This is a genomic window from Pseudomonas sp. Ors-4-3C (assembly GCF_055755035.1).
This window is the reverse complement of the sequence record NZ_CM146900.1, coordinates 3093260-3147684: the sequence shown is the minus strand read 5'-3', so window position 1 is coordinate 3147684 and position 54425 is coordinate 3093260. Positions and strand designations below refer to the sequence as shown.

55 protein-coding genes (2 of these 55 running past the window's edge) are annotated in these 54425 nt (G+C 61.1%); 30 read left to right on the top strand and 25 right to left on the bottom strand.

Annotation, left to right across the window (positions count from 1 at the left end; translation table 11 throughout):
• On the top strand, window positions 1-484 hold the 3' portion of the coding sequence (locus ACVHNU_RS14035; protein WP_473020074.1) for a histidine phosphatase family protein. The gene continues 107 nt to the left of window position 1, outside the view; the window shows 484 of its 591 coding nt (coding positions 108-591); the start codon falls outside the window, past its left edge; its stop codon occupies window positions 482-484.
• The gene (gene cobF / locus ACVHNU_RS14030; protein WP_473020035.1) at window positions 484-1254 is read left to right on the top strand and encodes a precorrin-6A synthase (deacetylating); all 771 of its coding nucleotides are present in this window, start codon (window positions 484-486) and stop codon (window positions 1252-1254) included. Before ACVHNU_RS14035 ends, cobF begins: the two co-directional genes overlap by 1 nt.
• A 93-nt stretch (window positions 1255-1347) precedes the next feature.
• Here the strand turns inward: cobF and ftrA are convergent, their stop codons facing one another.
• Complete coding sequence (gene ftrA / locus ACVHNU_RS14025; protein WP_103485100.1) at window positions 1348-2322, bottom strand: transcriptional regulator FtrA; 975 nt, start codon at window positions 2320-2322, stop codon at window positions 1348-1350.
• A gap of 102 nt (window positions 2323-2424) precedes the next feature.
• Here ftrA and ACVHNU_RS14020 point away from each other — a divergent pair, with 102 nt between their 5' ends.
• From ACVHNU_RS14020 to ACVHNU_RS14005, 4 genes are all read left to right on the top strand, one after another.
• Window positions 2425-2853 (top strand): rhodanese-like domain-containing protein, encoded by a 429-nt coding sequence (locus ACVHNU_RS14020; protein WP_473020034.1) that lies wholly within the window; start codon window positions 2425-2427, stop codon window positions 2851-2853.
• Window positions 2854-3179: 326 nt separating this feature from the next.
• Window positions 3180-3959 (top strand): ABC transporter substrate-binding protein, encoded by a 780-nt coding sequence (locus ACVHNU_RS14015; RefSeq protein ID WP_473020033.1) that lies wholly within the window; start codon window positions 3180-3182, stop codon window positions 3957-3959.
• A 203-nt stretch (window positions 3960-4162) separates the two neighbouring features.
• Window positions 4163-5275, top strand: coding sequence for a succinylglutamate desuccinylase/aspartoacylase family protein (locus ACVHNU_RS14010; RefSeq protein WP_473020032.1), 1113 nt, complete (start codon window positions 4163-4165; stop codon window positions 5273-5275).
• 175 nt (window positions 5276-5450) lie between these two features.
• Window positions 5451-6167 carry an alpha/beta hydrolase gene (locus ACVHNU_RS14005; protein ID WP_103521481.1) on the top strand — a complete coding sequence of 239 codons (717 nt, stop codon included), beginning with the start codon at window positions 5451-5453 and terminating at the stop codon, window positions 6165-6167.
• A gap of 3 nt (window positions 6168-6170) precedes the next feature.
• Here the strand turns inward: ACVHNU_RS14005 and ACVHNU_RS14000 are convergent, their stop codons facing one another.
• Both ACVHNU_RS14000 and ACVHNU_RS13995 read right to left on the bottom strand, forming a co-directional pair.
• A complete protein-coding gene (locus ACVHNU_RS14000; RefSeq protein ID WP_027611648.1) occupies window positions 6171-6737 on the bottom strand; it encodes a DcrB/PsbP domain-containing protein in 567 nt (188 codons plus the stop codon).
• A gap of 75 nt (window positions 6738-6812) precedes the next feature.
• Window positions 6813-7607, bottom strand: a complete 795-nt coding sequence (locus tag ACVHNU_RS13995) for a hypothetical protein (RefSeq protein ID WP_045122539.1) — start codon at window positions 7605-7607, stop codon at window positions 6813-6815.
• Window positions 7608-7738: 131 nt separating this feature from the next.
• Between ACVHNU_RS13995 and ACVHNU_RS13990 the strand changes: the two genes are divergently transcribed.
• Window positions 7739-8275, top strand: a complete 537-nt coding sequence (locus ACVHNU_RS13990; protein ID WP_473020031.1) for a chalcone isomerase family protein — start codon at window positions 7739-7741, stop codon at window positions 8273-8275.
• 71 nt (window positions 8276-8346) lie between these two features.
• Window positions 8347-9666, top strand: a complete 1320-nt coding sequence (locus tag ACVHNU_RS13985; protein ID WP_338802421.1) for an Nramp family divalent metal transporter — start codon at window positions 8347-8349, stop codon at window positions 9664-9666.
• A gap of 224 nt (window positions 9667-9890) precedes the next feature.
• Here the strand turns inward: ACVHNU_RS13985 and ACVHNU_RS13980 are convergent, their stop codons facing one another.
• From ACVHNU_RS13980 to ACVHNU_RS13970, 3 genes are read right to left on the bottom strand one after another with little or no spacing between them, the layout of a single operon-like run.
• Window positions 9891-11072 carry an acetyl-CoA C-acetyltransferase gene (locus ACVHNU_RS13980; RefSeq protein WP_473020030.1) on the bottom strand — a complete coding sequence of 394 codons (1182 nt, stop codon included), beginning with the start codon at window positions 11070-11072 and terminating at the stop codon, window positions 9891-9893.
• An 11-nt stretch (window positions 11073-11083) separates the two neighbouring features.
• Window positions 11084-11749: a CoA transferase subunit B gene (locus ACVHNU_RS13975; RefSeq protein WP_003226176.1), complete on the bottom strand. Its 666-nt coding sequence runs from the start codon at window positions 11747-11749 to the stop codon at window positions 11084-11086.
• Window positions 11750-11773: 24 nt separating this feature from the next.
• Complete coding sequence (locus ACVHNU_RS13970; protein ID WP_103485108.1) at window positions 11774-12472, bottom strand: CoA transferase subunit A; 699 nt, start codon at window positions 12470-12472, stop codon at window positions 11774-11776.
• Window positions 12473-12721: 249 nt separating this feature from the next.
• Here ACVHNU_RS13970 and ACVHNU_RS13965 point away from each other — a divergent pair, with 249 nt between their 5' ends.
• On the top strand, window positions 12722-13597 hold the full coding sequence (locus ACVHNU_RS13965) for a LysR substrate-binding domain-containing protein (RefSeq protein ID WP_473020028.1): 876 nt from the start codon (window positions 12722-12724) through the stop codon (window positions 13595-13597).
• A 107-nt stretch (window positions 13598-13704) separates the two neighbouring features.
• On the opposite strand, the gene ACVHNU_RS13960 is transcribed toward ACVHNU_RS13965, so the two are convergent.
• Together ACVHNU_RS13960 and ACVHNU_RS13955 are read right to left on the bottom strand one after the other, a co-directional pair.
• Window positions 13705-14547, bottom strand: coding sequence for an NAD-dependent protein deacetylase (locus tag ACVHNU_RS13960; RefSeq protein WP_473020027.1), 843 nt, complete (start codon window positions 14545-14547; stop codon window positions 13705-13707).
• Between the two features lie 138 nt (window positions 14548-14685).
• On the bottom strand, window positions 14686-15732 hold the full coding sequence (locus ACVHNU_RS13955) for a class I SAM-dependent methyltransferase (RefSeq protein ID WP_103484856.1): 1047 nt from the start codon (window positions 15730-15732) through the stop codon (window positions 14686-14688).
• Window positions 15733-16287: 555 nt separating this feature from the next.
• Here ACVHNU_RS13955 and ACVHNU_RS13950 point away from each other — a divergent pair.
• Window positions 16288-17100, top strand: coding sequence for a class I SAM-dependent methyltransferase (locus ACVHNU_RS13950; RefSeq protein WP_201137221.1), 813 nt, complete (start codon window positions 16288-16290; stop codon window positions 17098-17100).
• 133 nt (window positions 17101-17233) lie between these two features.
• Here the strand turns inward: ACVHNU_RS13950 and pcsA are convergent, their stop codons facing one another.
• A complete protein-coding gene (pcsA, locus tag ACVHNU_RS13945) occupies window positions 17234-17956 on the bottom strand; it encodes a phosphatidylcholine synthase (RefSeq protein WP_003226166.1) in 723 nt (240 codons plus the stop codon).
• Window positions 17957-18215: 259 nt separating this feature from the next.
• Between pcsA and ACVHNU_RS13940 the strand changes: the two genes are divergently transcribed.
• Complete coding sequence (locus ACVHNU_RS13940; protein ID WP_262141555.1) at window positions 18216-18980, top strand: tellurite resistance TerB family protein; 765 nt, start codon at window positions 18216-18218, stop codon at window positions 18978-18980.
• A gap of 88 nt (window positions 18981-19068) precedes the next feature.
• Here ACVHNU_RS13940 and ACVHNU_RS13935 read toward each other — a convergent pair whose 3' ends face one another.
• Entirely contained in the window at window positions 19069-19527 is a 459-nt protein-coding gene (locus tag ACVHNU_RS13935; protein WP_262141554.1) for an REP-associated tyrosine transposase, read from the bottom strand.
• A gap of 314 nt (window positions 19528-19841) precedes the next feature.
• On the opposite strand from ACVHNU_RS13935, the gene ACVHNU_RS13930 reads away from it, so the two are divergent.
• Genes ACVHNU_RS13930 through ligD form a run of 3 tightly spaced genes read left to right on the top strand, consistent with a single transcriptional unit; the run spans window position 19842 to window position 24821 of the window.
• Window positions 19842-21221 (top strand): iron-containing redox enzyme family protein, encoded by a 1380-nt coding sequence (locus ACVHNU_RS13930; protein WP_473020026.1) that lies wholly within the window; start codon window positions 19842-19844, stop codon window positions 21219-21221.
• A gap of 10 nt (window positions 21222-21231) precedes the next feature.
• Window positions 21232-22185, top strand: coding sequence for a methyltransferase (locus ACVHNU_RS13925; RefSeq protein WP_473020025.1), 954 nt, complete (start codon window positions 21232-21234; stop codon window positions 22183-22185).
• Window positions 22186-22202: 17 nt separating this feature from the next.
• Window positions 22203-24821, top strand: a complete 2619-nt coding sequence (gene ligD / locus ACVHNU_RS13920; protein ID WP_473020024.1) for a DNA ligase D — start codon at window positions 22203-22205, stop codon at window positions 24819-24821.
• Here ligD and ACVHNU_RS13915 read toward each other — a convergent pair whose 3' ends face one another.
• Window positions 24822-25223: a hypothetical protein gene (locus ACVHNU_RS13915; RefSeq protein ID WP_103520397.1), complete on the bottom strand. Its 402-nt coding sequence runs from the start codon at window positions 25221-25223 to the stop codon at window positions 24822-24824. It abuts the gene before it with no gap.
• Window positions 25224-25303: 80 nt separating this feature from the next.
• Entirely contained in the window at window positions 25304-25618 is a 315-nt protein-coding gene (locus ACVHNU_RS13910; RefSeq protein ID WP_003226153.1) for a DUF2388 domain-containing protein, read from the bottom strand.
• A 561-nt stretch (window positions 25619-26179) separates the two neighbouring features.
• On the opposite strand from ACVHNU_RS13910, the gene mqo reads away from it, so the two are divergent.
• Window positions 26180-27826, top strand: a complete 1647-nt coding sequence (mqo, locus tag ACVHNU_RS13905; RefSeq protein WP_003226151.1) for a malate dehydrogenase (quinone) — start codon at window positions 26180-26182, stop codon at window positions 27824-27826.
• Window positions 27827-28049: 223 nt separating this feature from the next.
• Here mqo and ACVHNU_RS13900 read toward each other — a convergent pair whose 3' ends face one another.
• Window positions 28050-28478, bottom strand: coding sequence for a nuclear transport factor 2 family protein (locus tag ACVHNU_RS13900; RefSeq protein WP_473020023.1), 429 nt, complete (start codon window positions 28476-28478; stop codon window positions 28050-28052).
• 185 nt (window positions 28479-28663) lie between these two features.
• On the opposite strand from ACVHNU_RS13900, the gene ACVHNU_RS13895 reads away from it, so the two are divergent.
• Both ACVHNU_RS13895 and ACVHNU_RS13890 read left to right on the top strand, forming a co-directional pair.
• A complete protein-coding gene (locus ACVHNU_RS13895) occupies window positions 28664-28831 on the top strand; it encodes a hypothetical protein (RefSeq protein ID WP_473020022.1) in 168 nt (55 codons plus the stop codon).
• An 88-nt stretch (window positions 28832-28919) separates the two neighbouring features.
• On the top strand, window positions 28920-29366 hold the full coding sequence (locus ACVHNU_RS13890) for an NUDIX hydrolase (RefSeq protein WP_473020021.1): 447 nt from the start codon (window positions 28920-28922) through the stop codon (window positions 29364-29366).
• 144 nt (window positions 29367-29510) lie between these two features.
• Here the strand turns inward: ACVHNU_RS13890 and ACVHNU_RS13885 are convergent, their stop codons facing one another.
• Window positions 29511-30284 carry an alpha/beta hydrolase gene (locus ACVHNU_RS13885; protein ID WP_473020020.1) on the bottom strand — a complete coding sequence of 258 codons (774 nt, stop codon included), beginning with the start codon at window positions 30282-30284 and terminating at the stop codon, window positions 29511-29513.
• 112 nt (window positions 30285-30396) lie between these two features.
• On the opposite strand from ACVHNU_RS13885, the gene ACVHNU_RS13880 reads away from it, so the two are divergent.
• Window positions 30397-31356: an aldo/keto reductase gene (locus tag ACVHNU_RS13880; protein WP_473020019.1), complete on the top strand. Its 960-nt coding sequence runs from the start codon at window positions 30397-30399 to the stop codon at window positions 31354-31356.
• Here ACVHNU_RS13880 and ACVHNU_RS13875 read toward each other — a convergent pair.
• On the bottom strand, window positions 31353-32249 hold the full coding sequence (locus ACVHNU_RS13875) for a LysR family transcriptional regulator (protein WP_045122531.1): 897 nt from the start codon (window positions 32247-32249) through the stop codon (window positions 31353-31355). The genes ACVHNU_RS13880 and ACVHNU_RS13875 overlap by 4 nt on opposite strands.
• 148 nt (window positions 32250-32397) lie before the next feature.
• Here ACVHNU_RS13875 and ACVHNU_RS13870 point away from each other — a divergent pair, with 148 nt between their 5' ends.
• Together ACVHNU_RS13870 and ACVHNU_RS13865 are read left to right on the top strand one after the other, a co-directional pair.
• On the top strand, window positions 32398-33423 hold the full coding sequence (locus tag ACVHNU_RS13870) for a zinc-dependent alcohol dehydrogenase family protein (protein WP_473020018.1): 1026 nt from the start codon (window positions 32398-32400) through the stop codon (window positions 33421-33423).
• Window positions 33424-33568: 145 nt separating this feature from the next.
• Entirely contained in the window at window positions 33569-34765 is a 1197-nt protein-coding gene (locus ACVHNU_RS13865) for an MFS transporter (protein WP_473020017.1), read from the top strand.
• Here the strand turns inward: ACVHNU_RS13865 and ACVHNU_RS13860 are convergent.
• A complete protein-coding gene (locus ACVHNU_RS13860; protein ID WP_262141544.1) occupies window positions 34762-35655 on the bottom strand; it encodes a LysR family transcriptional regulator in 894 nt (297 codons plus the stop codon). The two genes, ACVHNU_RS13865 and ACVHNU_RS13860, sit on opposite strands and share 4 nt — an antisense overlap.
• Window positions 35656-35768: 113 nt before the next feature.
• Between ACVHNU_RS13860 and ACVHNU_RS13855 the strand changes: the two genes are divergently transcribed.
• The 3 genes from ACVHNU_RS13855 (at window position 35769) to ACVHNU_RS13845 (ending at window position 39088) form a co-directional block, all read left to right on the top strand.
• Window positions 35769-37169: an amidohydrolase family protein gene (locus tag ACVHNU_RS13855; RefSeq protein WP_473020016.1), complete on the top strand. Its 1401-nt coding sequence runs from the start codon at window positions 35769-35771 to the stop codon at window positions 37167-37169.
• A gap of 13 nt (window positions 37170-37182) precedes the next feature.
• Complete coding sequence (locus ACVHNU_RS13850; RefSeq protein WP_338802402.1) at window positions 37183-37662, top strand: DMT family transporter; 480 nt, start codon at window positions 37183-37185, stop codon at window positions 37660-37662.
• 181 nt (window positions 37663-37843) lie between these two features.
• The gene (locus ACVHNU_RS13845) at window positions 37844-39088 is read left to right on the top strand and encodes an OprD family porin (protein WP_473020073.1); all 1245 of its coding nucleotides are present in this window, start codon (window positions 37844-37846) and stop codon (window positions 39086-39088) included.
• A 2-nt stretch (window positions 39089-39090) separates the two neighbouring features.
• Here the strand turns inward: ACVHNU_RS13845 and ACVHNU_RS13840 are convergent, their stop codons facing one another.
• Window positions 39091-39984 carry a LysR family transcriptional regulator gene (locus tag ACVHNU_RS13840; protein ID WP_473020014.1) on the bottom strand — a complete coding sequence of 298 codons (894 nt, stop codon included), beginning with the start codon at window positions 39982-39984 and terminating at the stop codon, window positions 39091-39093.
• Between the two features lie 115 nt (window positions 39985-40099).
• Between ACVHNU_RS13840 and ACVHNU_RS13835 the strand changes: the two genes are divergently transcribed.
• The 4 genes from ACVHNU_RS13835 to ACVHNU_RS13820 all read left to right on the top strand — a co-directional run bounded on the left by ACVHNU_RS13835 (window position 40100) and on the right by ACVHNU_RS13820 (window position 44698).
• Entirely contained in the window at window positions 40100-40534 is a 435-nt protein-coding gene (locus ACVHNU_RS13835; RefSeq protein ID WP_338802400.1) for a (R)-mandelonitrile lyase, read from the top strand.
• Window positions 40535-40650: 116 nt separating this feature from the next.
• Window positions 40651-41184, top strand: coding sequence for a sigma-70 family RNA polymerase sigma factor (locus ACVHNU_RS13830; protein WP_201137237.1), 534 nt, complete (start codon window positions 40651-40653; stop codon window positions 41182-41184).
• Window positions 41184-42146 carry a FecR family protein gene (locus ACVHNU_RS13825; RefSeq protein WP_473020072.1) on the top strand — a complete coding sequence of 321 codons (963 nt, stop codon included), beginning with the start codon at window positions 41184-41186 and terminating at the stop codon, window positions 42144-42146. The genes ACVHNU_RS13830 and ACVHNU_RS13825 overlap by 1 nt, the downstream gene beginning before the upstream one ends.
• 137 nt (window positions 42147-42283) lie before the next feature.
• Window positions 42284-44698: a TonB-dependent siderophore receptor gene (locus ACVHNU_RS13820; RefSeq protein ID WP_473020013.1), complete on the top strand. Its 2415-nt coding sequence runs from the start codon at window positions 42284-42286 to the stop codon at window positions 44696-44698.
• A gap of 49 nt (window positions 44699-44747) precedes the next feature.
• On the opposite strand, the gene paoC is transcribed toward ACVHNU_RS13820, so the two are convergent.
• The 4 genes from paoC to ACVHNU_RS13800 all read right to left on the bottom strand — a co-directional run bounded on the left by paoC (window position 44748) and on the right by ACVHNU_RS13800 (window position 48992).
• Complete coding sequence (paoC, locus tag ACVHNU_RS13815; RefSeq protein WP_473020012.1) at window positions 44748-46943, bottom strand: aldehyde oxidoreductase molybdenum-binding subunit PaoC; 2196 nt, start codon at window positions 46941-46943, stop codon at window positions 44748-44750.
• Window positions 46940-47896, bottom strand: coding sequence for an FAD binding domain-containing protein (locus tag ACVHNU_RS13810; RefSeq protein ID WP_473020011.1), 957 nt, complete (start codon window positions 47894-47896; stop codon window positions 46940-46942). Before ACVHNU_RS13810 ends, paoC begins: the two co-directional genes overlap by 4 nt.
• A complete protein-coding gene (paoA, locus tag ACVHNU_RS13805) occupies window positions 47893-48516 on the bottom strand; it encodes an aldehyde dehydrogenase iron-sulfur subunit PaoA (protein WP_473020010.1) in 624 nt (207 codons plus the stop codon). Before paoA ends, ACVHNU_RS13810 begins: the two co-directional genes overlap by 4 nt.
• A 203-nt stretch (window positions 48517-48719) precedes the next feature.
• Window positions 48720-48992: a hypothetical protein gene (locus ACVHNU_RS13800; protein WP_003226119.1), complete on the bottom strand. Its 273-nt coding sequence runs from the start codon at window positions 48990-48992 to the stop codon at window positions 48720-48722.
• Window positions 48993-49294: 302 nt separating this feature from the next.
• Here ACVHNU_RS13800 and ACVHNU_RS13795 point away from each other — a divergent pair, with 302 nt between their 5' ends.
• Window positions 49295-50374 carry a hypothetical protein gene (locus tag ACVHNU_RS13795; RefSeq protein ID WP_473020009.1) on the top strand — a complete coding sequence of 360 codons (1080 nt, stop codon included), beginning with the start codon at window positions 49295-49297 and terminating at the stop codon, window positions 50372-50374.
• A 2-nt stretch (window positions 50375-50376) separates the two neighbouring features.
• On the top strand, window positions 50377-50730 hold the full coding sequence (locus ACVHNU_RS13790; RefSeq protein WP_473020008.1) for a DUF1428 domain-containing protein: 354 nt from the start codon (window positions 50377-50379) through the stop codon (window positions 50728-50730).
• A 187-nt stretch (window positions 50731-50917) separates the two neighbouring features.
• Here ACVHNU_RS13790 and ACVHNU_RS13785 read toward each other — a convergent pair whose 3' ends face one another.
• Entirely contained in the window at window positions 50918-51112 is a 195-nt protein-coding gene (locus ACVHNU_RS13785) for a PIN domain-containing protein (protein ID WP_103521551.1), read from the bottom strand.
• 105 nt (window positions 51113-51217) lie between these two features.
• On the opposite strand from ACVHNU_RS13785, the gene thpR reads away from it, so the two are divergent.
• Window positions 51218-51757 carry an RNA 2',3'-cyclic phosphodiesterase gene (thpR, locus tag ACVHNU_RS13780; protein ID WP_003226111.1) on the top strand — a complete coding sequence of 180 codons (540 nt, stop codon included), beginning with the start codon at window positions 51218-51220 and terminating at the stop codon, window positions 51755-51757.
• A gap of 243 nt (window positions 51758-52000) precedes the next feature.
• Here thpR and ACVHNU_RS13775 read toward each other — a convergent pair whose 3' ends face one another.
• The 3 genes from ACVHNU_RS13775 to ACVHNU_RS13765 form a co-directional block, all read right to left on the bottom strand.
• Window positions 52001-53098 carry a polyamine ABC transporter substrate-binding protein gene (locus ACVHNU_RS13775; protein WP_201137244.1) on the bottom strand — a complete coding sequence of 366 codons (1098 nt, stop codon included), beginning with the start codon at window positions 53096-53098 and terminating at the stop codon, window positions 52001-52003.
• 167 nt (window positions 53099-53265) lie between these two features.
• Complete coding sequence (locus ACVHNU_RS13770; protein WP_003226106.1) at window positions 53266-54141, bottom strand: ABC transporter permease subunit; 876 nt, start codon at window positions 54139-54141, stop codon at window positions 53266-53268.
• Window positions 54138-54425 carry the end of an ABC transporter permease subunit gene (locus ACVHNU_RS13765; protein WP_371260449.1) on the bottom strand. It continues 594 nt past the right edge of the window, so only the last 288 of its 882 coding nucleotides appear in the window; its start codon lies off the right edge, out of view; it ends in the stop codon at window positions 54138-54140. The genes ACVHNU_RS13770 and ACVHNU_RS13765 overlap by 4 nt, the downstream gene beginning before the upstream one ends.

Below are 54425 nucleotides of genomic sequence, written 5' to 3'. Positions count from 1 at the left end.
AAATCAGCCTTTGAAGCTTGGTGCGCTGGCGACACAATTCGCTAATCCCAGCCTTTTGTTGTGCGGGCCGGAGTTGCGCACCCGGCAGACGGCCGAATGGTTCGGTGCGGCGCCGCAAGTGGACGAAGCGCTGCGTGATTGCGATTGGGGGCGCTGGCACGGGCAAGCGATCAAGGATCTGCAAGTGCACGAGGCTGACGCCTTGCAGGCGTGGATCAGTGATCCACGGGCGGCACCCCATGGTGGCGAGTCGGTAATGCAATTGGGCGAACGCGTGGCGCGGTGGCTGACCAGCCTGCAAGGAATGCCGGGGCACATCGTCGCCATCACCCATCCGTTCGTGGTGCGCGCTGCATTGATGCAGGTCATGCAGGGCGCCGCGTTCAACGCCGTTGATGTTGAACCGCTGTCAGTGGTTGAGCTGCGCTTCAACGGCATCTGGCGGCTACGCTTGCCGGGTATCGATCTTGCGGGAGCACTTTGATGAAACGACTGCTGGTCATCGGCATCGGCGCCGGCAATCCCGACTACATCACGATGCAGGCGGTGAAGGCGCTGAATCAGGTGGACGTGTTCTTTCTGATGGATAAAGGCCAGAGCAAGGACAAACTGATCGATCTGCGTCGCGATATCTGTGCGCGTTACATCACCGATCCTGCGTATCGCTTCGTCGAATCCCACAGCCCCGAGCGCGCGCGCGGCGACGTGGACTACACCCGCGCGGTCGATGATCTGAATCGCGCCAAGCAAGAAACCTTCGAACGACTGATCAATGAAGAATTGGCTGACGAGCAGTGCGGCGGATTCCTCGTGTGGGGCGACCCGGCGCTGTACGACAGCACCATTCGTATCCTGCAGGCGATTCTCGCGTCGGGCCGCTGTGCTTTCGAGTTTGAAGTGATCCCCGGGATTACCAGTGTTCAGGCGCTGGCCGCGCAACATAAGGTGCCGTTGAACAGCATTGGCCGGTCAATCGAAATCACCACTGGCCGGCGGCTGGCGGCGGGGCAGGTCAGCGACACCGACAGTCTGGTGGTGATGCTCGATGCGGAAGATTCCTACCGCCATGTGGCGGATCAGCAGACAGAGATTTATTGGGGGGCCTACCTCGGCACACCGGATGAAATTCTGATCAGTGGCAAGCTCAAGGATGTGGCGGCCGAGATCGAGCGGGTGCGCAAGGCTGCCCGGGCTGAGCATGGGTGGATCATGGATACCTATCTGTTGCGCAAGTCGGAAATCTCGGGTGAATGATCCGGCCTCATCGCGAGCAGGCGAAGGCCTGCATTTGGAATGCTTACCCCTGTAGGAGTGAGCCTGCTCGCGATAGCGTCCTCAAGATCACCATCAGGAAATGGCTGTGACCCCACGCCCAAACCGCTCCCGATACACCGACGGCGGCACCCCGACCACGCTGCGAAACGCCACGCGAAAACTTTCCACCGAGCGATAACCGCAGCGCTGGGCGATCTGCTCGGTGTTGTGCACGGTGCTTTCCAGCAGCTCCCGCGCCCGGGCCAGTCGCTCGTGTTGCAGCCACGCCTTGGGCGATTGCCCGCTGGCCTCGGTGAAACGCCGCAGAAAAGTGCGCTCGCTCATCGCCGCTTCGCTGGCCAGATCGCGAACTTCCAGTGGTTGGTGCAGGCGCTCGCGGGCCCACTGCATCACCCGCGACAAGTCGTTGCGTGGCGTCGGGCTGACCGGCGTGGGGATGAACTGTGCCTGACCGCCAGTGCGTTGTGGCGACATCACCAGACGCCGGGCCACCGCGTTGGCGACCTGGGTACCGAAATCCCGTGTCACCAGATGCAGGCACGCATCGATCCCGGCGGCGCTGCCCGCCGAGGTAATCAACTGGCCGGAGTCGACGTAGAGCACATCCGGATCCACCGCAATCGCCGGGAAGCGCCGCGCCAGTTCATCGGTGTAGCGCCAGTGTGTGGTCGCGCCGCGGCCGTCGAGCAAGCCACTGGCGGCCAGCACAAACACCCCGGAGCAGATCGACAGCAGCCGCGCACCTTGGGTGTAGGCCTGTCGCAAGGCGTCGATCAGGGCCGGCGGCACCTCGGCATCACGGTCACGCCAACCGGGAATAATAATGGTGCGCGCCTGTGCCAGTAGTTCCAGGCCGCCGTCGGCCAGTACCTGAATCCCGCCCATGGCGCGCATCGGCCCTTGGTCGACGGCGACGATGCGATGCTCGTACCACGGGAAATCGAACTCAGGCCGGGCCAGGCCAAAAATCTCCACGGCGATGCCGAACTCGAACGTGCAGAGGCCGTCGTAGGCCAGAATCGCGACCAATCCAGGTGAATTTGGCATTTGGCGGAAAATTCCCGGTGAGTGTCTTGCCCGCCACTGTAGCGCCAAGTGCTGGCCCGATAAAGTCTGTTCACACCCCAACAGATGTAGGAGCTAAACAGCATGACCAGCCTGGTTCGCGAAATTCCTGCCGCACCGTCAGCGATTGCCTTGATGCATTTCAGCAACCGTCTGACCTTCGAGACCGATTGTTCCGACGTCTTCAGCAGCCAAGAGGCCGGCGAAGTCGATTTTGTCCTGGTCGATGTGCGCGGACCGTTGGCGTTCGAGCGCGGTCATGTGCCGGGCGCCATCAATTTCCCGACACGTTTGCTGACCGTAGAAGGCCTGGCGCAGTACTCGAAGAACACGTTGTTCGTGGTCTATTGCGCCGGCCCGCACTGCAACGGCGCCAACAAGGCAGCGGTGAAACTGGCGGCGTTGGGTTACCCGGTCAAGGAGATGATCGGCGGCGTGACCGGATGGCTGGATGAAGGCTTTTCGCTGAGCGTCGAACAACCCGCCAAAACCCCCATCGCCTGCGAATGCTGAATGCTTTTGTAGGAGCTGCCGCAGGCTGCGATCTTTTGACTTTTTTTAAGAACAAGAGCAAAAGATCGCAGCCTTCGGCAGCTCCTACATGAGTAATAGGTACCCTTTTCGAGGGTTTGTCCTACAGCCTTTGCACCATGTCGGCGCACCGTTGATCCCGGTCAACGGTGGCGCCGATTTTCTGTAAGTATTTGTCGCTTAAACACAATTTGCCCTGTGCGCGTCGCCATAGACTGCCGGCCACTTCGGTTTTTGCTTTCAAAAAGCCATGACCGAACGTTCTATCGAAAGCTGCCAATAAAAGCCTCCGCACACAGGAGTAATAAATGAAAAAGCTAGTGATGTTCGGTGCCCTGGCACTGTCGATGTTGTCCCTGACCGCTGTGGCCGAAGACGCCAAACCGATTCGTCTGGGGATCGAAGCCGCTTACCCGCCATTCTCGATGAAAACCGCTGATGGCAAACTCACCGGGTTCGACGTCGATATCGGCGATGCCCTGTGCAAACAGATGGACGTCAAATGCGTGTGGGTCGAGCAGGAGTTCGATGGCCTGATCCCGGCACTCAAAGTGAAGAAGATCGACGCGATCCTGTCCTCGATGACCATCACTGACGACCGCAAGAAAAACGTCGATTTCACCATCAAGTACTACCACACCCCGGCGCGCTTCGTGATGAAGGAAGGCTCCGGTGTCAAAGACCCGCTGACCGAGCTCAAGGGCAAGAAAGTCGGCGTGCTGCGCGCCAGTACCCACGACCGCTATGCCACCGACATGGCCAAGGACGCCGGGTTTGAAGTGGTGCGCTATGGCTCGCAACAGGAAGCCAACCTGGACATGAAATCCGGCCGTCTCGACGCGATGCTGGCGGACTCGGTCAACCTCAGCGACGGTTTCCTGAAGACCGACGCCGGTAAAGGCTTCGAATTCGTCGGCCCGACCTACGAAGACGACAAGTACTTCGGCGGCGGTGCCGGGATTGCCGTACGCAAGGGCGATACCGAACTGGCCGAGAAATTCAACAAGGCCATCACCGAAATTCGCGCCAATGGCGAGTACAAGAAAGTCCAGGACAAGTATTTCGACTTTGACGTGTACGGTCATTAATACGCTGTAGAAAAAAGTGGCCCCGTTTGCGCGGTGGCCACTTTTTTTGTGCTCTTTCCCTGAAGACAAAGACCCCCTGTGGGAGCGGGCTTGCTCGCGAAGGCGGTATAACATTCAACATAATCATTGATTGATACACCGCCTTCGCGAGCAAGCCCGCTCCCACAGGGGATTTTCGCCGATTCAATTTTCAGGAGTTACCCATGCAACGCATCGACCATGTTCTGCCCTGGAGCCACTTGGGCAGCGAACGTTCCCTCAGTGTCTTCAGTTACGGCGCGGGCACTCGCAAGGTGTACATCCAGGCCAGTCTGCACGCCGACGAACTGCCGGGCATGCGCACCGCATGGGAACTCAAGCAACGCCTCAACGAGCTGGAACAGCAGGGTCGTTTGCAAGGCGTGATCGAGCTGGTGCCGGTAGCCAATCCGATCGGCCTCGACCAGCACCTGCAGGGCAGCCACATGGGCCGCTTCGAGCTGGGCAGCGGGAAGAATTTCAACCGCTCGTTTGTTGAACTCAGCGCGCCGGTGGCGGCGCGAATCGGCGAGCAACTGGGCAGCGATGCCGTGGCCAACATCGCCTTGATCCGCCAGACCATGGGGCAGGTGCTCGATGAGCTGCCAGCCCCGGCCTCGCAACTGGAAGCACTGCACCGCTTGTTGCTGCGCCATGCCTGCGACGCTGACATCACTCTTGATCTGCATTGCGATTTTGAAGCGGCGATTCACATCTACGCGCTGCCCCAACACTGGCCGCGCTGGCAATCGCTGGCGGCGCGACTGAAGGCTGGCGTTGCGCTGTTGTGTGAAGACTCCGGTGGCAGTTCGTTCGACGAATCGTGCTCGTCGCCGTGGCTGCGCCTGGCGCGGGCGTTCCCGAACGCGGCGATTCCCCCGGCGAACCTTGCCACCACCCTGGAACTGGGCAGCATGGGCGACACGCGGGTCGATCAGGCCCAGGCCAATTGCGAAGCGATTTTCGGCTTTCTCGCCGAGCAGGGCTTCATCAGCGGCGAATGGCCGGCGGCACCGTCCGAGTGCTGCGAAGGCATGCCGTTCGAAGGCACCGAATACCTGTTCGCGCCACACCATGGCGTGGTCAGCTTCCTGCGCAATGCCGGGGAATGGGTCGAGAAGGGCGACGCGCTGTTCGAGGTGGTGGATCCGTTGAATGACCGGCTGACTACCGTGCGCGCCGGCACCAGCGGCGTGCTGTTTGCGATTGATCGCGGGCGTTACACCCAGCCGGGGATCTGGCAGGCCAAGGTGGCGGGGCGCGAACCGATTCGGGTGGGCAAACTGATCAACGACTGAATCCAGACCTCACCCACCCCTGTAGGAGCTGCCGAAGGCTGCGATCTTTTGATCTTGCTTTTAAAAGTCAAAGTCAAAAGATCGCAGCCTGCGGCAGCTCCTACAGGTCTGGGTGAGGCAGGTTAAGCCTGTTAGGCTCCACCGACGAACCCGACACTTTGTGAAGGAAGGCTTTATGTTGAAGGCGTTTGCCCTGTTAACCCTCCTGGCGTCCAGCGCCGTCCATGCGCAAACCACGCTGCAAAGCGACTTGCCACTGAAGTACATCGAACAGGTTCACCCGGACGCTGACACTCGGCCACTGGTGATTTTCCTGCACGGCTACGGCAGTAACGAAGCCGATCTGATCGGTATGAAGTTTCAGCTGCCGGCGCAGTACAACTACCTGTCGGTGCAGGCGCCGTTGGCGTTGGGCGAAGGGCGTTTCCAGTGGTTTCGCAAGAAAGGCGAAGGTGCCTACAACGGCGAGACCGATGACCTGAAGGCCAGCGGCCAGAAGTTGCGGGATTTTATCGCGCAGGCGGCGCAGAAATATCACGCCAGCCCGGACAAGGTGTACCTGATCGGCTTCAGCCAGGGCGCGATGATGACCTACGAAGTGGGCTTGCGTCCGCCCGTAGCGGTCGGTGGCATCGCGGCGTTGAGCGGACGGCTGTTGCCGGTATTGAAAACCGAGCTCAAGGCGCAGCAACAACCGTTGCCGCTGAAGATCTTCATCGGCCACGGTACCGCCGATGATCGGGTGCCGTACCGCGACGGCACCGCGGCCAATGCGCTGCTGCAAAAACTCGCCTACACACCCGAGTTTCACGCCTATCCCGGCGTCGGCCACAGCATCAGCGCGGCCGAGCTGCGCGACTTGAATGCCTGGCTGCAGCAGCTCAATCCGTGACGATCACTTGTCCTTGAGGATGGTTTTCACCAGCGCATCGTGACCGCTCTTGTCGCTGGCCCGGGAAATCACCTGGACCAGCGCCATGCGCTTGCCGGAGGCGGCGAGCAGCGTGGTGTTGAGTGTCTGGCCGCCGCCCTGAGTGGCGGTGCTGTCGACCTGACGCACACCGAGGCCGCTGCTTTTCTGGGTCAGGCTTTTTTCACTGAGCTTGTTGAAATCCGGCAGAGCCTTGCGTTGATCATCAATGAAACTCGCCAGGCTGCCATCGAGAAATTCGTTGTCGTTGTCCTTGACGCTGGCGCCACCGGCGATCTGGTTTTCGGCGGCGATGACCACAGTCTTGGTCGCCTGATTGGTGTACATCGTGCCCTTGGCACCGGTTGGCCCGGCCGGCAGCGGGTCGGCGGTGAAGCCTTTGGGCAGGACGAAGGTGAACTTGCCGTCGAGCATCGACACGTTGTTGGTCGAGGCTTTTTCCTTGGGCTTGGCTGCCTGGGCGTTGAGGGCGCCGAAACCGGCGACCGCCGCCAGCAACAGGACGACGGCTTTCTTGCTGAGCAATGACATGTGAATCTCCGAGGGATGGTCGCGCCAGGGCGGCGATGATCCCACGGAGCATGCCTGGCATTCCAGCGCGGTTTGTCAGGCGTTTGCGTCAGCCTTGGGGTGGTTGGCCTTTGCCGGGACCTGTCGAGCCAGCAACTTGCGAGTGACGCCGAGCATGGCCACCGACACCGCGACACCGGCGATGAATCCGCTGAGGCCCAGGCTTGGCAGGGTCAGCGCCGACACCAGGCAAAATGCCGAGAACGAGTACATGCCGATCGCCGTCGCCCGCAGCAATGCCGCAGTAAATGCCGGGCCGCGGGTCTGCTGCGAGAACACCGCCATCACACTGCCGAGCACCGGGAACACTGCGAGCAGGCCGCTCCAGCGCTCACCCACGGTACTCGCGAGCATCGTCACCAGCAGCGTCAGCGCCGCGCCGGCAATCATGCGCCAGATCAGTTTGTCCGACTTCGGCGCCGGGCCATTCAGCACCGGTTGCACGTCGGGAAACAGGTGCGGCGCCGCCAACAGGGCAATCGCCGCCGCAGCGATCGAGAACGGCAGCGATGGCGGAATCAGCGACAAAACCAGCGCCAGTCCCGCCCACACCGACAGCGAAACCGTCAGCGCCCACGGCCAGTTCGCCCGCTGCGCCACCTGCGCGTAGGTGATGCAGAAGGCGATCATGGCGAACATCGCTGACAGCGCTGCGACCGCCGATTGCGCAGCAAACTGCGGCCCCTGTTCGATGGCGAGGAAGAACAGAATCGGCCCGACCACCACCGGCAACCCCGACAGCCAACCGGCCACGCTCGGCCCCCAGCGCTTGCCGGCGAGGGAAATCAGCAGCAGAAATCCGGGGATCAGCAGTAATTTGAGAATCAGCACGCGGGAGGCCTCGGGGAAGGAAGTGGCCAAGGTAACCGATTGGCGCATTGATCGACAGTTTTTGTATACAAAGTCTGCGGGTGATATCCGCTATGCTCTAAAGATCAGGGTTTACCGGAGTCGATACCGCGATGAGCAAACCATCAAAGTTGCTGCGTGGGTGCTGTGGCATCGGCTTGTGGGCGTTGTTACTCACCCCGATCTGGGCCAATTGGCAGGACGCCGTGCCCGGCGCGCAAATCATCGGCACCGGGGATTTCAGTGTGTTCGGTTTCGACGTCTACAACGCTCGGTTGTGGAGCGCGGCACGCCCGTTGTCGACCGAACAACCCTTCGCTCTGGAGCTGATCTATCGGCGCAAGATCTCCCGTGACGATCTGGTGCAGGCCAGTGTCGATGAAATCAAACGGCTGGCCGGCTCGGGAGTCAGTCCGGCACAACTGGCCGCGTGGCAAGGGCAAATGGAGCAATCGTTCGTCGATGTGCAGGCTGGCACGCGGATTACAGGCGTGTATCTGCCAGGGCAGGGCGCACGGTTTTTTGTCGGTCAGCAGTTGCAGCATGAAATCGATGATCCGCAGTTTGCCCGGGCGTTTTTCAACATTTGGCTTGATCCGCGTACCCGTAACCCCGAACTGCGCGAGCAACTGTTGGGGATGAGCCGATAGAGTTTTTGTTCTTCAAGGCGCTGACTGAAACCTCTAAGCTGCGTCTTTCGAACTTGTTTCTGGATGTGTGCGTGAAATTCAGCTTACCCAAAATTGCCACTGCGCCGTTCTGCCCGCCGGAAGTGGCCGGCAGTGTGGAAGTCGATCCCCGCGCCTCGTTTTTCAAACGTGCGCTGCGTTTTGCCGGTCCCGGATTGCTGGTGTCGATCGGCTACATGGACCCGGGCAACTGGGCGACAGCCATCGAGGCCGGTTCGCGTTTTGGTTACAGTTTGCTGTTTGTGGTGCTGCTGGCGAGTCTGGCGGGGATGGTCGTGCAGTGCTTGTGTTCGCGCCTGGGGATTGCCACCGGTCGCGATCTGGCGCAGCTGTCCCGCGAGCGCTACAGCACGCCGGCCGCACGCCTGCAATGGGTGCTGGCGGAAATCTCGATCATCGCCACCGATCTGGCCGAAGTGCTCGGTTGCGCCCTGGCATTCCACTTGTTGCTCGGCTGTTCGCTGACCTTCGGCATCGCCCTGACAGCCTTCGACACGCTGCTGGTACTGGCCCTGCAGAACCGTGGCTTCCGTCGGCTGGAGGCGATCATGCTGGTGCTGGTGGCGACCATCGGCGTGTGTTTCTTCGTTGAACTGGTACTGATCAAACCCTACTGGCCAGACGTGTTCGCTGGCTTCAAACCGTCGCTTTCGGCGATCAGCGATGCCGCACCGCTGTATCTGGCGATCGGCATCCTCGGCGCCACGGTAATGCCGCACAACCTCTACCTGCACACCTCGATCGTGCAGACGCGGATGATCGGCCAGGACCTGGCGAGCAAGCAGGACGCGGTGAACCTGGCACGCATCGACACCATCGGTTCATTGGCACTGGCGCTGCTGGTCAACGCGGCGATTCTGATACTGGCGGCGGCTGCGTTTCACCAGTCAGGGCATTCCGACGTGGTCGACATCCAGGACGCCTACCACCTGCTCGACCCGCTGGTCGGCGGCGCGCTGGCCAGTGTGCTGTTCGGCGTCGCATTGCTGGCGTCGGGGCAGAGTTCGACGTTCACCGGGACCATCGCCGGACAGGTGATCATGGAGGGTTATCTGAACCTGCGGATTCCCTGCTGGCAGCGGCGTTTGATCACTCGCGGACTGGCACTGATCCCGGCGTTCATCGGCGTGTGGCTGATGGGGGATAACGCGGTGGGCAAATTGCTGGTGTTGAGTCAGGTGGTGCTCAGCCTGCAACTGCCATTTGCGCTGTACCCGCTGATTCGCATGACCAGCGACAAACAGCTGATGGGGCCGTTTGTGAATAGACTGCCGACCCGGGTGCTGGCGTGGGGCTTGTTTGCGGTGATCAGTGGGGCGAATGCCTGGTTGATTTTGCAGATGGCGGTGTGAGCCCTGGTTTATCTGTAGCCTGAGCTGGCCCCTTCGCGAGCAAGCCCGCTCCCACCTTGGAATGCATTCCCCTGTGGGAGCGGGCTTGCTCGCGAAGAGGGAGGAACATTCACTGCAAATTTCAAAGGACAAAAAAACACCCGGTGCAACGCAAGTCGCACCGGGTTTTTGTTGCCAGCGAGCAGCGGATGTCGTGGATCCACCGCGCGCTGTGAACTCTTGGGTTAAGCGCGTTCCAGCGCCAGCGCCACACCCTGACCACCGCCGATGCACAGGGTCGCCAGACCTTTCTTCGCATCACGCTTGATCATTTCGTGCAGCAGCGTCACCAGCACCCGGCAACCCGACGCACCGATCGGGTGACCGAGGGCGATGGCGCCGCCGTTGACGTTGACCTTGTCCAGATCCCATTGCAGATCCTTGGCCACTGCCAGCGATTGCGCAGCGAAAGCTTCGTTGGCTTCGATCAGGTCGAGTTGGCCGATGTTCCAGCCCGCCTTGTCCAGGCAGCGGCGGGTGGCCGAGACCGGGCCGATGCCCATAATCGCCGGGTCAACGCCGGCGTTGGCGTACGCGGCGATTTTTGCCAGCACCGGCAGGCCCAGGGCCTTGGCTTTCTCGGCGCTCATCAGGATCACCGCAGCGGCGCCGTCGTTCAGCGACGAAGCGTTGCCCGCGGTGACACTGCCGTCCTTCTTGAACGCCGGACGCAGTTTCGCCAGCGATTCGGCGGTGGTGTCGCCGCGTGGTTGTTCGTCGACCTTGAACGCTACCGGGTCACCTTTGCGCTGTGGGATCAGGATCGGCGTGATCTCATCGACAAAGCGCCCGGCCTCGATGGCCGCCGCCGCTTTGCGCTGCGAAGCGGCGGCGAAGGCGTCCTGCTGCTCGCGGCTGATGTCGTATTTCTCCACCAGATTTTCGGCGGTGATGCCCATGTGGTAATCGTTGAACGCATCCCACAGACCATCACTGATCATGGTGTCGACGATTTGCGCATGCCCCATGCGCAGACCGGTGCGTGCGCCCGGCATCACGTAGTTGGACAGGCTCATGTTCTCCTGACCGCCAGCGATGATCACCTCGGCATCGCCGCAACGGATCGCCTGCGCGCCCAGGTGCAGGGCTTTCAGGCCCGAGCCGCAGACCTTGTTCAGGGTCATGGCCGGCACGGCGTGGGGCAGGCCGGCCTTGATCGTAGCCTGACGCGCCGGGTTCTGGCCGGCGCCGGCAGTCAGCACCTGACCCATGATCACTTCATCGACCTGCGCACCGTCCAGGCCTGTCTGTTCGAGCAACTGGCGAATCACCGCAGCGCCCAGATCCACCGCGGACACGCTGGCCAGAGAACCCTGGAAACTGCCGATCGCGGTGCGGGTGGCGGCAACAATTACGACGTCTTGCATTTTCGAATTCCTCACTGGGCAGCGAACTGCATTTCCGGTACGTGATCCGGGACGATCAGTTTACCAGCGGTTTTGGCGACGATTTCCTCGACGCTGACGCCAGGTGCGCGTTCCTTGAGGACAAAAGCGCCATTTTCGATTTCCAGATAGGCGAGGTCGGTCAGTACGCGCTTGATGCAGCCGGCGCCGGTCAGCGGCAGGCTGCACTTGGCCAACAGTTTGGACTCACCGTCCTTGGACGCGTGGGTCATGATCACGATGATGTTGTCGGCGCCAGCCACCAGATCCATCGCGCCGCCCATGCCCTTGACCAGTTTGCCGGGAATCATCCACGAAGCGATGTTGCCTTCGACGTCGACTTCGAACGCGCCGAGCACGGTCAGGTCGACATGCCCACCGCGGATCATCGCGAAGGATTCGGCGGAGTTGAAAATCGATGCACCGATGCGCGCGGTGACGGTCTGTTTGCCGGCGTTGATCATGTCGGCATCGATGGTGTCTTCAGTCGGAAAAGGCCCCATGCCGAGCAGGCCGTTTTCCGATTGCAGCATGACTTCCATGCCTTCGGGAATGTAGTTGGCGACCAGGGTCGGAATGCCGATGCCGAGGTTGACGTAGTAGCCGTCCTGCATTTCGCGGGCGACGCGCTGAGCCATTTGTTCGCGGGTAAGTGCCATGTTTTTATTCTCCGTCAGCCTGAATTATTTGCGGATGGTGCGCTGTTCGATGCGCTTTTCGAACGTGCCGCAAATGACCCGGTCGACGTAGATGCCGGGAGTGTGGATCTGCGACGGATCCAGCTCGCCGGGCTCGACGATTTCTTCGACTTCGACCACGGTGATCTTGCCGGCGGTGGCGGCCAGCGGGTTGAAGTTCTGCGCAGTGTGGCGGTAGATGACGTTACCGAAATGGTCGGCTTTCCAGCCTTTGACGATGGCGAAGTCGCCGGTGATGGACTCTTCCATCAGGTATTTGCGCCCGTTGAACTCGCGCACTTCCTTGCCTTCGGCGACCGGGGTGCCGACGCCGGTGGCGGTGAAGAAGGCCGGGATGCCGGCGCCGCCTGCGCGCATTTTCTCGGCGAGGGTGCCTTGCGGGGTCAGGATGACTTCGATCTCGCCCTTGAGCAGTTGCTCTTCGAACAGTTTGTTTTCGCCGACGTAGGAGGCGATCACCTTGCTGATCTGGCGGTCGGTCAGCAGCACACCGAGGCCGAAACCATCGACGCCGCAGTTGTTGGAAACCACGGTGAGGTCGCGGGTGCCCTTGCGCTTGATCTCGGCGATCAGGTTTTCCGGGATGCCGCACAGGCCGAAGCCGCCGGCGATCACGGTCATGCCGTCTTCCAGGCCCGCCAGAGCTTCCTCGTAGGAACTCACGCGCTTGTCGAAACCTGCCATATGCACCTCTTTTATTGTTTGTCGGGCGGCTGGCTAGCCGAATGACTGGAGTGTCTCGCTGAGGGATATATTTGTTAAGTTGATTTTTAAGGTTGATTGATTGATAAAGCTCAATAGTTGACGCTATCCCTGTAGGAGCTGCCGCAGGCTGCGATCTTTTGATTTTGTTTTTTAAGATCAAGATCAAAAGATCGCAGCCTTCGGCAGCTCCTACAGTAGGTACGACGTTGAAACGGTAAGGTATCCAGTATGACCATCAAACAGATCCGCGCCTTTCTCGCCGTGGCCCAGAGCCTGAGCTTCGCTGTGGCCTGTGAGCGCCTGCACCTGTCGCAATCGGCACTGAGCCTGACCATCAAGGCGCTGGAAGAGGGGCTGGGTGGGCGGCTGTTCAGCCGCAACACGCGCAACGTGGCGCTGACTGCCGAAGGCGAATCGCTGCTGCCGTTGGCCCGGCGCCTGATCGCCGACTGCGACAACGCCGAAGACGAAATGCGCCAGCGCTTCAGCCTGCAACGCGGACGGGTGACGCTGGCGGCGATGCCATCGTTTGCCGGCAACCTGCTGCCGCCGATCCTCAAGACGTTCCGCGCGCGCTATCCGAACGTCAATGTCACGGTCAACGACGTGATCAACGAGCAAGTGCTGGAGATGGTCCGCGACCGGCAGGTGGAGCTGGGCGTTGCGTTCGAGCCGATGCAGAACACCTCGCTGACGTTTACCCCGCTGTACATGGACCGCTTTGTCGCCGTGGTACCACAGGATTCAGCGCTGGCCGGGCTTGGCGAAATCGACTGGCAGACCTTGCTGCAGGAACCGTTCATCACCCTGCAACGGCCGTCGACGGTACGGGTGATGCTCGAAGAACACTTGCAGGCTCGGGGCCTGAAACTGCCGGTGGAATTCGAAAGCCATCAACTGGCAACGGTCGGGCGCATGGTTGCCAGCGGGCTCGGGGTCAGCGCGGTACCGGCGTTGTGTGCCGAGCAGATGCAGGAACTGGGTGCGTGTTGCCTGACCCTGAATGATTCGGTGGAGCGGGCGATTGGCGTGTTGACTGAGCCGGGCAATGAACTGTCGGCGGCGGCGCAGGCACTGTTCGATATTCTCAAGGCCGAACATTGATCCTGTGGGAGCGGGCTTGCTCGCGAAGGCGGGGTATCAGTCGAGGACAGTCTTGGCTGAAAGGACGCTTTCGCGAGCAGGCTCGCTCCCACAGGGTAATCATCGGTTCAGGAAGTCAAGCGTTGCACCAGCAGCGGCAGCAGCTTTTCACATGACGCCTCGATCTTCAGATCCAGCAGATCGTCGGCGCGGGTCTTGCCCAGATTGATCGCCAGCAACGGCTTGCCCCGATCAGCAATCACCCGGCACAGACGAAACGCCGAATACGCCATCAGCGACGAACCCACCACCAGCAATCCCGCAGCATTCTCTGCCGCCGCCATGGCTCGCGCCGCTGTCGGTTGCGCCACGTTCTCGCCGAAAAACACCACGTCCGGCTTCATCCGTTCACCGGCGCAATACGGGCACTGCGGAGTCTGAAAGCGTGCTTCGAAGGCCGGGTCGAGCAGGGTATCGCCGTCCGGCGCCTGCACCGCGTCGACCCCGGCCAGATACGGATTCTGCTCGACCATCCGCTGCTGAATGTCGTCACGCGCGCTGCGCTGGCCGCAATCCAGGCACAGCACCCGGTGCAGGCTGCCGTGCAATTCGATCACGTCCTGACTGCCGGCCTGATCGTGCAGGGTATCGACGTTCTGCGTGATCAAGGCGCTGATCAGTCCCCGGCGCTGCAACTCGGCCAGTGCTTGATGCGCGGCATTGGGTCGTGCCTGACGCACCCGCGGCCAGCCAAGCATGGCCCGCGCCCAGTAGCGACGACGGGATTCCGGGGCGGCGAGAAATTCCTGATACATCATCGGCTGCCGGCCACGACGCACTCCTTCGCTGTCGCGGTAATCCGGGATGCCCGACGGCGTGCTGATACCGGCGCCGGTCAGCACCAGGAAATCGCCATCGGCCATGGCCTGGTGCAAGGTATCGAGGTGTTCGTGGGTCGGGCTGTCGAGCATGGTCAGCACTCCGGGGAGGACGATGCCCGCAGGTTAGCATTAACCTTGCTCCCGCTGGACTGCGCAGCAGGCCTGTTGTTGCGGTCGCTTCGCTACCCGACGGGAGCAAGCTCCCTCGCCACAGGTGATAGCGGTGATCTATTTGCGCGCCTCCAGAATCAGATTGAACGGCGTCTGCGTCGCCCGGCGGAAATGCTTGAACCCGGCCTCGGCAAACACCTTGCGCAAGCGCATTTCTCCGGCCTGCGCACCCAGCCCCAGGCCGACTTCCTGCGACAGCGAATTCGGCGTGCAGATAAAAGTCGAGGCCGCGTAAAACAGTCGCCCAACCGGGTTGATGTTGTCGTCCAGCGCATCGTTGGCAAACGGCTCGACCAGCAGCACCGTGCCGTCATCCTTCAACGATTTAAACGCATGCCGCGCAGCGCCGACCGGGTCGCCCATGTCGTGCAGGCAGTCGAAGTAGCAGATCAGGTCGTAGTCGCTGCCGGGGTAACTTTTGGCAGTGCTCTGGAGGAATTTCGCCCGGCTGCTGACGCCACCTTCTTCGGCGCGCTGGGTGGCGACGGTGATCGACGGCGCGTGGAAGTCAAAGCCGACGAATTGCGAGTTGGGAAACGCCTGCGCCATGATCACCGTCGAGGCGCCGTGGCCGCAGCCGATGTCGGCGACTTTGGCGCCGTCTTCAAGTTTGGCGATCACGCCTTCCAGCGCCGGCAGCCATTCCGCGATCAAGTGACCTTTATAGCCGGGGCGAAAGAAGCGTTCGGTGCCGCTGAACATGCAGGGGTGATGATCGCCCCAGGGCAGGGCGCCGTTGCCGCGCATGGCTTTGACCAGTTTGTCCTTGTCGTGGAAGAACGACGCCACCACACCGAGTCCGCCGGCGACATACACCGGCGAGTCTTCGACAGCCAGGGCCAGCGCCTGCTCTTCCGGCAGACGGAACTGGCCATCGTGGTGTTCCATATAGCCGGACGCGGCGTGGGCGCTGAGCCATTCGCGCACCAGGCGCGGGTTGCAGGTGGTTTTTTCGGCGAGGGCTTGCGGGGTAATCGGCTGACTGTCGGCCATTGCCCGGTACAGCCCGAGTTCTTCGCCAACGATCACGTTCGCCAGCATTGCGGCGCCGCCCATGTCGTTGACCAGTTTGCCCATGAATGCATTGAGCCTTGATTCGTCCATCACGAGTGCTCCTGATACAGGATCACCGTCCGGTGGCAAAACGATGTCGAGGCATGGGCCGCAGGGCAGTGGTCACAGAAGTGGGCAGGGCACAGCTGACTCCGTCCTGCATTCCCCCTCGACCGGGTAATGAATCAGTCTAGCCGGGCTGGAGCAAGATGCAGCGTTTGTGGCTCACCCAATCCCCCTGTGGGAGCGGGCTTGCTCGCGAAGGCGTTGTATCAGTCAACTAATCGGCTAGCTGACACGCCGCATTCGCGAGCAAGCCCGCTCCCACGGGGATATGTGATGCTGCATTCCGTCGTTTAGTGCCAGTCGCCGCCCGTTCACAGGTCGCGCACCATCAGCCATTGATCGTTGTCCCAGGCCCGAAAGCGCTCCAGCACGCCCGTGGCAATCCCGCCAGTGTTTCGAGGGCTTTACAAAATCCCGCCACTCATCGGCCCGGCCACTGTTTTAGCGGCTCTTCGGACGATTGACTGGGACGCCGTTGACCCTCGGCGCGATAGTGGAGTGAGTGGGCCAGTCCCCCCAACCTGCAGCGGAGCACGATTGATGAGTACCCCCATTGATCTGACGGGCCTGAAAGAGCGCCAGAAAGTCGCCTGGGCCAGCGGCGATTATGCGGTGATCGGCACCACCTTGCAGATCGTCGGCGAAAATCTCGCCGAGGCCTGCGACTTGCGCTGCGATGAGGAGGTGCTGGATGTCGCCGCCGGCAATGGCAATGCGACTCTGGCGGCGGCGCGACGCGGTTGTCAGGTGACCTCGACCGACTATGTCGCGGCGTTGCTGGAGCGTGGACAGGATCGGGCGCGGGCCGAGCATCTTGATGTGATTTTTCAGGTCGCCGATGCCGAAGCATTGCCGTTCGCCGACGAGAGTTACGACGCGGTGCTCTCGACGTTCGGCGTGATGTTCGCCCCGGATCAGGCCACCGCGGCTGCGGAATTGGCGCGGGTATGCCGACGGGGCGGGCGGATCGGCCTGGCGAACTGGACGCCGGAGGGCTTCGTCGGCCAGATGTTCAAAGTCCTCGGCCGCCACGTGCCGCCGCCCGCCGTGGCCCAGCCGCCGTCGAACTGGGGCACCGAAGCGTGGTTGCACAGCCACTTCGATGAGCGCCAGTTCCTGCTGCAGGTCACGCGGCGCACGTTCAACTTCCGCTATCGCTCGGCGGCACATTTCATCGACATTTTCCGCCACTGGTACGGGCCGGTGCACAAGGCCTTTGCGGCACTGCCGCCGGAAAGCGGGCAGGCGCTGGAGAGTGATCTGGCGGACCTGCTCAACCGCTCGAACCGGGTGGGAGAGCGATCGCTGGTGGTGCCGAGCGAGTACCTTGAGGTGGTCATCACCAAACGCTGAAAGATCAATGAAACCTTTATAGGAGTGAGCCTGCTCGCGATGGCGCTGTGTCAGTAGAAAAATATCCGACTGACATACCGCCATCGCGAGCAGGCCCACTCCTACAGGGGAATGGTGTTTGACAGGTATGGCGCTATTTCAAATGCGCCCCATCAACCCACTCCAGCGCCGTACGCCAGATGCAGATCCCCAGAAAGTACGCCGACGCCAGCAGCCACAAACCCATCACCAGCGGATTGATCACCGGGTGATTGAGCACCAGCGACAGGCTGCACAGCAGCCAGATCGCCGTGACCGCGATGTTGATCGGCATGAACCGGCGTACGCGGAACGGGTGGAGGAATTTCATGCGGGTGACGGTCAACAGCGCCAGACCGATGATGGTCAAAAAGGTGATCCACGGCCCCGGATTGATGATGTACAGGCACAGGGCAACCACGTTCCACGCGGCGGGGAAGCCGACGAAGTAGTTGTCCTTGCTCTTCATGTTGACGTTGCAGAAACAGAACAGCGACGACACCAGAATCAGCGACACGCTCAGCAGCAAGGTGTAGTCGGGCAGGGGAATGTAGCGGTAGATAAACAGCGCCGGGATGAACACGTAGGTCAGGTAGTCGATCACCAGATCGAGGATCGAACCGTCGAAACTCGGCAGCACCGATTGCACGTTGACCTTGCGTGCGAGCGCCCCGTCGAGACCGTCGACGATCAACGCCACGCCCAGCCACATCAGGCAATGGGTCGGCTGGTTCTCCAGCAGAGCGAGGGTCGCCAGAAATGCAGTGACCACGCCGGTCGCGGTAAAACCATGGGCGCCCCATGCTTTGAGCCTGGCGATGTGTACGGTCGATATCACAGGGGCGTTCTCCAGATAAATGAAGCAAGCCGGTTATCACCCTTTGGCAAAGGGCGCCGGCAAACCGGGTCGGGTTGCAGCTATCGACCGGTCAGGCCGGGATAAGGTTCATCACCTTTGAATCTTAGCTGGCCGCACAAAAAATACCTCGGCGAAATCCGCCGACGGCAGCCGGTGTCAGCCAAACGGTGCTGGCGCGCCGGCGTCGGCGGTCTATCGTTGCCTGACGCAGTTATTGCCAATGCCTGAGGACGAGATCATGAACACCAGCGATTTGCTCGAACAACTGCTGCGAGGCCAGGCCTCGGCGGGACAATCTAGTGGCGCCTCGGCTGGCGCAGGTCTGGGCGGACTGGGCGGCTTGCTCGGTGGCTTGTTGGGCGGCGGCGCGAGTACAGGTGCCAGTGGCGCGCAGTCCGGTGGGCTGGGCGGTTTGGGTGGATTGCTGGGGGGCTTGCTTGGCGGCGGTGGCGCTGGATTGGGCGGCGCGTTGGGCGGGGCACTCGGTGGTGGCGGTTCGCAAAGCCGTTCCAGCGGTACCAATTATGCGGCACTGGCCTCGCTGGGAATGATGGCTTTCCAGGCGTATCAGGCCTGGCAACGCAGTCAGGCGTCGGCGGCGCCACAGCAGATTCCGCCAACCGCAAATCTGCTGGCCGGGCCCGAGGTCGAGGAACACGGGCATGCTGTGCTGCGGGCGCTGATCGCGGCAGCCAAGGCTGACGGTGAGATCGACGCACGGGAACGGCAAATGATCGATGAAGAGATTGGCAAACACACCGACGATCCAGGATTGCAGCAATGGTTTAACGCTGAAGTTGCCAAACCGTTGGATGCGAACGAAGTAGCCGAGGCCGCCAACGGCGACCCGGCCATGGCCGCCGAAATGTACCTGGTCAGCGTGATCCTGGTGGACGACCAGCAAGACGCCGAACGCACCTACCTGGATGAACTGGCTGCCGCGTTGCAGATCGACCCGCAATTGCAGGTGCATCTGGAACAGCAGGCCAAGGGGACGGTTTAAAGCAGAATCAAAAGATCGCAGCCTTCGGCAGCTCCTACAGAGACGAATTCCAATGTAGGAGCTGCCGAAGGCTGCGATCTTTTGACCTTCAGAGCCAGACAGCATCCCACAACGGGTAATCACCCAAACGCTGCACAAGACCTGCCCGCAATGGATTCATGACAATGTAGCGGGCGGCCGCTTTAAGGTCTTCATCGCGACGCAAGGCCCGGTCGTGATATCCGCGTTGCCACAGCGGCTCCGAATTGCCTTGCAGCAGGTTGACCGAGCGACTACTGCGCGATTTGACGCGGCACATTAATTGCGCCAGAGAGCCTTGTTTTAATTCGACCAGCCAATGGAGGTGGTCCGGCATCACAACCCAGGCTAGCGAATGAACCATTCCCGCTTGATCGGCAGCCCGCATCTGTCCTACCAATAGTCGTCCCGCTCTCCAATCCGAAAAAACCGGTCGACGCTCCTCAACCACCGCCGTCAGCATATAAACCCGCCCAACCTCCGAATAACGTCCCTTACGTAAACCGCAGGCTTTTGCAGCTTCAGGCATTCCATTGCCCTCCGTAAACATCGTCCTTGAACACTAGCGCTCCAAAAACAACCCGCTCGGCCAAGCCATTACACGATGTAAATGTAGGAGCTGCCGAAGGCTGCGATCTTTTGATCTTGATCGTAAAAGACAAAATCAAAAGATCGCAGCCTTCGGCAGCTCCTACAGTGGTCAAGTGAAAGAGAAATGGCGCTGATCCGGCCGTCCGTCAGGGCGATTTTCATGTTGATTGAATTTTTCTCCGTAGCGGTTGCTCTGCTGCTGTAGAGGCGTGAAACAACGCCCTGACCGGCCAACCGAGCGAGAACACTGACATGACTGCCCTGACCCCTCTGCATGCGCCGAGTGCGCAGCACCAGCCAATCACTGCCAACGGTGAATTGCGGCGTATTTATGAGGCACTGCTGCTCGAGGATCAGCCTGAAAATCTTGCGCAGGATTTTCTCGCCGAGCAGTTGCAACGTGCCGCGCTGTTACCCGAAGCGCTACCGCAGGATCCGTCTGCCTGGCAGGACTGGGTCGCCCGACATTGCACCGACGTTGCCCGGCAATACGCCGACTACCTGCAACAACGCAAGGCTGGCGGGCCGCGCCAGTTCTTCAGCAACAAAGCCCATGCGTTGTACTTTCTGCAAGCCGTGGCGCCGACCAAACTGGTGGATGGCGCGTGGTTGTACGGTTTGTTGCCGCAATGGCGCGACCTGCGTTTCGACGGGTTGCTGTGTACCTATCTGGAAGAGCTCGGCGACGGCAATCCTGCGCAGAATCATGTGGTGATCTACCGCAAACTGCTCGCTGAGCACGGCTTGCAGGACGCCGGTGCCATCGACGACGAACGCTACCTGCAAGGCGCGCTGCAACTGGCACTCGGCGCCTGTGGCGAAAGCTTTCTGCCCGAGGTGATCGGCTACAACCTCGGCTACGAACAATTGCCGCTGCACTTGCTGATCAGTGCCTACGAACTCAGCGAGTTGGGCATTGATCCGTACTACTTCACCCTCCACGTGACCATCGACAACGCCAGCACCGGCCATGCGCAAAAAGCCGTGCAGTCGGTGCTCGACCTGCTGCCGCTGGAAGCTGATCGTGGCGAATTCCTGCGCCGGGTGTCGCTGGGCTATCGACTCAACGACCTGGGGCAGGGCAGCCGCGCAATCATCGAAGGTTTCGACCTCGAGCAGGAAGTGCTGGCGATGCTCGAGCGCAAACGTCCGTTCGGTCAGCACATGCATTCCGACTACTGCCGCTTCGAAGGCAAAACCGTCAATCAGTGGCTGGCCACCCCCGAGCAACTGCCCGGATTTCTTCAGGCGATGCAGGACAAAGGCTGGATCAAGCGCAATCAAGATCCGCAGGCCAGCCGTTTCTGGCAGTTGATCGATGGCGACGGTGCGGCGATGTTCGGCGTGTTCAGTCCGTATGAAAAGCAGCTGCTGCACGACTGGATTGCCGGCGACTGGACGCCGTCCGAGAAAGCCCAGGCGCCAAGACGCACTCGTCAGGTCGCCACCCCGGACGCCGCCGTTCCCGAACACGATCCCGATGTGCAGCGCCTTACGGCCGCGCTGCAAGGTCAGGACGGACACGCGCAAATGGCGACGCTGATCCCATGGTTGTCACCGGCCCGGCACGCGCACCCGGCGGGTCTGCTGGCGACACGTCGTTTTATCGAACTCAAATCCAGTCTGCGCTAAGGAAATCTCCATGAATCAGGAAGAACAACTGTCCGCCAACGACCTGACACTGCTGCAACTCGGCCGGCGCTTGCAGGCTGACGGCTACCGTTTCGTCACGCCGACGCCCTTGACTCATCAGCGGGTCAACCAGCGTGACGAAGGGCAGGTCGCCGACACCCTGCGCGATGTCTTCGGCTGGTCGCGCCCGTTCGAGCCGGGGCTGTTGTCTGCCGACGAACAACGGCAGTTACAGGATGCGCAAGTGATTGACGTCTACGACGGCCGCTTGAAGAGCCGGGTGCGCTGGTCGAGTCTGGATGACTTGCTGTTCGTGCATTCGGGCTTTCCCACCGACGCCGCCGACTCGGTATTTTTCGGTCCCGACACCTATCGTTTTGCGCAACTGATTCACGCGCATCTGCAGCAGAGTTTTGCGCCGATCCAGCGTGCCGTGGACATCGGCTGCGGTGCCGGTGTCGGGGCGATTCTGATTGCCCGCGCCCGGCGTGAAGCGCAGGTGCTGGCGGTGGACATCAACCCCGCCGCGCTGCGCCTGACCGCGATCAACGCGGCACTGGCCGAGGTCGCCAATGTCGAGGTGCAGGCCAGCGATGTGTTGCAGGGCACCGAAGGAACCTTCGACCTGATTGTCGCCAACCCGCCGTACATGGCCGACCCGGCCGGGCGTGCTTATCGGCATGGCGGTGGCTCGCTCGGCGCCGGATTGTCGCTGCGTATCGTCGAGCAGGCGCTCAATCGGCTGGCCCCCGGTGGTTCGTTGCTGCTCTACACCGGCGTGGCCATGGTCGATGGCCGCGATCCGTTTTTCGACACCGTGGTGCCACGCCTGGATTCAACGCGATTCGCCTGGACCTATCGCGAACTGGACCCGGACGTGTTCGGTGAAGAGTTGTTGAACCCCGGTTACCAGCGAGTGGACCGGATCGCCGTGGTCGCGCTGACCGTGACCCGCATTGGCTGACACAAGGCAGGTGCGCCATGACCAGGAACCTCGACGACTACAACCGCATGCGCGATTTTTCGGCGACGTCTGAGCCCGCCGCGGTCAAACGCCGTGGCCGCAGCAAGGCCAGCGACCATGCGCTGCAGTTCTGCATACAGAAGCATGACGCTTCGCACCTGCATTACGACTTTCGCCTGGAACTCGATGGCGCGCTGAAGAGCTGGGCGGTGCCGAAGGGGCCGTCGCTCGATCCCAAGGTCAAGCGCTTGGCGGTGCACGTCGAAGACCATCCGCTGGATTACGCCACGTTCGAGGGCAGCATTCCCGAGGGGCATTATGGCGCGGGCGATGTGATCGTCTGGGATCGCGGCGTGTGGATTCCGCTGGAGGATCCGACCAAGGCTTACGCCAAGGGCAAACTCAAGTTCGAGCTGCAAGGCGAAAAGCTCTCCGGGATCTGGAATCTGGTGCGCACGCACATGCCGGGCAAGAAGGAAAACTGGTTTCTGATCAAACATCAGGACAGCGCCGCCCGCCCGCAAGACGACTATGACGTGCTCAGTGCAGAGCCGGACAGTGTGCTCAGCGAGCGTACCCTGATCAGCAAACCGAGGCTCGCCGCCGAGCAAGCCAAACCTGTGAAAAAGTCTGCGGCCAAACCTCGCAAAGCGGCGTCCGGAACACTCACCGGAGCACGCAAGGCCAAACTGCCGGCGCAACTCAAGCCGGAACTGGCGACCCTGGTCGACAGCGCACCCGAGGGGCAGTGGAGCTACGAGATCAAGTTCGATGGCTACCGGATCATGGCGCGCATTGATCACGATCAGGTGCAACTGTTCACCCGCAACGGTCACGACTGGACGCACAAACTGCCGCAACAGGCGCAAGCCCTCGCTGAGCTGGGCCTTGAGTCAGCATGGCTGGACGGCGAAGTGGTGGTCACCAACGAGCGCGGTGTACCGGACTTTCAGGCGCTGCAAAACGCCTTCGAAGCCGGGCGCAGCGCCAGCATCATGTACTACCTGTTTGACATGCCGTACCTCAACGGTGTCGACCTGCGCGAAGTGCCGGTCGAGGAGCGCCGCGCGGCGTTGTCCACGGTGCTCGGTGGGCATGAGCAGCCGTTGCTGCGCTTCTCCGAAGCCTTCGACGAAACGGCGGATGCACTGCTCAACAGCGCCTGCCAGATGCAGATGGAAGGGTTGATCGGCAAACGCCTCGGCTCGCCTTACGTGTCGCGGCGCAGTAGCGACTGGATCAAGCTCAAGTGCAAGCATCGGCAGGAATTCGTGGTCGTCGGCTATACCGATCCGAAAGGCTCGCGCAGTGCGTTCGGCGCGTTGCTGCTGGGCCTGCATGATCGCGACAGCGGCGAGTTGCGCTATGCCGGCAAGGTCGGCACCGGGTTCAACGAAACCACGCTGAAAAGCATCCTCGCCCAGCTCAAGCCGTTGCAGGTGAAGAAGGCGGCGGTGGTCAATCCGCCGAGCGGCTTCGAAGCCAAAGGCGTGCATTGGCTCAAACCGAATCTGTTGGCAGAAGTGGCGTTCGCTGAAATGACCAAGGACGGCTCGGTACGCCACGCCGTGTTCCATGGTCTGCGCAATGACAAACCGGCCAAGGCGATTACCGAGGAGCGAGCGAAACCCGTGAAAACTTCAGCGAAAGCCACCCCTGCGAAAAAAGCTGCCTCGTCGAAGAAAGCTAGCGAATCAAACAAAGCGGCTGAGTCAAGGAAAGCCGAACCGGCGCCGTCACAGCTGGGGCTGGCCAGCGGCAAGGTGCGTATCACTCACCCGGATCGGGTGATCGATGCGGTCAGCGGCACCACCAAGATGCAACTGGCCGAGTATTACGCCAGCGTCGCCGAGTGGATTCTGCCGCAGCTCAAGGATCGCCCGGTTGCGCTGGTACGGGCGCCGGACGGCATCGCCGGCGAGCTGTTCTTCCAGAAAAACGCCGAGCATCTGGCGATTCCCGGCATCACCACGCTGGACAAGGACGTCACTGGTCAGCCGGTGATGCTGATCAACAACGCCGAAGCGTTGATCGGCGCGGTGCAGATGAGCACGGTCGAGTTGCACACCTGGAACGCCACTACGGTCGATCTGGACAAGCCTGACCGGTTTGTCCTCGATCTCGACCCCGACCCGGCATTGCCATGGAAAAGCATGGTGGAAGCCACGGCACTGACCCTGACCGTACTCGATGAACTGGGACTCAAGGCGTTCCTCAAGACCAGCGGCGGCAAGGGCATTCACCTGGTGGTGCCGTTGACGCGCAAACTTGGCTGGGATGAGGTCAAGGATTTCAGCCACGCGATCGTCAGCCATATGGCCAAGCTGTTGCCGGAACGGTTTTCTGCGGTTTCGGGGCCGAAGAATCGGGTTGGACGGATCTTCATCGACTATCTGCGTAACGGTCTTGGCGCGACGACGATCTGCGCTTACGCCGCGCGCACCCGTGAAGGCTTGCCGGTATCGGTGCCAATTTATCGCGAAGAGGTGGCCGAGCTGAAGGGGGCCGATCAGTGGAACGTGAGCAACGTCCACCAGCGCCTGGCGGAGGTCGGTGACAAACCGTGGGCAGACCTGAAGAAAACCCGCCAGAGCATCACCGCAGACATGCGCAAACGGCTGGGCCTGAAAAAGTAATCAAGCGTCGCGCAGCAAGTCATGAGCGTTGAGTAGCTCGAAAGCAATTTCCGGTCGATTTTCCAGACCTCGGCGGATCGCCGCCGGGATTGCTTGCCGGGTTTTGCGGCAAAGGCCGGGCAGTTCGTCGATGACGATTGCAATGCCGCGCATGGTGCGCACCTCATTGAAGCCCGGTGCGACGTCCACGCGAATGCCCAACTGCTCGAACATCTTGCGCTGCAGGCGTTCGAGATCGGCCAGACTCTGCAGGTTTTCCAGACGTTCGAGCAGGCGCTTTTCTTCCTGCCGGGTCAGCAGCAAGATGCGCACATCCGCGCCGGGCGTTTCCAGCAACGGATCGCGCCCGCAAATGCAGGCGCCGGGTGGGCAAGGCGAGCGAATGGGCAAAGGAGTCGTCATGGCCTCCATCATAGAGGCCGTTCGGCCAGTTTGCCCATGGTCGCTCAGTTCCCATCCATCGGCGGTGCTATACGGGCCTGCTACTGATTCAGGCCTTCGTAATGCGCCAGTATCGCGTTGGCCAGCTCTTCATCGCTGGCGTTGATGCCGGGATTGTCCTGCCGCACCTGTTGCAATACAGACTCCAGATAGACCCCTCGGATCGCACCGTCGCTGGCGACAAATGCCGTCAGGTCGTCACGGGCGGGGATGACCATCTTGTGGTCCTTGAAGGTTGAATAAAGCGAAGCGGATACCCCGGCCGAGGTGGCGACGTCCTTGGCATCCACACGGGCCATGGCCGAGCCGAATGGCAGGCATAAGATTAACGACGAAACGAGCAATAACTTGCGCATGACGGTGTTCCTCCACAAGCGCGAAGCAAAAGGGAAGTACTACATAGCGTGAGAGGTGTGCGAAAGGAGGGAGTTCCATCGAAGCACAGGACTCAGTGAGCGCCTGGTGAGCAAGGCACCTGCTATTAACTGTAGACCCGATTTGCCTGCCAGCCCTGCGCGAATCGCTGAAAGACTTCAGCCAGAGCGGCCGCAGGGTCATGTTCCGCCCAGGCCGGCCGATAACGCCCAGAGCGGAAAAAGACTCTCAAGTCGGGAACAGACGCGCGGGTTTGCCCTGACGTGATATTCTTCGCGCCAACTTGGTTTGACCTAATTCAGTCTGCCTGCCCTTGGGCGGGCTGACGGAATCCCTGTCGCTCAAGTAGCTGAAGCCAATAATGATAAGAAGTCAGTTCAGAAGGGACATTAACTGAGGTCGATGCAGTCCGTCGGCCTTGTGTGCCCACCCGTCAAAATTGCAGTGTGAAGGTGCTCGCGACCCTGGCCTGAGTGTCGCGAAAAAGGCTCCCACACGTACAACAGCGGCGGGCGGAAGGCGTTTTATCATAGGTGCAACAGATGTTTAAGAAAGTGAACACGGCCTTGCTGGGGCTGGCTTTGGCGATGGGGATGTCTTCCGCCAATGCTGCAGAAGCGAAGAAAGTAGATGTACTGCTGATCGGCGGCGGCATCATGAGCACCACCCTGGGTGTGTGGATCAATGAGCTGGAGCCAAGCTGGTCGATGGAAATGGTCGAGCGTCTGGATGGCGTCGCCCTGGAAAGCTCCAACGGCTGGAACAACGCCGGTACCGGTCACTCCGCCCTGGCTGAGCTGAACTACACCCCGGAAGACGACAAAGGCAACGTGACGATCCCGAAAGCCGTCGAGATCAACGAAGCGTTCCAGGTGTCCCGTCAGTTCTGGGCCTGGCAGGTTCAGCAAGGCGTTCTGAAGAACCCTCGCTCGTTCATCAACACCACTCCGCACATGAGCTTTGTGTGGGGCGATGACAACATCAAGTTCCTGAAAAAGCGCTACGAAGCCCTGCAAGCGAGCCCGCTGTTCGCCGGCATGCAGTACTCCGAAGACCCGGCTGTGATCAAGAAGTGGGTCCCGCTGATGATGGAAGGGCGTGACCCGAACCAGAAAATCGCGGCCACCTGGAGCCCGCTGGGTACCGACATGAACTTCGGCGAAATCACCCGCCAGTTCGCCGGTTACCTGCAGACCAAGCCTAACTTCGATTTGAAGCTGTCGAGTGAAGTCGAAGACATCACCAAGAACGCCGACGGCACCTGGCGCGTCAGCTACAAAAACCTGAAAGACGGCACCAAGACCGAAACCGACGCCAAGTTCGTGTTCATCGGCGCCGGTGGCGGCGCTCTGCATCTGCTGCAGAAGTCGGGCATTCCTGAAGCCAAGGAATACGCTGGCTTCCCGGTCGGCGGCTCGTTCCTGGTGACCGATAACCCGGCCATCGCCGAGCAGCACCTGGCCAAGGCCTACGGTAAAGCTTCGGTTGGCGCACCGCCGATGTCGGTTCCGCACCTGGACACTCGTGTTCTGGACGGCAAGCGCGTCATCCTGTTTGGCCCATTCGCGACCTTCAGCACCAAGTTCCTCAAAGAAGGCTCGTACCTGGACCTGCTGACCAGCACCACCACCCACAACATCTGGCCTATGACCAAGGTCGGCATCAAGGAATACCCGCTGGTCGAGTACCTGGCCGGTCAACTGATGCTGTCGGATGAAGACCGCATGAACGCGCTGAAGGAATACTTCCCGAACGCCAAAGCCGAAGACTGGCGCCTGTGGCAGGCCGGCCAACGCGTGCAAATCATCAAGCGTGATGAAGCCGCTGGCGGCGTGCTGAAACTGGGCACCGAAATCGTTGCTGCACAAGACGGCTCCATCGCCGGCCTGCTGGGCGCATCGCCAGGCGCGTCGACCGCTGCACCGATCATGCTGAGCGTGCTGCAGAAAGTCTTCAAAGACAAAGTCGCCACCCCTGAGTGGCAAGCCAAGCTGCACCAGATCGTGCCAAGCTACGGCACCCAGCTGAACAGCGATCCGGCCAAAGTGGCACAAGAGTGGGCGTACACCGCCAAGATCCTCGAACTGCCGACGCCTCCGGTAATCGGTCAGGCGGCTGCTCCAGCTGCACCTGCCGCTGAAAAAGCTGCGGCGCCGAAGGAAAATGCTGCACGTGACATGGCTCTGTAACTAGACGCCAGATACGCAAAAGCCCACTGCACCGGTAACGGTCAGTGGGCTTTTTTATGCCACCAATCCCTGTAGGAGCTGCCGCAGGCTGCGATCTTTTGATCTTGCTCTGAACAGATAAAGATCAAAAGATCGTCCGATCGCGGCCCGAACCTTCGGCAGCTCCTACAGGGTTGGCCAGCGTTCAAACCTACAAGGATGTAGGCGCTTGAAGCGAGGGTATTCAGGCTTTTGCTTTTGCCAGATAGGCGCCAAGCCGCCGCCCCATCTCTTCCCCCAGCGCCTGCAACCCGCTCAACGGCCGCACCATCACCTCGAACTCGACAATCTTCCCGCTCTCATCAAAGCGAATCATGTCGATGCCCTTCAGCTCTTTCGCCCCCACCTTGGCGCTGAACTCCAAAACCACATTCAAACCATCGGCAGTCGCCAGTTCGCGGTGGTATTTGAAATCTTCAAAGACGTTGAACACGGTGTTGAGGATCATCGTCACCACTTGCGCGCCGGGGTAGGGCGAGTGGGCCATGGGCGAACGGAACACGGCATTGGCATCGAGCAGTTCGGGCAAGGCCTTAAGGTTGCCGGTGCGGATCATCTCGTGCCAGTGCTTCAGGGATTCGGCGGCGTTGGGGTGCAGGTTCAGTTCGGACATTGACCACTCCTGGGATTGTTGTTGTTCTTCGCGCGACGGCACTCACTTTAGTTCAAAGCGGCGGATCACGAACCGTTGTGCGTCGATCTGAATACCAGACCATGGCCGAAGCGGATCAGATGGGCATCTGATCCGTATTTTTCTGTTGGATCTGCCTCTGTTTCCGGCTCAGTCAGGCGATCAAAATGGCCCTGCAGTCCGGTCACCCGCGGCAGTCCTTCATCCCGAAGCGCCCGGTGCACCGCCAGCTCAGTATTGAGGAGAGCAGCATGAACAAGATGGCGATTTTTCTGGGTGGGTTTCTGACGTTGACCATTCTGATCGGAATGCTTGCGACGATTTCTCCGGTCTGAGGTGGCCTGTTGCAATAGACGTCCACAGATGTGCAGCGCGAATCGTGGTTAAATTCCGCGCCTCACATCCGTAAATGGACTTCATCCTATGGCCGAACGACGTATTCGCCCGCTCGCAATCTGTGTTTTTCACCATAACGGCAAAATTCTGGTTAATGAATTTCGTGATCCGGTAAGCCAGCAAATCTGTTTTCGGCCTGTTGGCGGTGGTATCGAGTTCGGCGAGACCAGTGCCGAGGCTGTCGTGCGTGAAGTACAGGAGGAGCTGGGCCTGTCCGTGACCGACTTACGACTGCTCGGCACACTTGAAAGTCTGTTCGTCTACAACGGCAAACCGGGGCATGAAATTGTCCAGGTCTACGATGCGACGTTTGCTGATCCTGATGCGTATGAACTTGCACAAATCCATGGCCATGAAAGTGACGGGGCTCCCTTCACCATCCGCTGGCATGACAGCTCAAGTTTCAGCGAGCAGGAGCCATTGGTTCCAAAGGGATTGCATGAGCTGCTGAAGAGCGCAGGATTGCTCGTTTGAGATCCGGCGAAGATCTCGATTTCAGTCTCTTCTGGCCTCTTCGCGAGCAAGCCCGCTCCCACATTTTGTCCGGTTGACGCTGAACCACTGTGGGAGCGGGCTTGCTCGCGAAGGCGCCTGTCCAGACAACGCAATAACCGGCTATCAGTGATCAAGCACATCCTCCATCCACTGCAGATACTGCGCCCGCTCGGAAATCGAGTTGTGCCCCGCATCCGGCACCACCCGCAGCGTCGCCACGCCTTTGGGGAAACTCTGTAGCAGTCGCTGCGTGCTGTCCCGTGGTATCACCTCGTCATCGCTGGCCGCCAACAGCAACGTCGGCACGCGAATGTGCGCGGCATAGCGACTCGACTCGAAGCGATCCTTCAGCAGCCACTTCACTGGCATCCACGGATATTGGCGGACGGCGATGTCTTCAAGGCTGTTGTACGGCGTCACCAGAATCAGTTGTTTCGCCGGGCGCTGACTCGCCAGGCGCACCGCCACCCCCGAACCCAGGCTGCGGCCGATCACGGCAATCTGCGGATGGCTGGCGTACACCTGATCGAACAGTGCCAACGCATCTTCGGCGATCGCTTCCTCCGAGGGCGAGCCGCTGCTGCCACCGAAACCCCGATAGTTCAGCAAAAACAGCGCGTAGTCGGGAAAGGCCTCGCTGAACGACGGCAGATTGCGCGACACGTCCTCGGCATTGCCGCCAAAGTAGATCAGTGCTTTCGGCCCGACATGTGCGCGCGTGGCTACCCACACATCGGCATCCGGCATCGTCAGTTTCAACCGCGAATCCGTCGTGGCGACGGCGCTGTCAGGCTGGGGGAAATAGATCAGCGAGCGCTGAAATACGAACAGCGCCCCGCACAGCAGCAGGTAGAGGGCGATGAGCAAGGCGACGAGTGACATCAGTTTTCTGGACATTCGACTAACTTTAACCGGGCGCGGGTGTTCGCTGTCGCAGTGTAGTCCAGCGCAGTGGACGGGCAGCCGTCGCACACAACGTGCAACAGCTTCACGCAGCAGGGGAACCAGCATGAGCCACACTGAGGGTTGCTCCCGGCGCCGGTTACTCACACTGGCTGCCGGGGTTTCGGCGGTCTTCACCTTTGACCGGGCGTTGGCCACCGCCACGCCGCCGCCGGCCACTTCGCCCAGCACGGCAGGAGACCAGACCATGCAGACCCGCGCCATCCCTTCAAGCTCCGAGCTGTTGCCAATGGTGGGCCTGGGCACGTACCGCGGCTTCGATGTTGCGCCCGGCGACCCCGCCTATAAACAACTGCCGGCGGTGCTCGATGAACTGTTCAAAAAGGGCGGCACGCTGATCGACAGCTCGCCGATGTATGGCCGCTCCGAGCAAACCACTGGCGAGCTGTTGTCGATCCACGAACCACGCTCGCCGGCATTTCTGGCGACCAAGGTGTGGACGCGCGGGCGCAAGGAGGGCATCGCGCAGATGGAGCAATCCTTCAGCCTGTTGCGCACCGAACGCATCGACCTGATGCAGATTCACAACCTGCTGGACTGGCAAAGCCATCTGCCGATCCTGCGCGAGTGGAAAGCCGAGGGGCGCATCCGCTACATCGGCATCACCCATTACACGCCGTCGGCCTATGAAGAAGTCGAGGCAGTGCTCGGGGCCGAACAACTGGATTTCCTGCAAATCAACTACGCCCTCGATGACCGTGGTGTGGAGAAACGCATTCTGCCGTTGTGCCGCGAGCGCGGGGTGGCGGTGATCTGTAATCGGCCGTTCGGTGGCGGCGGCTTGCTGACACGGCTCAAGGGCAAGCCGCTGCCGGGTTGGGTGTCGGATGTGCAGGTCAACAGTTGGCCGCAACTGGCGCTGAAATATCTGCTTTCGCATCCGGCGGTGACTTGCGTGATCCCCGGCACCGGCAATCCGCGCTATATGGCCGACAACGCCGGTGCCGGATTTGGGCCGATGTTGACCGATGCGCAGCGGTATCAGTTGATAGCGTTGATTGGCTAAGCCGGCGTCTGCTGCGGAAACAGATGCTCCTTGAGGAAGTCGATGAACACCCGCAGTTTCAGCTGTGGATGCTTGCCCGAGGGCCACATGATCCGGTAGACGCCTGTCTCTGCGCAGTCGGGCAAAATCCGTTGCAAGCGCCCATCGGCCAAGGCCTCGCTGACGCAGAAGTCCGGTAGATAGGCGATGCCCAGGCCTTGCAGGGCAAAGCAGATCCGCGCTTCGAGGTTGTTGCAGACCATCGAGGTCGGCACCTGCAGATCGACTTCCTGGCCGGCTTCGCGCAACGGCCAGACCTGCAGCTTGCCGGTGTTGGGAAAGCGAAACTGAATACACGAATGACTGAGCAGATCGGTGGCTTGCTGCGGTACGCCATGGGCCTGAAAGTAGAGCGGCGCCCCCACCAGAATCATCCGGTAGCTACCGATCAGGCGCGAGGTCAGGCTGGAATCCGGGACATCTCCGGCCCGCAACACCGCGTCGTAGCCTTCCTCGATCACATCGACCCGGCGGTCATCGAACGTCAGGTCGAGATCCACCGTCGGGTAGGTTTTCTTGAACCGTGCCAGCACCGGTAAAAACGGCTCGCCCACCAGTGGCAAACTGATCTTCAAACGCCCGCGCGGGGCGGCGTTGGTCTGGGAAAACTCCATTTCCGCCGCTTCGATCTCGGCAAGGATGCGCAAACTGCGTTCGAGAAACCGCGTGCCGTCCTCGGTCAGCGTGATGCTGCGCGTGCTGCGATTGAACAGGCGCACGCCAAAGCGTTCTTCCAGGCGCACGATGCTTTTGCCAATTGCCGAAGCCGACACGCCAAGCAGGCGCCCACTGGCGACAAAGCTGCGAGTTTCCGCCACCGACACAAACACATTCAACGCATTAAGGCTGTCCATCACGATTCTCGATTTCACCGGTGGGGTTCAATTTACCTTAGTCATTGCGGAACAAAACGTCCGTATATAACGGAGTGGCGACCCACTTAATCAGCCAGGGGCATGGCTTCTATCATCGGCGCCACAGTCCTCTACCGAGATTATCGCCATGTCCGACATTATGCAGCGCTGGGAAATTTCCGCGTTTGGCCTCGCCAACCTCAGCCAGGTCCAGGCCCCGCGACCAACCCCGAAAGCCGGAGAAATCCTGGTCAAGATCGATGCGGTTTCGCTTAATTACCGTGATACCCAAGTCGCGGAAAACGGCATGACCGCGGCGTTGAAATTCCCCTTCACGCCAGCCTCGGACATGGCCGGTACCGTGGTCGCGGTCGGCGAGGGCGTCACGCGCTTTCAGAGTGGCGACAAAGTCATCTCCACCTACATTACCAACTGGATCGACGGCAATCCGAAAACCTGGGCCGAGATGCCGACCCAGGGTGGGCCGATTCCCGGCATGTTGGCGCAGTACGTTGCCACGCCGGCCGACTGGTGCGTGCGCGCGCCGAAAAACCTCAGTGCAGTCGAGGCCAGCACACTGCCGATTGCCGCACTGACCGCGTGGATGGCGTTGATCGAACTGGGTCATCTGCACGCCGGGCAAACCGTGGTGGTGCAAGGCACTGGCGGGGTTTCGCTGTTTGCCGTGCAACTGGCGGCGGCCAGTGGCGCCAACGTCATCGTCACCAGCAGCAGCGACGACAAGATCGCCCAGGCCATCGCCCTGGGCGCCACTCATGGCATCAACCGCAGCACCACACCGGACTGGCACACCGCTGTGCTGGAACTGACCGACGGGCGCGGCGCCGATCACATTCTGGAGATGGCCGGCGGCGACAACCTCGGGCGCTCTCTGCAGGCAGTGGTGCCTGGAGGTCTGGTGTCGATCATCGGCCTGCTCGATTCTGACGAGTTGCGCACGCCGATCATGCCGCTGCTCGGCAGCCGCGCCTCAATCGTTGCGGTGGCCGTCGGCCCGCGTCGGGCGCTGGAGGACATGGTGCGGATGATCGATCACCACGGGATCAAACCGGTGATCGATGCGACCTATGCCTTCGATCAGGTGACTGAAGCGTTCGCCCATCTCAATCGCGGGGCGTTCGGCAAGGTTGTGGTCGATTTCAACAAGGCCTGAAACCACCTGTAGGAGTGAGCCTGCTCGCGATGGCGGTGAATCAGTCACCGATGATGCCGAATGACACACCGCCATCGCGAGCAGGCTCACTCCTACAAGGGGCCGTGTTGTCTGGGTAATTTTTCATTTTTTTTGATGAGAGTCTATGAACCGTTCCCCCCATCCCATGTCCGTCATGCCCTTCATCATTCTGGGCCTGTTCGGGCTGTACACCCTGGAACTCGGCGTGGTCGGCATTCTGCCGCTGATCGTCGAGCGTTTCGGTGTCAGTGTCGCCCAGGCCGGTTTGCTGATGAGCCTGTTCGCGTTCATCGTCGCGCTGTCCGGGCCGTTTCTGGTGCTGGTGTTCTCGCGGTTCGACCGCAAGAAAGTGCTGGTCGGTGCGTTGCTGTGTTTTTCCGTCAGCAGCGTGCTGTCGGCCTATGCACCGAACTATTCGACGTTGATGGCGCTGCGCATTGTTCCGGCGATGTTGCACCCGGTGTTTTTCTCGGCGGCGTTTGCTGCGGCGATTTCGCTGTACCCCAGGGAGCGTGCGACCCACGCGACCACGGTCGCCTTCATCGGTACCACCCTCGGACTGGTGTTCGGTGTGCCGATTACCGCATGGGTCGCCGGGCGGTTTTCTTATGAGGCGTCGATTCTGTTCTGCGCCGTCGCGACCTTGCTCGCCGGGCTCGGATTGCTGCTCAGGCTGCCTCGGCAGAATGCTGCGCCGGAGAGCTTCGCAAGTCAGCTGTCAATCCTGAAAAAGCCGCCGGTGTGGCTGGCGATCATCGCCACGGTGCTGGTGTTCACCACCAAGTTTGCGGTGTACAGCTACGCCGCCGAATACCTGAAAAACCAGACCGGCCTGGACGGTGAAACCATCAGTTTCCTGTTGGTGATCTTCGGTGTCGGCGGGGTGCTGGGCAACCTGTTGGCCGGGCGCGCACTGGCCACACATCTGGTGGCGACTGCGTTGCTGTTTCCGATTCTGTTGAGCATCGCCTACCTGATTCTGGCGGTGTTCGGCAGTGCTTCGCTGGGCTCGATGTTGCTTATCGTGCTGCTGTGGGGCGCGATTCACACCAGCGGCATGATCATCACCCAGATGTGGCTGACCAGCGCCGCGCCCGAGGCGCATTCGTTCGCCACCAGCCTGTATGTGTCGGCGGCCAATGCCGGGATCGCCCTCGGTTCGTGGATCGGTGGGGTGTTTATCGACACTTGGGGCCTGCCGGCCACGATCTGGTGCGGGTTGCTGTTTGCGCTGCTGTCGTTGCTGACGATTGGCGCCAAGGCCATGTTCTATGGCGGTCGTGAAGAGCGCCCGAACCTGAGCGGGGCAAGCGTCGCCTAGTGCGCCTTGCGCAGGGCGCCGATAAAGGCTTGCAGCGCTGACGACATCTGGCGATTGCTCGGGTAATACAGGTAGAACGCGGGGAAGGGTGTCGACCACTCTTCCAGCAGCGCCACCAGTGCACCGCTGTCGAGTTCGTCCTTGATCCACTCACGGATCCACACCGTGATACCCAGCCCATCCAGCGCCGATTGCATGGCAACGGCGCAGTCACTGACCACCAGAGAACCTTTCACGCTCAATTCGAACGGCATGCCATCGCGGAAAAACCGCCACTTGTACAGCCCGGACTCCCCGGAACGCCGCCAGTTTACGCAGCGGTGATCCAGCAAGTCGGCCGGCTCGTGCGGGCGACGTTTGCCTTGCAGGTAGTCGGGCGAGGCGATGGCGATCTGCGTCAGCGGTTCGCTGAGTTTGAGCGCGACCATGTCTTGTTCGATGAACTCACCCAGACGAATCGCCGCGTCGTAGCCTTGGGCAACGATGTCGGCGGTGCTGTCGTCGGTGGTCAGTTCGAGTTTGATGTCCGGGTAGGTCGCTTGAAATGCCGGCAGGATCGGTTGGATGAAGTGCAGCATCGCTACCTGCGGCGCGCAAATGCGCAGGGTGCCGACCGGTGTGTCGCGGTAGTCGTTGAGTTGTTCCAGCGCTGCGTCCAGATCGGCAAAGATCTCGCCCAGGCGTTCGAACAATTTACTCCCGGCCTCGGTGGTAGACACGCTGCGCGTGGTGCGATTGAGGAGGCGTACCCCCAGACGCTCTTCCAGACCCTTGATGGTCTGGCTCAGTGCCGACGCTGAAACCCCCAGCGCTTGGGCGGCGCGGGAGAAATTGCGCTCGCGGGCAACGGCAAAAAATGCCCTGAGATGGCCAAACTCTTGGTCGCGCATTATGTATGCCCAGCTTCACAATGTTTGTAGATGTTTTGGCATTCTAAATAAAGCTTCCGGGTCAGACAATGCGGCTACAGGCCAATGCGCCGACCGTCACCCTGGAGCCCACCATGTCTTTCAATGCTCATTTCGATGTTTTGACTTCCGCGCTAAAACCGTTGCCCGATGCTCAACGCTTGCTACTGATCAAGGGCGGAACCCTGGTCACCCAGGACGAACGCCTGGGCAATTTCATCGAAGGCGATGTGCTGATTCGTGGCACGGAAATCGTCGAGGTCGGCGTAGGACTCAATGCTCACGACGCTGAAGTCATCGATGCCAAAGGCATGATCGTGATTCCCGGCATGGTCGATACCCATCGCCACGCGTGGGAAGGTCAGTTGCGCCGGATCAACCCGAACTCGCCGACGCTTGAAGACTACTGCAACGCCACGCATTTTTCCTTTGCCAAATACTACCGTCCGCAAGATATGTACGTCGGCAACCTGCTGACGGCGCTGGGTGCGATCAACGCCGGCATCACCACCATCATCGATAACTCACACAACGCCCGCAGCGGCGCGCATTCCGATGCGGCCATCGACGCTTTGCACGACGCCGGCATCCGCGCGGTGCATGCGCCGGGTGCGCCGTTGTCCGGTGAGTGGGAGTCCACGCAGTGGCCGGGCGATCTGCGCCGTATCAAAGACAAGTACGCCGGTTCGCCCGACTCGCTGGTGACCCTGGCGATGATGGCGCAACTCGACCGCGAACAATGGGCAGTTGCCCGCGAATTGGGCCTGAATATCGTCACCGAATTCTTCGGCGCCGGTATGGCGGCGGAGCTGGATGCGCTGCACGAAGAGGGCCTGCTGGGCCCGGACAATATTTTCAACCACTGCACCTGCCTGCCGGATCACGGTTGGTCGATCCTGCGCCACGCCGGGGTCAAGGTGAACGTCTGCCCGCGCTCCGACGCGCACTACGGGCTCGAAGACGGCGTGTTCGCCTGGCAGAAAGCTGTCGATCACGGCCTGCATCCGGGCCTGAGCGTCGACAACGAAAGCTCTTACGGCGGCGACATGTTCGGTGAAATGCGCGTGGCGTTTTACCTGCAACGGGCGGCGGCGCACAGCGCGCGTTTCCATGGTCAACCAGCGCCGGAACTGGTCAGCGCCGCGCAACTGCTCAAAGCCGCCACCCTTGATGGCGCGGCGTGTGCCGGACTCGAGACGCGCATCGGCAGCATCACTCCGGGCAAGCAGGCCGACATTGTGTTGATCCGCACCGACAACCTCAGCGTCTACCCGTCGAACAACGCGCTAGGCACGGTGGTGCATGCCGCCGAACGTGGCGATATCGACACCGTGATCATTGCCGGGCGCATCCGCAAACAGGCCGGTGTGGTGCTGGGCGTGGATCGCGAACAACTGAACCGGGCCACGGAAGAGTCGCGCAGCTACCTGTTCAATGCCGCCGGTTACAGCCCTGATCCTTTCGCGGAGCACTTCGCCCCGCTGCATACCCACTGAGAGGTGCACGGTCATGATCCTGATTTCCTTTGCCCTGGCCTTGCTGGCTGGTGTGGCGATTGCCGTGCAAGCGGCGGTTAACAGTCAGTTGGCCGGGGCCATGACCGGCAACACACTGGCAGCGGCGTTCTACTCGTTTCTCAGCGGCATGCTGGTGCTGGGTGCACTGGCATGGATGCGCGGTGGTCTGGGCGATGCCTTGAGTGTGATCCCGGCGCAACCCGGCTGGCGTCTGGTCGGTGGTGTGCTCGGCGCCGGGGCGATTTTCTGCACCGTGTGGCTGGCGCCGCGCATCGGTCTGGCGAATCTGCTGGTGCTGGTCATCGCCGGGCAGTTGCTGTCGTCGGTGGCGATCGATCACTTCGGCTGGCTGGGCGCAGTGGTCCGTCCGGCGGCATCGATCAAGATCGCGGGCGCAGTGGTGGTGCTGCTGGGCGTGGCGCTGACGCTGTTTGGTGAGCGGCTGATCGCGATGCTCGCCCGGTCTTTCTGACCCACAAATCTGCCCTGTGGGAGCGGGCTTGCTCGCGAAGGCGTCAGCGCATCCAGCACCTTCATTGCCTGATACAGCGCTTTCGCGAGCAAGCCCGCTCCCACAGGGGGATACGGGTTTGCCTGAGTCTTCTACGAACAACTTCATAGGTGTCGCCGTGACTGCATTCATTCATTCGGGGATGCGCAATGGATTGTCGACCCTGGCCGGCGCATTGCTGCTGGCAAGTTTCAGCAACGGAGCTCACGCGGATTTTTTCGCCGATTCTCATGCGTCGTTCGAAACCCGCAATGTCTACTTCAATCGGGATTTCCGTGATGGCCCATCAACCCTGCAATCAAAACGCGAGGAGTGGGCACAGGGCCTGATGCTCAAGTTCGAGTCCGGGTATACGCCGGGGTTGGTGGGGTTTGGGGTCGACCTGCTGGGCATGGTTGGTGTGCGTCTGGATTCCAGTCCCGATCGCGCCGGCAGCGGTTTGTTGCCGGTGCGCAGTGATGGGCGCGCAGCCAGTGAGTACGGCAAATTGGGAGTGACGGCCAAGGTCAAAATCGCCAAAACCGAGCTGAAGGCCGGGTCGTTGATCCCGGTCCTGCCGACACTGCGCCCGCAGGACGGGATGATCCTGCCGCAGTCGTTTCGGGGTGCGATGGTGATCTCGCAGGATCTGCCGGGTGTGGTGCTGACGGCGGGGCAACTGGATCGGGTCAAGGGGCGCAATGACACCAGCTACGAGCCGATTGCGCTGAACAACAAGAACAACCGCTTCGTCACCAATGCCCAGGGCGCGCACCTGAATCTGGTCGGCGTGGATCGGCAGGTGAACGACAACCTCAAGGTCAGTTATCACTACGCGTCGCTGAGCGATGTCTACGATCAACACTTCGTCGGTCTCACCGATACGCGGCCCATGGCCGGCGGCACGGTGAGCAGCGACCTGCGGTTTTTCTCCAGTGAAAGCCTGGGCGCGGCGAAGGCCGGGAAGATCCGCAATCAGGCGCTCAACGGTATGTTCGGTTACGCTGCGGGCGGGCACAAAGTCAGCGTCGGCTTTCAGGCGATGCTCGGCGACAGCGCATTTCCCTATGTCGAAGGCAGTGATGCTTACCTGGTCAACTATGCGCAGATCGGCGATTTCGCCGAAGCGAAGGAGCGCTCGTGGCAAGTGCGTTATGACTTCGATTTCAAGCGCTTGGGCATTCCCGGTCTGACTTTCATGAGCCGCTACATCGATGCCGATCATGCGCAAGTGGCCGGCAAGACCGGCCAGGAATGGGAACGCAATACCGAGGTCAAGTACGTGATCCAGAGCGGCACTTTCAAGGACGTTGCCTTGCGTTTGCGCAATGCGACTTATCGCTCGTCGTTCAGCCGCGATGCCGATGAAACCCGGATCCTCATCACCTACACCAAAGCGCTGTGGTGAACTCAGCCGCGATACCGCAACGCCTCCACCAATAACGCAAACGCCGGCGCCGCCTGACGCCTGCTCGGGTAGTACAGGTGATGACCGGCGAAGGTCGGGCACCAGTCTTCCAGCACTTGCAGCAGGCTGCCGTCGGCCAGATACGGCGCGACAATGTTTTCCGGGATGTAGCTCAGACCGAAGCCATCGAGTGCGGCGTCGAGCAGCGGGTAGACGCCGTTGAGGGTGACTTGCCCGGAGACACGCACCTTGAGGCTTTCGCCGTCCTTCGCGAACTCCCAGGTGTACAGCCCGCCGTTGGTGGGCAGGCGCAGGTTATTGCAGGCGTGCGCGGTGAGGTCACGCGGTGTTTGCGGCTTTTCACGTTTGGCGAAATAGGCCGGCGAGCCGACCACCGCCATGCGCATGTCGGGGCCGATGCGGGTGGCGATCATGCCTTGGGCCACGTCTTCGCCCAGGCGCACGCCGGCGTCAAAGCCTTGCCCGGCGATGTCGACGAAGCCATAGTCGCAGCACACCTCGACGGAGATGTCCGGGTACTTGGGCAGAAATTCCTTGAGCACCGGACGCAACAGCCAGTTCAGCGAATGGTCGGTGGCACTGATGCGGATCCGGCCGGCCGGGGTTTCGCGCAGGTTGCTCAGGGCGGCCAGTTCCAGTTCGATCTCTTCGAAACGCGGGCCGACGGTCTGCAGTAAATGTTCGCCGGCCTCGGTCGGGGAGACGCTGCGCGTGGTGCGGGTCAGCAGGCGCAGGCCCAGACGCGCTTCAAGGGCGCGGATGGTATGGCTGAGCGCCGATTGCGAGACGCCGAGTCTGGCCGCGGCTTTGGTGAAACTGCGCTCGCGGGCCACGGCGAGGAAGGCGAGCAGGTCACTGGCGTTTTCTCGAAGCATTGATGAGTGTCCTGCATAAGTTTTTTCGAATTCTAGTCGATTATCTGAAGAGTCTGGCTCGTTAAAGTGACGCAAGTTCCCTGTAGGAGCTCTCGTACAACTTTGGAGTCTTGTGATGAATTCAATTGCAACTGCGCAGGTCCCACGTGTAATCGTCACCGCCAACGGTTCTCAGCCCTCGGCCAAGGGCCCGGCAGACTGGTTCACCGGCACGGTGCGTGTCGATGCGCCCTTCAAGGGCAGCGATGCCGCCCGCGTCAGCGGCGCCACGGTGACCTTCGAGCCGGGCGCGCGAACGGCGTGGCACACCCATCCATTGGGGCAGACGTTGATCGTCACCGCCGGCGCCGGTTTTGTACAGGAGTGGGGTCAGCCGGTTCGGCAGATTCGCCCTGGCGATACCGTATGGATCGCTCCCGGTGCCAAGCATTGGCACGGCGCTGCGGCGCATACCGCGATGACCCATATAGCGATCGCCGAAGTGCTCGATGGCAAGGTGGTGGACTGGATGGAACAGGTCACTGATGCGCAGTATCAGAAAGCGGAATGACGCTCTGACCCCTATACCCCATGCAAGTGCGCTAGCGTTTTTCGTGCGTAGTGACACTTGTTACCAAATGAAATATATTCGCATTCATGTAGGTTGCCCCCCTCCAGGATGCCGCTGTGCCCGCTGATTTTCCTTCCGCCCAATCCCCGCGCAATCAGTTGCTGTCGTTGCTTTACAGCGACCATCACGGCTGGTTGCAGAACTGGCTGCGCAAAAAGCTTGGTTGTTCGCAACGGGCGGCGGATCTGGCGCAGGACACCTTTATCCGCGTGCTGACTCTCGCCGAGCCCGAGCGTTTGCAGGAGCCACGGGCCTTCCTGACGACCACGGCAATTCGTCTGCTGATCGATGGCGAGCGCCGGCGCAAGCTGGAGCGGGTGTATCTGGCGGTGCTCGCGCATGAAAGCGAAGACGCGGCGGCGATCAGCCCGGAAGATTTCCATCAGATCATCGAATTGCTCGAATCCATCGCGCGTCTGCTCGAAGGTCTGGCGGAGAAACCGCGCCGGGCGTTTCTGCTCAATCGTCTGGATGGCTGGAGCCACGCCGAAATTGCCGAACATCTCGGCGTGTCAAAAAGCATGATCAAGCAGTACATCGCTCAGGTCATGGTGCATTGCTATGTCGCGTTGTATGGCGGTGCGCCGTGATCAGCGGGTCGGAGCCGAGTCATGAAACGGTGGTCGCAGCGGCGCAATGGCTGTCGCTGCTGCATTCCGGCGAGGCCAGTGAGCAGCAGCGTCAGGCGTTCGCCCAATGGCGCGAGGCCGACCCGAGTCATGCGCTGGCGGCGTCACGCCTGGCGTTGTTATGGGGGCGTTTTGACGGCTTGCCCAAGAGCCGTGCGCGCAAGACCCTTGACCGGGTGCTGGCATCGAAACGCGGCAGCACCCTGCGCCGCACCGGCACGTGCCTGGCTGTGCTGATCGCCGCAAGCGTGGCGTGGCAAGGCGTGCAGCAGGGGCCGGTGTGGCTGGCGGACCAACGTACTGCCGTGGGCGAGCGGCGCGATTTGATGCTGGCCGATCACAGTCATTTGAAGCTCAACAGCGACTCGGCGGTGGACCTGCATTTCGACGGCCAGCAACGGCTGATCGATCTCAAGCGCGGCGAACTGTGGGTCGAGGTGGCGAAGGACCCGCAGCGGCCATTCGTGGTGCGCACCGAGCACGGCACCGTGACAGCACTTGGCACACAGTTTCTGGTGCGTCGCGAAGCCGGGCAGACCCGGGTTACCGTACTGGAATCGGCGATTGCCGCACGCCCGGTCGAGCATCCGGAGAACGCTGTGCGTGTCGCGGCCGGTCAGCAGGCCACGGTGTTTGCCGACCATGTCGACAGCCCGACGTCACTGGGCCATAGCGACCCGGCGAGCTGGACACGCGGCGTGCTCAAGGTTGACGACCGTCCGTTGGTGGAAGTGCTTGATGAGCTGGCGCGATATCGCTCGGGCGTCATGCATTTTGATCGGCAGGCGCTGGCCGGACTGCGAGTGTCGGGTTCGTTTCCGCTCGGCGACAGCAACGCGGCGCTGGCGGCCTTGCAGACCAACCTGCCGATCCGCGTGCAGCGTTTTACCGATTGGCTGGTGTTGATCAAACCCGAATCCTGAACCCGATACAAAACCTGCAGGCTCACTCCTACAGTGGATTTCGGTGGTCTGAAAAAATAAATCAACGGTCCACTGTCCTTTTCCCGAACTCACCCGTCATGGCCTGAGAAACCAAAACAACTTCCAGGAATCCACCCATGACCCGCCCCGTTGTCCGGCTGCATCCACTCGCTGCCGCGCTGTTTCCGATCTTTCTCGCCGGTGCCGCGCTGCCGGCGGTCGCTGACGACGCCAGTGTCGCCCAGAGCCGCGTGCAAACCTTCGCGGTGCCGGCCGGTGACCTGAGCGTGGCTCTGAGTACGTTGGCCGAGCAGGCTGGGGTGGCGCAGGCGTTCGATCCGGCGCTGACCCGTGGCAAGCAGACCCCGGGCCTGAACGGTCGCTACACCCTGGAAATGGCGCTGGCGCGGCTGCTCAGTGGCAGCGGTCTGGAAGCCGTGCAGGTCGGTTCGACTTACCGCTTGCAGGCATTGCCGTCGGGGGCCGGCCAGGTGCAACTCGACAGTCTGTCGATCAGTGCGCCGGAAGTGGTCGATGGACCGTTCGGGCCGGTTGACGGCTACGTCGCGCAGAACAGCATCAGCGCGACCAAGACCGGCACGCCGATCCACGAAACCCCGCAATCGATTTCGGTCATCACCCGCGAGCGAATGGAAGCGCAAGGCGTGCAGTCGGTGAACGAAGCGTTGCGTTACACCCCGGGCGTGTCGAGCTACGGCGCCAACAATCGTTCGGACTGGTACACAGTGATTCGCGGTTTCTCGCCGACCACTTACCTCGACAGCCTGCAACTGCCGACCACCATCAACCTGGCGAGCTGGATGGTCGATCCGTACATGCTCGAACGCGTTGAAGTGCTGCGTGGCCCGGCCGGCGTGCTCTACGGGCAAGGTGATCCTGGTGGCGTGATCAACCAGGTGTCCAAGCGTCCGAGCGCGGTGGCAGCCAACGAAGTCGGCGTGCAGTACGGCACCGATGCGCGCAAGCAGATCAACTTCGACAGCACCGGCCCGCTCGACGATCAGGGCGTGTGGTCGTACCGCATGGTCGGCGTGCTGCGCGATCAGGACATCAAGGACACCCCGTGGCAGGACAAACGCCAGGCGCTGGCGCCGTCGATTACCTTCGCGCCGGACGACGACACCCGCTTCACCTTGCTGGCCAGTTATCTGTACGACGACAGCAACTCCGGAGACGGTTTCTATCCGTCGGCTGGCACCATCGACTACAACCCCAACGGCCACATCAAGCGCAACATCTTCGAGGCCGACAAAGACTTCCAGAAGTACGAAAAGCGCCAGTACTCATTCGGTTATGAATTCTCCAAACGCCTGAGCGACACCTGGCAAGTGCGGCAGAATCTGCGTTATTCGCACCTCGATCTGAACGACAACATGATCTACGGCGGCGGCTTCCAGGAAGGCTCGCTGACGACCATCGACCGTTGGGCCGGCATCGCCGACTTCACCTACAAACGCTGGACCGTGGACAATCAGGCGCAGGCCGATTTCAGCGTTGGCGGCATCGATCACACGGTGCTGTTGGGTCTGGATTACCAGCATCAGGATGCCACCGACAAAGAGGTCTATGCCCTCGCGGCACCGGTCAATGCGTATAACCCGGTATTCGTGCCGTTCGACCGTTCGGTGTTCAACGACCCGGACAAAAGTTACCCGAGCAACATCGATTCGACTTTGAATCAGACCGGTCTGTACCTGCAGGATCAGTTGAAATTCGACGACCACTGGCGCCTGACCCTCAGCGGTCGCTATGACTGGGCCACCAGCGAAACCCAGGATCATCTGGCACACACCACGACCAACCAGAAAGATGAAGCCTTCAGCGGCCGTGCCGGTCTGGTGTATCTGGCGGACAACGGCCTGGCGCCGTACGTCAGTTACTCCACCGCGTTCACCCCGAACGCCGGTCTGGATGCCAACGGCAAACCGTTCGACCCCACCGAGGCCAGGCAGTACGAAGCCGGGATCAAGTTCGCGCCCAAGGACACCAACGCTTCGGTGACCGCCGCAGTGTTCCAGATCACCCAGACCAACGTGCTGACGCCCGGCCCGGTCAACCCGAATTACTCGGTGCAGACCGGTGAAATCCGCTCCCGAGGTTTCGAGCTGGAAGGCACGGCCAGCATGAGCCGTGAGCTGGACGTGATCGCCAGTTACACCTATCAGGACGTGAAGATCACCAAGGCCAATGACGTCAGCGAAGGCAAGACCCCGACGTTCATCCCGATCCCGCGCAACATGGCGTCGCTGTGGGGCGACTACACCTTCCATGACGGCTGGTTGAAGAACTTCGGTCTTGGCGCTGGGGTACGTTATGTCGGACGCAATCCGGGAGCGGCGGACAACTCGCTGAACATCCCGTCGTACACCGTGTTCGATGCCTCGGCGCACTATGTGACCGGGCCTTGGAAACTGGCGCTGAACGTCACCAACCTGACCAACGACGACTACATCTCCGGTTGCTACGACGCGACCCGTTGCCTGTATGGCAATCCGCGCACCGCAGTGGCATCGGCGACGTATCGCTGGTGATGGAGAACGCCCCTCTCTGCGCAGGGAGGGGCGATTCTGTGCAGCTGCTTCAGATCATCGGCGGCAACGAAGAGAGGATCTTGTCCAACGTAATCGGATACTCGCGCACCCGCGCCCCGGTGGCGTTGTAGATCGCATTCGCCACCGCCGCGCTCACACCACAAATCCCCAGTTCCCCCACGCCCTTGGCTTTCATCGGTGAAGAAATCGGGTCGGTCTCGTCGAGGAAAATAACCTCCTGATGCGGGATGTCGGCATGCACCGGCACCTCGTATCCGGCCAGATCGTGATTGACGAAAAAGCCCAGCCGCTTGTCCACCGCCAGCTCCTCCATCAACGCTGCGCCAACGCCCATGGTCATCGCGCCGATCACCTGGCTGCGCGCGGCTTTCGGGTTGAGAATCCGTCCCGCCGCGCACACCGCAAGCATGCGTCGCACGCGGACTTCACCGGTAGCAGCATCCACCGCCACTTCGACGAAATGCGCACCGAAAGTCGACTGTTGATACTGCTTGGCAAGGTCGGCGAACTCGATGCTGTCCTCAGCCTCGACGGCACCATTTTTTGCGGCGTCACGCAGCGGCAGGGTCTTGCCGGCGGCGCGTACCTGACCGTCGGCGAACTCGACGTCACCCCCGGTCATGCCCAGCTTCGTCGCCACTGCTTCGCGCAGTTTCATGCACGCGGCGTAGACCCCGGCGGTCGAGCAGTTGGCGCCGAACTGGCCGCCGGAGCCGGACGACACCGGGAAGGTTGAATCGCCCAGACGCACGGTCACATCCGCCAGAGGCACGCCCATCATCTCGGCGGCCGTCTGGGCGATGATGGTGTAGCTGCCGGTGCCGATATCGGTCATGTCGGTTTCCACCGAGACCTTGCCATCGTGCTCCAGCCGCACCCGTGCGCCGGACTTGAGCAACAGGTTATTGCGGATCGCTGCCGCGACGCCCATGCCGATCAGCCAGCGACCTTCGCGACGGCTGCCGGGTGTGGCGTTGCGCTGGTTCCAGGCGAATTTTTCCGCGCCGGTCTGCAGGCATTCGATCAGTCGGCGCTGGGAGAACGGGCGCTCGGTTTTCACTGGATCGACCTGCGTGTCGTTGAGGATGCGGAACTGGATCGGGTCGAGCTTGAGCTGCTCGGCCATCTCGTCCATGGCGATTTCCAGCGCCATCAGCCCCGGTGCTTCACCCGGCGCGCGCATGGAATTGCCCTCCGGCAAATCCAGTGGCGCCCGGCGCATGGTCACTCGGCGGTTCTCGGCGGCGTACAGCAACTGACTCGGCTGCGCGGCGACTTCGACCTTGCCGTCCTTGAGGTTGCCCGACCAGCCTTCGTGGGCAATCGCGCTGAGCTTGCCGTCCGCCGTCGCGCCCAGGCGAATGCGCTGGATCGTGGCCGGGCGGTGGGTGGTGTTGTTGGCCATTTGCGGGCGGGCGAGGGCAACCTTCACCGGGCGATTGGCCAGGCGCGCACCGAGGGCGGCGAGGATCGCGTCCGCACGAATGAACAGTTTGCCGCCGAAGCCACCGCCGATGTACGGCGAGATCAGGCGCACGTTTTCCTTGGGCAGGCCGAGGGTGGTGGCGATGTCGCCGACGCTCCAGGCGATCATCTGGTTCGACGTCCACAAGGTCAGTTGATCGCCTTTCCACGAGGCCAGTGTCGCATGCGGTTCCATCATCGCGTGGGACTGGTCGGGTGTGGTGTAGGTCTGGTCGAACTGCACTGGCGCGGCGGCGAAAGTCGAGTCGAAATCGCCGTGGGTGACGTCGGGCAACTCGTCGTCTTCGACACCCTGGTCGCGCACGTTGGCCAGCTCGAATTCGCCTTTGGCCGTGACATAGTCGACCTTGACCAACTGCGCCGCGGCGCGGGCCTGTTCGAACGTCTCGGCGACCACCAGTGCCACAGCCTGGTGATAGTGCTGCACCTCGGAATCGGCGAGCAGCGGCGCCGAGTTGTATTTGCCTTTGCCGAGCTTGCCGGCATTGGCGGCGGTGACGATAGCCAGGACGCCGGGCGCGGCTTCGGCTGCGTCGAGGTCGATATGGCTGATGCGGCCCTTGGCGATGGCCGAGCCGACCATGAAACCGTAAGCCTGATTCGCCACAGCCTGATGCTGCTCGTAGGCATATGGCGCCTGACCGCTGGTTTTCAGCGGGCCTTCAACGCGGTCGGTGGGTTTGCCGATCACCTTCAACTGGTCGATCGGATTGGTGGTGGCGGGCGTGTCGAACTTCATGCTTGATCCCTCGCTTGCGCCAACACCGAACCGAGCGTGCGCTCGACCAGGGTCAGTTTGAATTGGTTGTCGTGGGTCGGCGTAGCGCCGTCGAGCAGGCGTTCGCTGACGGCTTTTGCGCCTTGCGGCAGCAGGGCTTCGGCAGCCTCTACCCGCCACGGTTTCGGCGCGATGCCACCCACCGCCACGCGGCCGCTGCCGTCCTTTTGCAGAATCAGACCGACCGACACCAGCGCAAAGGCATAGGAGGAGCGATCGCGCACCTTGTGATAAATGTGCGTGCCGCCAACCGGGGCGGGCAGGGTTACCGAAGTGATGAACTCGCCGGGCGTGAGGCTGGTTTCGATGTTCGGCGTGTTGCCCGGCAGTTGATGGAAATCGGCGATGGCGATGCTTCGCGTGCTGCCGTCCGGCTTCACCGTTTCAACCTGCGCATCGAGAGCGCGCATCGCAATCGCCATGTCGCTCGGGTGGGTGGCGATGCAGGCGTCGCTGACGCCGATCAGCCCCAGTTGGCGACTGACCCCGCCAATCGCCGCGCAGCCACTGCCGGGCTGGCGTTTGTTGCAGGCCTGATTGACGTCATAAAAGTACGGGCAACGGGTGCGTTGCAGCAGGTTGCCGGCGGTGCTCGCCATGTTGCGCAACTGGCCAGAGGCCCCGGCGAGCAAGGCGCGAGAGAGCAGGGCGTAGTCCTTGCGCACGCGGGTGTCGGCGGCCAGATCGGTGTTGCGCACCAGCGCGCCAATGCGCAAGCCGCCCTCGGCGGTGGCTTCGATCTGGTTGAGACCGAGGTGGTTGATGTCGATCAGGTGCGGCGGAGTTTCGATGTCGAGTTTCATCAGGTCCAGCAGGTTGGTGCCGCCGGCGATGAACTTCGCGCCTTCGACCTGTGCCGCCAGTGCAGCGGCTGCGGCGGGGGAGTCGGCGCGGCTGTAATTGAACGCTCTCATGCCGGCACCTGCGCGACTTCAGTGATCGCTTCGATGATGTTCGAGTAGGCACCGCAACGGCAGATGTTGCCGCTCATGCGCTCCTGGAATTCGCTGGCGATCAGTTGTGGAGCTTCTGTCAGGCTCGCGCTGACGTGGCTGGGAATGCCATCACGAATTTCCTTGAGCACTGCCACCGCCGAACAGATCTGCCCCGGCGTGCAATAGCCGCACTGGTAACCGTCGTGCTTGATGAACGCGGCCTGCATCGGATGCAGTGCGTCGGGCATGCCGAGGCCTTCGATCGTGGTGATTTCGCTGCCGTCTTGCATCACCGCCAGGGTCAGGCAGGCATTGATTCGGCGGCCGTCGGCGATCACCGTGCAGGCACCGCACTGGCCGTGATCGCAGCCTTTTTTGCTGCCGGTCAGGTGCAGGTGTTCGCGCAGGGCGTCGAGCAGGGTGGTGCGGTTGTCGACTTCCAGGGATTGCGGTTTACCGTTGACTTGAATCGTCACTTTACTCATGGCCGATTGCTCCAGATTGGCCGCATAGGCCTTGAGGCTGATGAAGGGCGGCATGGCAAACGCCACGGCCGTTACGGCGCCCAGGATCAGAAATTTGCGTCTGGAAAGCGTCATGCTTCAATTCCTCTCTATCAGGCGGCAGGGTATTGAATGACCCAAACGGGCGCGCCGGCATGTTTGCCAGTCTCATTTCAAGACTGACCCATGATCAGAGGAAAAGGTTTTTGCGGATTTTCGCTATAGAGTTATGCGAAGGGCTCATGAATTAAAAGCCCCTGCAGAAGCAGCCTTCGGCATTTTCTGCAGGGGAAGGGCAATTAAAAATGAGCGCTCGCCCGGACGCTGGAATGCGCAGGCGCGGTGGCCTCGAGATCCAGCAAATGGGTGGCGAGTATGTCGCTCAGAAAGCGGAACTGATCGTTGATGCCGACCACTTCATTGCTGAAGTGATTGCTCGCGGCGGGCATCAGCACATCGTCGAAGTCTTCGTTGAACAGCAGCGCTTGGGTCTTGCGCGAGACGACCTGCTGGTCGTAGTAGTTGCTGCCGAACACCGGGAAGCTCACGGAGAGGGTGATGGTGCGAATCATGATGGGTACTCCTCGTTGCGTCTCGGATGGGTGAATCGTGCCTCTGCCGGCTGGCGGGCGGAAGGCAATCGTGGCGATGGTGAATATCGACGGCGTTGATGGTTGAGAGAGGGGGTGGATTGACTGGCCTCTTCGCTGGCAAGCCAGCTCCCACAGGTTTTCGGGTGTTCATTGGCTTCATGTTCACTGAAGGACTCTGTGGGAGCTGGCTTGCCAGCGATGGCGGCGGTACAGCCAACATCCCCGGAAACTGACACACCTATACTCAATGCTGTCTCCCTCCATTCAAGGACTCCACCACCGTGAACCTGCGTGCGCTGAGCGTCGCCGCACTGTTGCTGCTGGCAGGCTGCGCCTCCTCGGCGCGGGCCCCGGTGATGCCGCCTGCCGTGGTGGTTTCACCCGCCACCTGGCAGCAAATCGACCGCGACATCGTCAGCGCCTCGCAGCAGTCCACCGAGCAGGTCAGGGTGTTTGCCCAAGGTTCGATGGAACATTGGCGTATTCGCGTCTATGAGCAAACTGAAGAAAATTTCATTCCGTGGTTCAGCAGCTACTGGACCCAGGAATGGCTGTCGATGAAAGTCAGTTGGTACACCATCAGCGCCAGCGGCGAACAGGATGCGTCGACCAAGCGCCTGGCTACCTATCTGCTTGAGCAATATCAGAAAAGAGTGCTGGCGCCGGTAGCGGTAGAGATCGATCCGGACGCGATCCTCGGTCAGGCCACGGCGTTTTATGCGCAGTTGATGGCCAAGCAAATGCCACTCATCGCCCAGCGCTACGGTGTGCCGGTGGCCCAGCTCTACGGGCACCTGCAGAAAGTCCCGGCCATCGCCCTCGGGCCGCCGCCCGCACGGGATGCTTCGCTGTATCAGATCGTCAGCACCGAACCGCTGAACACGCTGCCGGCGTATGCCGCACTGATCGACAAGATTCACACCGAGGGCGGCAGCAAGGGCATCGCTGGAACCGACGCCGGCATGGCGCCAGTTGCCAAGCGCGCCAGCCAGCGGATGGAAGCGGAGATGGCCCCGCGCGGGGCGGCCAGTGCCGTGGCGGCTGCGGCGGGCAAGTTGGTCGGCGGGGTGATCTCGATCGGTGTGGCGGGCATCCGCGCGATCATCCAGGCCAGTGACCGGCCCGACAGCGAAGCGCTGATTCGCAGCAGCCTGGGCAGCACGTTCGACAAGGCCTGGCTGAAACTGCTGCAGAACCCGACCACCGGGGTCATGGCCGGTACGCTGCATATCGCCGGGCAGGTCGAAGGCAGCCTCGGCGGGGCAGGGCAACCGTCGGTCGGACTGGGCGTCAACCGTGTCGAATGGCGGCCGCCGGAATCGACTATCCAGCAGATCGAACCCAACGTGCAAGGAGAGTGATCATGGCTTACATCGATATTTTTGTAGCGCCTGTGCCGAATGCCAATCGCGAACAGTACAAAAAACACTGTGAGATCGCCGCGAAACTGTTCAAGGAATTCGGCGCCCTAAGCGTGGTGGAATGCTGGGGCGATGACGTGCCGGACGGCAAGCTCACCTCGTTTCCGATGGCGGTAAAACTCAAGGAAGGTGAAACCGTGGCGTCAGGCTGGCTGATCTGGCCGGACAAAGCCACCCGCGATGCCGGCATGGCGAAAATGATGGAAGACCCACGCATGAAACCCGATATCAACCCGATGCCGTTTGACGGGCAGCGGATGATCTATGGCGGTTTCACCAATCTCCTCGAACCCTGAGACCACTGCAAGGCCATAGTGGGAGTGAGCCTGCTCGCGATGGCGGTGTGTCAGTCAGCGGGTTTGCAAAATGTGCCGGCCTCTTCGCGGGCAAGCCACGCTCCCACAGGGTTTTGCGGATGGCGACGATCATGGGCACGCCACAAATCCAGTGTGGGAGCGGGCTCGCTCCCACATGGGAGGGTGATCACTCTGGGGAGGGGGTTATCCGGCAGCTTTTGCGGTTGCGGATTTGCTCTTCCGTTGGCCGCTCGTGGACGAATTCGAAACGCGGCTCACCCTCGCTGTAATGCACCAGCCAGCCCCATTCCAGCTCGCTTTCATCCTGCCCGGGGGAGGGTGGCCTGGCCCACCACGGTTCTTTGCTGAGGATCTCGCGCATGGCGACCTCCGGTTCGATGGCAATCCTTGAACTATAGCCGGGTGTCGCCAGTCGTCAGAGAAGGCTGTGTAGAATCGGCCGATCGACGAGCGAAGGAGCAGGGCCATGACCGATGATGCGCGCAGGGATGAACCGTTCAAGCGACTGTTTTTCGCCCTCGACTGCCCGCCGCCACAACGCAAGGCCATCGCTCAGTGGCGCGCCGATCTGGGTTTGCGCACCGGCAAAGCGGTGCCTGCGGACAACTTCCACCTGACGCTGCTGTTTCTCGGGGCGGTGCCGTTGGCGCAGATAGGTGAGGTGTGTGAGGCCGCAGACAAAGTGCGTACTCCAGGCGAAGCGCTGCGGATTGCGCTGGATCGGCTGCAGGTCTGGCACAAGGCGGGGGTGTTGTCGCTGGCGCCTGAACAGGCTCCGCAAGCGTTGTTGCGGTTGGTCTATGCGCTGGAGCAGGCCATGTTGCCGTTCGGCTTTGAAGAGGCGAATCGCGAATATAGGCCCCACCTGACATTGGCTCGGGATTTTCGCGCGCCGGCGCCGGAATCCCCAACACCGCCGGAGTTTTTCCTGCGTGCCGAGCGATTTGCCCTGTTCGAATCGCACAAGGGCCGCTACCGGATTCTGCAGGATTGGCCGCTGATCTGAGCCACAAAAAAAGGCGCCCGAGGGCGCCTGAAATTCACCTGAGCCGAGGGAGCCAGGTGAGGCCGTTCATGCGAGTGCAGCGGTGGTAAGGCGCTGCGGGAACGGAAAACCATCAGTTTCTTGTGTCACAACACAGACCCACTGTAGGAGTGAGCCTGCTCGCGATGACGTCGGCACATTCAGCATCATTGCTGGCTGACATACCGCCATCGCGAGCAGGCTCACTCCTACAGGGTTATTCGGTTATTTACCGAGCTTCACCCGGGTCCAGCCGCGAGTCATGATTCGCTGGGTGGCAATCGGTTGATCCGGCACCGCATACAACGTCGCCATCACCGCCTGCGACGGATACGAACCCGGGTCGTTGCGGATCGCTTCGTCCACCAGTGGCGTGGCGGCCGAGTTGGCGTTGCTGTAGCCGTTGCTGTTGGTGATCTCGGCGATGATGTCCGGGCGCATCAGGAAGTTCATGAACAGGTAGGCATTGTCGACGTTCGCTGCATCGCGCGGGATGGCGACCATGTCGTAGAAACTGCCGGCGCCTTCCTTCGGAATGCTGTAGTCGATCTGCACCTTGTTGCCGGCTTCTACCGCGCGGGCCTTGGCCTGCAGCACGTCACCGGAGTAACCGACCGCCACGCAGATATTGCCGTTGGCCAGGTCCGAGATGTACTTCGAGGAATGGAAGTACGCCACGTACGGGCGGATTTTCATGAACAGTGCTTCGGCTTCGAGGATGTGCGCCTTGTCCTTGTCGTTCACCGGGTAGCCCAGGTAGTGCAGGGCGGCCGGGATCATCTCGGTCGGCGAGTCGAGGAAGCTGATGCCGCACGCCTTCAGTTTCTCGGCGTTTTCCGGTTTGAACAGCAAGTCCCAGGAGTTGGTCGGGGCATTGGCACCGAGCACTTCCTTGACCTTGGCCGGGTTGAAACCGATGCCGATCGAGCCCCACATGTACGGGAACGCGTGGGCGTTGTCCGGATCACTGGCGGCAGCGTTTTTCAGCAGCACCGGGTTGAGATTTTTCCAGTTCGACAACTTGGTTTTGTCGAGCGGCTGATAGACCCCGGCCTTGATCTGCTTGGCCAGGAAACTGTTGGACGGCACGACGATGTCGTAGCCGGATTTGCCCGCCAGCAAACGCGCCTCAAGGGTTTCGTTGCTGTCGAACACGTCGTAGGTCACCTGGATACCGGTCTCGTCTTCGAACTTCTTGACGGTGTCCGGCGCGATGTAATCGGACCAGTTGTAAACACGCAGCACCTTGTCGTTGGCCTGGACGCCCGTGGCGATTGCGCCCATTAAGGACAGTGTCAGCAGAGTCCTGCCAAACATTTTCATCGGTACAACTCCATTCTTTTTATTCAAAAACACACATCGGGTGTACATAAAGCCTGTGGCGAGGGAGCTTGCTCCCGCTGGGCTGCGAAGCAGCCCCAAAAATCTTGTGAGCGCTACGCACTCAAGCGGGAGCAAGCTCCCTCGCCACAGTTGTTCATCGGTGTTGCTTAGGCAGTGGCGGCGCGTTGCGGCTGCTGCCACGACTCATTCGCCGTCTGATCCATCGCTTCCTGAATCGCCTTCTTGCGGTTGGCTTCTGCCTTGCGGCCGAAGTACCAGACCAGGAAGGTCACCAGCGACACCGCCAGCAGAATCAGGCTAGCCACCGCGTTGATCTCAGGTTTCACGCCCAGACGCACCGCCGAGAACACTTCCATCGGCAGCGTGGTCGAGCCCGGGCCGGAGACGAAGCTCGCCAGCACCAGGTCATCCAGCGACAGGGCGAACGACATCATCCCGCCCGCTGCCAGCGACGGCGCGATCATTGGAATGGTGATCAGGAAAAACACCTTGAACGGCTTGGCCCCCAGATCCATCGCGGCTTCTTCGATCGACAGATCCAGTTCACGCAGGCGGGCGGAGACTACCACCGCCACATAGGCGGCACAAAACGTGGTGTGAGCGATCCAGATCGTGACGATGCCACGCTCCTGCGGCCAGCCGATCAACTGCGCCATCGCCACGAACAGCAGCAACAGCGACAGACCGGTGATCACCTCAGGCATCACCAGTGGCGCGGTGACCAGACCGCCAAACAGCGTGCGACCCTTGAAGCGCGTCACTCGCGTCAGCACGAAGGCGGCGAGGGTGCCCAGCGCCACTGCAGCGATGGCGGTGTAGCAGGCGATTTCCAGCGAGCGCACCACCGAGCCCATCAGCTGCGTGTTGTCGAGCAGGCCGACGTACCACTTCACCGACCAGCCGCCCCACACCGTCACCAGTTTCGAGGCGTTGAACGAGTAGATCACCAGAATCAGCATCGGCAGATAGATGAACATCAGGCCGAAGATCAACATGAACTTGGAAAAACCGAAGCGTTTCATCCCCGTGCCTCCATCTCTTTGGCCTGGCTGCGGTTGAACAGCAGAATCGGCACAATCAGGATCAACAGCATCACCACCGCCAGGGCAGACGCCACCGGCCAGTCGCGGTTATTGAAGAACTCTTGCCACAGCACGCGACCGATCATCAGCGTCTCCGGGCCACCCAGCAGTTCCGGGATCACGAACTCACCGACCACCGGAATGAACACCAGCATGCAGCCGGCAATAATCCCGTTCTTGGCCAGCGGCACGGTGATTTTCCAGAAGTTGTTGAAGTTGCTCGA

Excerpts from the sequence above, each read along its gene's own strand:
- ACVHNU_RS13775 (WP_201137244.1), bottom strand. The coding sequence starts at position 53,098 with ATGAAAATGTTTGGCAGGACTCTGCTGACACTGTCCTTAATGGGCGCA.
- paoA (WP_473020010.1), bottom strand. The coding sequence starts at position 48,516 with ATGACGCTTTCCAGACGCAAATTTCTGATCCTGGGCGCCGTAACGGCC.
- ACVHNU_RS13910 (WP_003226153.1), bottom strand. The coding sequence starts at position 25,618 with ATGCGCAAGTTATTGCTCGTTTCGTCGTTAATCTTATGCCTGCCATTC.
- ACVHNU_RS13935 (WP_262141554.1), bottom strand. The coding sequence starts at position 19,527 with ATGCCTGAAGCTGCAAAAGCCTGCGGTTTACGTAAGGGACGTTATTCG.
- ACVHNU_RS13885 (WP_473020020.1), bottom strand. The coding sequence starts at position 30,284 with ATGTCCAGAAAACTGATGTCACTCGTCGCCTTGCTCATCGCCCTCTAC.
- ACVHNU_RS13790 (WP_473020008.1), top strand. The coding sequence starts at position 50,377 with ATGGCTTACATCGATATTTTTGTAGCGCCTGTGCCGAATGCCAATCGC.
- ACVHNU_RS13785 (WP_103521551.1), bottom strand. The coding sequence starts at position 51,112 with ATGCGCGAGATCCTCAGCAAAGAACCGTGGTGGGCCAGGCCACCCTCC.
- ACVHNU_RS13965 (WP_473020028.1), top strand. The coding sequence starts at position 12,722 with ATGACCATCAAACAGATCCGCGCCTTTCTCGCCGTGGCCCAGAGCCTG.
- ACVHNU_RS14020 (WP_473020034.1), top strand. The coding sequence starts at position 2,425 with ATGACCAGCCTGGTTCGCGAAATTCCTGCCGCACCGTCAGCGATTGCC.
- ACVHNU_RS13890 (WP_473020021.1), top strand. The coding sequence starts at position 28,920 with ATGGCCGAACGACGTATTCGCCCGCTCGCAATCTGTGTTTTTCACCAT.
- mqo (WP_003226151.1), top strand. The coding sequence starts at position 26,180 with ATGTTTAAGAAAGTGAACACGGCCTTGCTGGGGCTGGCTTTGGCGATG.
- ACVHNU_RS13880 (WP_473020019.1), top strand. The coding sequence starts at position 30,397 with ATGAGCCACACTGAGGGTTGCTCCCGGCGCCGGTTACTCACACTGGCT.
- paoC (WP_473020012.1), bottom strand. The coding sequence starts at position 46,943 with ATGAAGTTCGACACGCCCGCCACCACCAATCCGATCGACCAGTTGAAG.
- ACVHNU_RS13895 (WP_473020022.1), top strand. The coding sequence starts at position 28,664 with ATGGCCCTGCAGTCCGGTCACCCGCGGCAGTCCTTCATCCCGAAGCGC.
- ACVHNU_RS13915 (WP_103520397.1), bottom strand. The coding sequence starts at position 25,223 with ATGACGACTCCTTTGCCCATTCGCTCGCCTTGCCCACCCGGCGCCTGC.
- ACVHNU_RS14015 (WP_473020033.1), top strand. The coding sequence starts at position 3,180 with ATGAAAAAGCTAGTGATGTTCGGTGCCCTGGCACTGTCGATGTTGTCC.
- ACVHNU_RS13975 (WP_003226176.1), bottom strand. The coding sequence starts at position 11,749 with ATGGCACTTACCCGCGAACAAATGGCTCAGCGCGTCGCCCGCGAAATG.
- ACVHNU_RS13770 (WP_003226106.1), bottom strand. The coding sequence starts at position 54,141 with ATGAAACGCTTCGGTTTTTCCAAGTTCATGTTGATCTTCGGCCTGATG.
- cobF (WP_473020035.1), top strand. The coding sequence starts at position 484 with ATGAAACGACTGCTGGTCATCGGCATCGGCGCCGGCAATCCCGACTAC.
- ACVHNU_RS13900 (WP_473020023.1), bottom strand. The coding sequence starts at position 28,478 with ATGTCCGAACTGAACCTGCACCCCAACGCCGCCGAATCCCTGAAGCAC.
- ACVHNU_RS13970 (WP_103485108.1), bottom strand. The coding sequence starts at position 12,472 with ATGGCAGGTTTCGACAAGCGCGTGAGTTCCTACGAGGAAGCTCTGGCG.
- ACVHNU_RS13845 (WP_473020073.1), top strand. The coding sequence starts at position 37,844 with ATGCGCAATGGATTGTCGACCCTGGCCGGCGCATTGCTGCTGGCAAGT.
- ftrA (WP_103485100.1), bottom strand. The coding sequence starts at position 2,322 with ATGCCAAATTCACCTGGATTGGTCGCGATTCTGGCCTACGACGGCCTC.
- ACVHNU_RS14005 (WP_103521481.1), top strand. The coding sequence starts at position 5,451 with ATGTTGAAGGCGTTTGCCCTGTTAACCCTCCTGGCGTCCAGCGCCGTC.
- ACVHNU_RS13930 (WP_473020026.1), top strand. The coding sequence starts at position 19,842 with ATGACTGCCCTGACCCCTCTGCATGCGCCGAGTGCGCAGCACCAGCCA.
- thpR (WP_003226111.1), top strand. The coding sequence starts at position 51,218 with ATGACCGATGATGCGCGCAGGGATGAACCGTTCAAGCGACTGTTTTTC.
- ACVHNU_RS13955 (WP_103484856.1), bottom strand. The coding sequence starts at position 15,732 with ATGGACGAATCAAGGCTCAATGCATTCATGGGCAAACTGGTCAACGAC.
- ligD (WP_473020024.1), top strand. The coding sequence starts at position 22,203 with ATGACCAGGAACCTCGACGACTACAACCGCATGCGCGATTTTTCGGCG.
- ACVHNU_RS13875 (WP_045122531.1), bottom strand. The coding sequence starts at position 32,249 with ATGGACAGCCTTAATGCGTTGAATGTGTTTGTGTCGGTGGCGGAAACT.
- ACVHNU_RS14000 (WP_027611648.1), bottom strand. The coding sequence starts at position 6,737 with ATGTCATTGCTCAGCAAGAAAGCCGTCGTCCTGTTGCTGGCGGCGGTC.
- ACVHNU_RS14010 (WP_473020032.1), top strand. The coding sequence starts at position 4,163 with ATGCAACGCATCGACCATGTTCTGCCCTGGAGCCACTTGGGCAGCGAA.
- ACVHNU_RS13940 (WP_262141555.1), top strand. The coding sequence starts at position 18,216 with ATGAACACCAGCGATTTGCTCGAACAACTGCTGCGAGGCCAGGCCTCG.
- ACVHNU_RS13855 (WP_473020016.1), top strand. The coding sequence starts at position 35,769 with ATGTCTTTCAATGCTCATTTCGATGTTTTGACTTCCGCGCTAAAACCG.
- ACVHNU_RS13810 (WP_473020011.1), bottom strand. The coding sequence starts at position 47,896 with ATGAGAGCGTTCAATTACAGCCGCGCCGACTCCCCCGCCGCAGCCGCT.
- ACVHNU_RS13865 (WP_473020017.1), top strand. The coding sequence starts at position 33,569 with ATGAACCGTTCCCCCCATCCCATGTCCGTCATGCCCTTCATCATTCTG.
- ACVHNU_RS13950 (WP_201137221.1), top strand. The coding sequence starts at position 16,288 with ATGAGTACCCCCATTGATCTGACGGGCCTGAAAGAGCGCCAGAAAGTC.
- ACVHNU_RS13820 (WP_473020013.1), top strand. The coding sequence starts at position 42,284 with ATGACCCGCCCCGTTGTCCGGCTGCATCCACTCGCTGCCGCGCTGTTT.
- ACVHNU_RS13800 (WP_003226119.1), bottom strand. The coding sequence starts at position 48,992 with ATGATTCGCACCATCACCCTCTCCGTGAGCTTCCCGGTGTTCGGCAGC.
- ACVHNU_RS13960 (WP_473020027.1), bottom strand. The coding sequence starts at position 14,547 with ATGCTCGACAGCCCGACCCACGAACACCTCGATACCTTGCACCAGGCC.
- ACVHNU_RS13860 (WP_262141544.1), bottom strand. The coding sequence starts at position 35,655 with ATGCGCGACCAAGAGTTTGGCCATCTCAGGGCATTTTTTGCCGTTGCC.
- ACVHNU_RS13980 (WP_473020030.1), bottom strand. The coding sequence starts at position 11,072 with ATGCAAGACGTCGTAATTGTTGCCGCCACCCGCACCGCGATCGGCAGT.
- ACVHNU_RS13990 (WP_473020031.1), top strand. The coding sequence starts at position 7,739 with ATGAGCAAACCATCAAAGTTGCTGCGTGGGTGCTGTGGCATCGGCTTG.
- ACVHNU_RS13925 (WP_473020025.1), top strand. The coding sequence starts at position 21,232 with ATGAATCAGGAAGAACAACTGTCCGCCAACGACCTGACACTGCTGCAA.
- ACVHNU_RS13870 (WP_473020018.1), top strand. The coding sequence starts at position 32,398 with ATGTCCGACATTATGCAGCGCTGGGAAATTTCCGCGTTTGGCCTCGCC.
- ACVHNU_RS13835 (WP_338802400.1), top strand. The coding sequence starts at position 40,100 with ATGAATTCAATTGCAACTGCGCAGGTCCCACGTGTAATCGTCACCGCC.
- ACVHNU_RS13840 (WP_473020014.1), bottom strand. The coding sequence starts at position 39,984 with ATGCTTCGAGAAAACGCCAGTGACCTGCTCGCCTTCCTCGCCGTGGCC.
- ACVHNU_RS13850 (WP_338802402.1), top strand. The coding sequence starts at position 37,183 with ATGATCCTGATTTCCTTTGCCCTGGCCTTGCTGGCTGGTGTGGCGATT.